The following is a 56117-nucleotide window of genomic DNA, read 5'->3' on the forward strand; positions in this document are numbered from 1 at the left end:
GTCGAGGCCCTGACCGGAAAACCCGTGGTCACCGCCGCCATCGCCACCACCTACCAAATGCTCAAGGCCCTGGACCTGGAACCCGTCGTTCCCGGCGCCGGGGCCCTGCTGTCCGGCGCTTACTGAGGAGAATCATCATGGCCAACGGCAACCAGGACGATCTTGCCAGCAACTACCAAGGCGTCTGGGGCACCCGGGTCGGCTTCGGCCGACGCCCGGCGCTGGTGGCGGTGGATTTTCTTCAGGCTTACACCCGTCCCGGTGCCCCCCTCTACGCGCCGGGCGTGGTGGAGGCGATGGATCATGCACCGCGACTGCTGGAAGCCGCTCGCCAGAGCGGTATTCCAGTGATTCATACCAATATCCGTTACCGTGGCGAAGGCCAGATGGACGGCGGCGTCTGGGTGAAGAAAGCACCCGTGATGCGCGCCATGGTGGACGGCAACCCGGACGCGGAGTTCTGTCAGCCGGTAAATCCGGCGGCGGACGAACTGGTAATTACCAAACAATATGCCAGCGCGTTTTTCGGCACGTCTCTTGCCTCCACGCTGACGTCGTTGGGCGTGGATACCGTGATCCTGATGGGCTGTTCCACCAGTGGCTGTATTCGAGCCACCGCCGTGGACGGACTTCAGTACGGTTTCCGGATGATCGTGGTCCGCGAAGCCGTGGGTGATCGTCATCCCGCGCCCCACGAAGCCAATCTGTTCGATATCGACAGTAAGTACGGCGACGTCATTGGCATGGACGAAGCCATCGCTCACCTGAACCAATTATCCTCGAAGGGGGAATAACATGAAGATCGTCAAACTGCTCGCCACCGCCACGCTTGCCGTGGCCATGCTGCTGGGTCTTTCCGGTCGCGCCCTGGCCGAATTCCCGGACAAACCCATCACCATCGTCGTGCCCTGGCCGGCCGGCGGCGCCTATGATCTGGCCGCGCGCCTGATGGCGGAAAAACCGCCGGAAAACCTGCCCGTTTCCATGGTCGTGAACAACGTGACCGGCGCCGCCGGTTCCAACGGCGTGCGCCATGTGGCGAAGTCCGATCCGGACGGCTACACCATCGGTATGATGGGCACCCACGCCATCGCGCAAAGCTACATGAACCGCAACGCCACGCCTCTTGAAGACCTGGAGCCGCTGGTTTTCATCGGGCCCGAACCGGCTTCCCTGGCGGTGGCCAAGGACACCGGCATCGAAAACGTCAAACAGTACATCGAGCAACTGAAGGCGCAGCCCGGTTCCATCATCAACGGTAATGACTCCCCCGGCGGTTTCTCCTACATCGCCGCCACCATGCTGGAAAATCACTTCGACGTGAAGCTCAGCAAGGTGCCCTACCAGGGCTACGCTCCCACCGCCTCCGCGCTGGTGTCCGGCGAGGTCATGTCCACTACCCTGCCGATCCCGCTGCTGGCCGAACAGCACAAAGCCGGCAAGGTGAAAATCATCGGCGTCGCCGCCGAGGAACGTCACCCGTTCGCCCCGGACGTGCCCACCTTCAAGGAACAGGGCTACGACTTCATCGCCGAGGACTTCTACATGCTCTACCTGCCCAAGGGCGTGCCGGAAGACCGTCGCGAAAAGCTGGAGAAAGGCTTTTACGCGCTGCTCAATGATGAGGCCTTCCAGAAGAAAGCCGCCGAACTGGGCCTGGTGATCATGCCCCGTGACGCCGCCTCCACCCGCGCTTACCTGGAAAAACGCAACCAGGAAGTGAAGGCGATCCTTGAAGACGCGAACCTGATCGAAGGCTAAGTCATGAGCCAGCCCACCGATAACACCGGCAGCGACAACAGCGCGCAAACCAGTCCGGTGCTGGACCTGGCCGTCGGCGCGTTCTTCGCGATCATATGCGCCGCCGGCTGGTCCTCGGTGTTGAGCGGCAAGCGCCTTATGGCCAGTCTGGACGCGGGCCTCGATCCCGGGGCCGCGTTCCTGCCGATACTGGTATTGAGCCTGCTTTCCGTCGGCGCCGCCTTGATCCTGATCAAGGGATGTTTCCGTTTCGCCACCGGTCGGACCGATGGCCCTTCCGTGGAGCGTGGCGACCATCCCGCCGCCGTGGTTCTACTGCTCAGCATGATCGCCTTGTGCGTGGGCGTGGCCATGATCGGCTTCTTGCCCGCCACCTTTGTTTTCAGCGCCGCCTGGACCGCCTGGTTGAGCTGGCGACGTACCGGCCGCGCGGGCCGCGCGCTGCTTAGCGGGCTGATTCTGGGCGTGTTGCTGTGCGCCTTCCTCTACGTGACCTTCGTGTCGGTGCTCAAGGTGCCAATCGGCTAACGAGGTATGCCATGCTGAATGATTTCCTGTCCGCCCTGGGCACCACCCTGATGTCTCCCTGGGGCCTGCTGCTGGCGGTGATCGGCACCGTGCTCGGCGTGGTGCTGGGCGCCATGCCCGGCGTCAGTTCCACCATGGCCCTGGCCATTCTTCTGCCCATCAGTTTCAGCATGGACCCGCACCTGGCCATCCTGTTTCTGCTCGCGGTATTCGTGGCCAGCGTCTACGGCGGCTCCATCTCCGCCATCCTGATCAATATTCCCGGTACCCCCGGCGCCATCGTTACCCAGTTGGACGGCTACCCCATGGCCCGCTCCGGCCGCGCCGGCGAGGCGCTCACCTACGCGCTGGTCTCATCCACCCTGGGCGGATTGATCGGCCTGCTGGCTCTGGTACTGGTGGCCCCGATGCTGGCCGCCGCCGCCATGGAATTCCGCAGCCCGGAATTCACCGCCGTGGCGGTGTTCGGCCTGGTACTGCTGGCCTACGCCTCGCCGGGCTCGACCATTCGCGGCATGATGGTGGGCGGGCTGGGGCTGCTGTGCGGCATGGTCGGTTTCGACAGCCTCACCGACATCCCCCGCTTCACCTTCGACAGCCCGGTGCTGGAGGGCGGCATCGAGCTGGTGCCGCTGTGCGTGGGCCTGTTCGGCTTCGCCGAGGTAATGAAGAACCTGGGCGGCGCCGGGCGCCCTTCCACCAAAAGCGTGATGCCCGCCATCGGCAGGCTGTGGCCGCCCATGAAGGAGCTGCTCGGGCAATGGAAGACGATGCTGCGGGGGTCCTTCATCGGCGCCGCGGTGGGTGCCATTCCGGCCGCCGGCTCGGCGATCGCCGTGGCCATCGCCTACGCTCAGGAGATGCGTTTTTCGAAACGCCCGAATGAGTTTGGCAAGGGCGTTACCGAGGGCGTGGTAGCGCCGGAATCGGCCAACAGTTCAAGCATCGGCGGCACCCTGATCCCGATGATGACCCTGGGTATCCCCGGGGACGCCATCACCGCCGTACTCATGGGTTCGCTGCTGATCCACGGCCTGCGTCCCGGCCCCGGGCTGTTCGCCAACAATCCGGAGTTCGTGTCCGGCGTCTACTCCTCGTTCTTCCTGGCGTTGATCCTGACCCTGGTGATCGGTCTGCTGCTGATGCGCTGGGTGGCCTGGGTGACCCGCATTCCCTCCCACATCCTGCTGGTGGTGATCGCGGTGTTGTGCGTGGTCGGTTCGTTCGCGATCCGCAACACCATGTCCGACGTCTATGTAATGCTGGCGTTCGGCCTGATCGGCTACCTGCTCAACCTGTTCCGGCTACCGGCCGCGCCGCTGGCCTTCGGGTTGATCCTCGGCCCGCTGTTGGAGGAAAACCTGCGCCGCAGCCTGATCCTGGGCCGTGGCTCCTGGGACGTGTTCATCAACAGTCCGATCGCCCTGACCCTGCTGCTGATGTCCCTGGGCGCCATCCTGCTGCCCCTGGTGGCACCCTGGTTCGTGCGTCTGCGCGACGACCTGCGCCGCACCTACCGGCGTTAATCGTCGTCGGGGGCCCCGCTCATCTTCGCCAGAAGGTGCAGCAGGGCCACCCGCTCGGCGGGGTTCAGATTTTCCATGGTCAGATCCGAGATACGCTGCGCCGCGGGTATCATTTCTTCCACCAGATCCTCCCCCTGCTGGGTGATATTCACCATCACCTTGCGCTGATCCTGGGCGCAGGTGGACAGCGCGATCCAGTCCCTGGCCTTGAGCCGCTTGATCACGCCGCGCACCGTGGCCGGGTCAATGGCCGTCGCCTGGACGATGTCGGTCAGTGAGCAGGCCCCCCGTTCCACCAGCGTACACAGCGTCACGAACTGGATGGCGGTGAGCTGTTTGTCGCAGCTATGGCGCTGGAAGATGGCGGTGTGCCGCTGATAGGCCCGACGCAGCAGATGCCCCACTTGCTCGGAAAATTCATAGCCGTGTTCGGCCGGGGTATGGGGTTTATCGCGCTTGGGCATGGGCTGGTCCGCCTCCTTCGGTTTATGGTGTACACATTATAACCACCTTTGGCAACCGGCAAAATCCCGGTGTTCGCCGCCTCCCCTCTTGACCCATGTCAACGGTTCCAAGCCCCCCCGCTGTTAACGTTCACCCGCCTTGATCGGGCCCGTCCGGGCCGCTCATCAGAAGGGAAACATCATGCAAGACACCGCTTTGACGCCTGCCTACCACTACAAGGTGGTGCGGCAATTCACGGTCGCCACCGTGATCTGGGGGGTGGTGGGTATGCTGGTCGGGGTGTGGATCGCCGCCCAGCTTGCCTGGCCCGCTCTCAACCTGGAAATTCCCTGGTTGACCTTCGGCCGCCTGCGGCCGCTGCACACCAACGCGGTGATTTTCGCCTTTGGGGGGAGTGCCTTGATCGGCACGTCGCTGTACGTGGTGCAGCGTACCTGCGAAACCAGCCTGGCGTTACCGCGCCTGGCCAGTTTCGTGTTCTGGGGGTACCAGGCGGTGATCGTCCTGGCCGCCATCTCCCTGCCGCTGGGCTTCACCAGCGCCAAGGAGTACGCCGAGCTGGAATGGCCCATCGACATTCTGCTGGCGGTGGTCTGGGTGGCCTATGCCCTGGTGTTCTTCGCCACCATCGGTAAGCGCCGCACCAGCCACATCTATGTCGCCAACTGGTTCTACGGCGCCTTCATCATCGCCGTCGCCTTGTTGCATATCGTCAACAGCGCCGCGGTGCCGATCTCGCTGACCAAGTCCTACTCCGCCTACAGCGGCGCCATCGACGCCATGGTGCAATGGTGGTACGGACACAACGCGGTGGGCTTCTTCCTGACCGCCGGCTTCCTGGGCATGATGTACTACTACGTGCCGATCCAGGCACAGCGGCCGATCTACTCCTACCGGTTGTCCATCGTCCACTTCTGGGCGCTGATCGCCGTGTACATGTGGGCCGGCCCCCACCACCTGCACTATTCCAGCCTGCCGGACTGGGCGCAGTCCGTGGGCATGGTGTTCTCCATCGTGCTGCTGGCGCCCAGCTGGGGCGGCATGATCAACGGCATCATGACGCTCTCCGGTGCGTGGCATAAATTGCGTACCGACCCGATCATCCGTTTCCTGATCGTGGCGCTGTCGTTCTACGGCATGAGCACCTTCGAGGGGCCGATGATGTCGATCAAGACCGTCAACGCCCTGAGCCACAACACCGACTGGACCATCGGCCACGTGCACTCCGGCGCCCTCGGCTGGGTTGCCATGATCACCATGGGCTCCATTTACGTGATGGTGCCGCGCCTGTTCAACCGCCAGCGCATGTACTCGGTCCGCTGGATCAACGCCCACTTCTGGCTCTCCACCATCGGCACGGTGCTCTACATCGCCGCCATGTGGGTGTCCGGCATCATGCAGGGCCTGATGTGGCGCGCGGTCAACGAGGACGGCACCCTCACCTACAACTTCGTCCAGGAACTGGCCGAGCGGCAGCCCTTCTACATCGTGCGCCTGATCGGCGGCGTGATCTTCCTGGCCGGCATGATCCTGATGGCGGTAAACGTCTGGAAGACCATCCGCGGCACGCGCAGCGACGAAGGTGAACTCAATCTGGTCGGGGCGGAGGCGTAACAATGGCCAACTATCATTCGGTAATCGAAAAGAACGTGGGCCTGATGATCGTGCTCACCCTGGTGGCGGTCAGCTTCGGCGGTCTGGCGGAAATCGTGCCACTGTTCTGGCAAAAAGCAACCACCGAGCCGATGGCCACCCTGCGGCCTTACACGGCGCTGGAAATGGCCGGGCGCGACGTCTATATCCGCGAAGGCTGCCACGTCTGCCACACCCAGATGGTGCGGCCGCTGCGCGCCGAGACCGAGCGCTTCGGCCCCTACAGCGTGGCTGGCGAGGACGTCTGGGAGCACCCCTTCCTGTGGGGCTCCAAGCGTACTGGTCCGGACCTTGACCGGGTTGGCCTGCGGCCGATCACCGAGCAGTGGCACCGTGAGCACCTGCGCGATCCGCGCCAGGTGGTGCCCGAGTCCAATATGCCCGCCTACCCGTGGCTGGCGGAGAACACGGTGGACTGGTCGCACATGGAACGCACCCTGAAGGTGTTCAAGAACCAGTTCGGCGTGCCTTATAGCGACCAGGACATCGACGAACAGATGAAGAAAGTACGCGGCGAATGGGCCGATGCCACCGAGGAAGACGCGGTGGTCGCCTATCTGCTGTCCCTGGGCCAGGCCCGGCGGGAGGAACGCTGATGAACTACCACGCCTTACTGACGGTGATTTTCTTTGTCGCCTTTCTGGCCCTGGTGGCCTGGGTCTACCGCCCCTCGCGTAAGCGCGACTACCAGCGCCTGGGCGAAATTCCGCTGAACACCGACCCGCTCGGCCCGGTGCGCCGGAGCGAGCATGACCACCGTGAGGGAGACCACTGATGAGCCAGTTCTGGAGCGTTTACATCATCGCCATCGTGGTATTGAACCTGGTGGGCTGCGCCATCCTGCTGCTGGTCAATCTGAAGATGACGCCGGAGGAAGCGCGAAACGAGACCACCGGCCACAGCTTCGACGGCATCCAGGAGCGTAACCAGCCGCTGCCGCGCTGGTGGTTGTTCCTGTTCGTCGGCACGCTGATCTTCTCGGTGGTCTATCTGGTGCTCTACCCGGGGCTGGGCCGTTTCGGCGGTCTGCTCAACTGGAGCAGCGTGACCCAGTGGGAACAGGAGGTGGCGCTGGTGGAAAAACGCACCGAGCCGCTGTTCGAACAGTTCGCCAAGGTTCCGGTGGATGAGCTTCATCAGTACCCGGAAGCCCGCGACGTGGGTGGACGCCTGTTCGCCAACAACTGCGCCATCTGCCACGGCTCCGACGCGCGCGGCGCCAAGGGCTACCCGAACCTGACCGACGACGACTGGCTCTACGGCGGCAGCGCCGACGCCATCCTTACCAGCATCACCAACGGGCGTAACGGCATGATGCCGCCCATGGCCGCCGCCATCGGCGGTACCGACGAGGCGGTGCGCGATATGGCTCTGTATGTACAAAGCCTGAGCCGGCCGGACATGACCAGCGACCCGCAGGTCGCCGCCGCGGTGGAGCGGGCCAAGCCCAAGTTCGCCGTGTGCGCCGCTTGCCATGGTCAGGACGCCACCGGCAACCATGCTCTCGGCGCCCCCAACCTGACCGACGGTATCTGGTTGCACGGCGCGCGACTGGAGGATATCGAGACCACCATCCGCCAGGGCCGCAACAGCCACATGCCCAAGCACGAAGGCGTGTTGTCCGACGAGCGACTGCATGTGCTCGCCGCCTATGTCTACGGTTTGTCGCGCAACGACGAGGAGTAATCCATGAACGCAGGTCGCCGTATCCCGGTGGAGCAATCCCATCCCGACCCCGAAGCCAGCGGGCTCTACGCCAAGCGCCAGCGCATCCAGATCAAGGATGTGAAGGGTCATTACCAGCGTCTGCGCGACGCCAGTGTACGGGTGGTGGTGGCGCTCTATCTGGTGCTTCCCTGGCTGACCTGGAACGGCCGGCAGGCGATTCTCTTCGACCTGCCGGAGCGCCGTTTTCACATCTTCGGGCTGACCTTCTGGCCCCAGGATTTCCTGTTCCTGGCCTGGGCGCTGATCATCTCCGCCCTGGCCCTGTTCTTCGTGACCGTGTTCGCCGGTCGGGTGTATTGCGGCTATGTCTGCCCGCAGACCGCCTGGACCCGCTGGTTCATGGCCATCGAGCAGTTCTTCGAAGGCGACCGGCACCAGCGCATCAAGCTGGATAAAGCGCCGTTGAGCCTCGACAAGATAGCGCGCCGCTTAGCCAAGCACGCCCTGTGGCTGGCGCTGGCGCTGGCCACCGGTCTTACCTTCGTGGGTTATTTCGCGCCGATCCGCGAACTGGTGCCCGACTTCTTCACCTTCCAGGTGGGCGGCTGGGCGTTGTTCTGGATCGGCTTTTTCACCTTCGCCACCTATGGCAACGCCGGTTTCATGCGTGAGCAGGTGTGCCTTTACATGTGTCCCTATGCGCGCTTTCAGAGCGTGATGTTCGACCGCGACACCCTGATCGTCAGCTACGACCAGGCGCGCGGCGAACCGCGCCGGCGTGGCGCCCGCAAGCAGGCCGAGGAGCCCGCCGGTGACTGCGTGGACTGCGGCCTGTGCGTGCAGGTCTGCCCCACCGGCATCGACATCCGCGACGGCCTGCAGTACGAATGTGTCACCTGCGCCGCCTGCATCGACGCCTGTGACCAGGTCATGGAGCGTATCCATCGGCCCACGGGACTGATCCGCTATACCACGGAAAACGCCCTCAACGGTCGCCATACCCATCTGTTGCGCCCGCGCCTGCTCGGCTACGGCGCGGTGATTCTGATCCTGGTGGGTCTGTTCGCCGGCAGCCTGGTGACCCGGGTGCCCCTGCAGGTGGACGTACTGCGTGACCGCAACCAGCTCTATCGGGTCACCGGCAGCGGCACCATCGAGAACAGCTACCGGTTGGAGATCCTCAATAAGGATCAGAGCCCGCACAGCTACCAACTGACCCTGGAAGGCCCGGATGGCCTGACCCTGGTGAACGGTCCGCGCGACTTCACCCTGCGGCCCGGCGAGCACCGCAGCCTGCCGGTCACGGTGAGCGCCGATCCCTACGCCGGCACGGTGCAATCCGCCGATATCCGTTTCCACGTACGCGCCGTTCAAGGCGCCGATGCTGACGCCCCCGACATGGAGATGGCTCATGAATCCCGCTTTATCGCCCCGCGCTCCTGAGGCGCCCTGGTACCGGCACCCGCTGGTATGGCTGGTGATCGCCCTGCCCGCCTCGGCGATCGTCGGTGGCCTGGTGACGCTGGCCATCGCCATCACCTACGCCGACAGTACGGTGGACGATAACTGGTACCGTGACGGCAAGGCCATCAACCGGTCCCTGGAGGCGGAAAACCGCGCCGCCCGCCTGGGCCTCGCGGCCAGCCTGGACAGCGACGGTCGGGTGCTGATGCGCAGCGCCATCGCCGTGCCCTGGCCGGAGCGGCTGACGCTGAAGCTGCGCCACCCGGCCTTCGCCGACCGGGACCGTGACCTGGAGCTGCGCCATCTCGGCGCAGGCCGCTATGAAGCCGACGGTGCTCTGCCCGAAGGCGGCGAATGGAACGTCACCCTGGCGCCGCCGGACGGTGCCTGGCGCCTCTACCACCGGCTGCGTCTGGGCCCCGATGGAGCGAGCCTGGGCGCCGTGGAGGCGCCTCGGTGACGGTACTGTGCGCGCATTGCGGCGAGGTGGCCCCCACCCCGCCGTTTCTGGCGCCTGGCGACGTCGACCAACGCCCCGCCTGCTGCCCCGGTTGCGCCGCCGCCATGGCCCTGATCCATGATCTCGGCCTGGATGATTATTATCGCCTGCGCGGCGCCGACGGCGGCGCCGCCCCGGACGGCGATGAACGTGACCGCGCGCTGGCGCTGTTCGACGTGCCGGAACTGCTCGCCGCCCACCGCCAGCCGGACCCGGCTGGCGAGCGTCTCACCCTGGCCCTCTCCGGCCTCACCTGTGCCGCCTGTTGCTGGCTGATCGAGAAAGCCGCCAGCGACATCCCCGGGGTGGTCTCGGTGCGCACCAATCTGGCCGCCATGACCCTGACCCTGGTCCACGACCGCCCCGAAGCCCCGCGCGCGGTGGCCGAAAGGCTGCTCAAGCTGGGCTACGGCGTGACCCTGCCCGGCGACCCGGCCGCTGAAGCCGGCCAGCGCCGCGAGGCGCGCCGGCTGCTCGGTCGGCTGGCCCTGGCCGGCCTGGGTGCCATGCAGGCGATGATGTATTCCGCCGCGCTGTATCTGGGTGCCTTCGAAGGCGGTGACGAGGTTTATGCCTGGGTGTTCCGCATCGCCAGCTTTCTGGTCGCCACGCCGGTGGTGTTCTACGCGGGCTGGCCGTTCTTTCAAGGCGCCTGGCGCGGCCTGCGCGCCGGCCGTCCGGGCATGGACCTGCCGGTGGCCCTGGCGCTGGGGCTGGCCTGGGCCGGTTCCCTGGTGAACATGGCCCTGGGCGGCAGCCATGTGTATTTCGATTCCGCCGCCATGTTCGTGTTTTTCCTGCTGCTCAGCCGCTGGCTGGAACAACGCCAGCGGCACCGGGTACGGGCCGCCTGGCGACGCCTTCGCGACGCCCTGCCGCTGGTGGTGCGGCGCCTCGACGGCGACCGCGAGACCTGGGTGGCGAGCCGCCAGGTACGCGCCGGCGACCGGCTGCGGCTGGCCCAGGGCGAAACCGTGCCGGTGGACGGTGCCGTGGTGGATGGTGAGGCCCGGGTGGCGGAAAGCGCGCTCACCGGCGAGCCGCTGCCGGTGGCGGTGAGCGCCGGCGCCATGGTACGCGCTGGCGCCCGGGTACTGGAGGGCGACCTGACCCTGGACGCGGCGGCGCCGGTGGCGGAAAGTCTGGTGGCGCGGATCGGCGAGCAGGTGGCCCGGGCCGAGGAGGAGCGCCTGCCGCTGGTGCGCGACTGGGGCCGGGTCGGCCCGCTGTTCACCCTGGGCGTGCTGGTGCTGGCCGCCATCACCCTGGCCCTGCACTGGTCCGCCGGCCCGGCCCTGGCCTTCGAACATACCCTGGCGGTGCTGGTGGTGACCTGCCCCTGCGCTCTGGCACTGGCCGTACCGCTAACCGTCTCCGCCAGCCTCAGTGCCGCCCTCAAGGAGGGCGTTCTGATCGCCTCGCCCTCCCAACTGCTGGCCCTCAACGAAGTACGCGGGGTGCTGTTCGACAAGACCGGCACCCTTACCGAAGGCTGTTTCGAACTGGTCGGCTCCCAGCGCCCGGACGGCGCCACCGGAGCGGATGACAACGCGCCCCTGCTGGCCATTGCCGCCGCTCTGGAACAGGGGCACCCGCACCCGCTGGCGCGGGCCTTCGACGGGCTGGCCCCGGACCGGTCGGTGACCGACATCCGCGTACGCGCCGACGGCGCGGAAGGCCAGCGCCACGGGCATCGCTGGGAAATCGGCCCGGCGCCGGTGGACGGCCCCGGGCCCTGCGCCGCCACCACGCTGATGCTCAGCGAGGACGGCGTGCCCCGCCTGCGGCTGTTTCTGCGCGACCGGGTACGCTCGGAGGCAGTGCCGGTGGCCGCCGCGCTACGCGCTCGCGGCTGGCGCCTGCGGCTGGCCAGCGGTGACAGCGAAGCGCCGGTGGCGGCCCTGGCCCGCACCCTGGAACTGGACGCCCACCGGGCGCGCCAGACCCCGGACGACAAGGCCGCCTGGCTGCGCGAACTGAGCCGCGCGGAGGGTCCGCAGATGATGGTCGGCGACGGCATCAACGACGCGCCCGCCCTGCTCGAGGCCTCGGTGTCCGTGGCCACGGCCAACGCCACCAGCCTGGCGCGGCGGGCGGCGGGGCTGTACCTGCTGCATTCCCGGCTCGATGCCCTGGCGGCCCTGCCGGACCTGGCCCGGCGCGCGCGGCGGCGCATTCATCAGAATCTCGGCTGGGCGCTGGGCTACAATCTGCTCGCGGTACCGCTGGCCATGGCCGGCTGGATTCCGCCCTGGGCGGCGGCGCTGGGCATGTCCGCCAGTTCCCTTCTGGTTACCTTCAACGCGGCGAGGCTGGCACGATGGCCATCATCATTCTCCTGATTCCCCTGGCGCTGCTGTTTCTGGCCCTGGCGATCTGGGCACTGTTCTGGGCCATCCGCCGGGGTCAGTTCGAAGACCTGGACCACGAGGCCTGGCGCATCGTGTTCGAGGACCGCGACCATGATTGAAGCGCTGCTGCCCCTGATCGGCGGCGCCGCGCTGCTGGCCCTGGCCGGCATGGTGCATTGCGTGGGCATGTGCGGCGGCATCGGCGCCGCGCTCACCTTCGCGATCCCGGAGCCACGGCGCCGTGGCGGCCGCCTGTGGGCCTGGCAGTTGTTGTTCGCCCTGGGCCGGGTCAGTGGCTATACCCTGCTGGGCGCCCTGGCCGGTGCCCTGGGCGGTCGTCTTCTCAACCTGCTTCCCGCCGGTGGCCCGGCCTGGCCGGCGCTGTTCTCCGGCCTGCTGATGGTCCTGCTGGCCTGGCATTTCCTCGGCAACGGCGCCGCGCTGCGTGCCCTGGAGCGCCCCGGCGCCGCCCTGTGGCGCTGGCTGAAACCGGCACGCTCCGCGCTGATTCCCGTGGACCGCCCATACAAGGCACTGGCGCTCGGCATGCTCTGGGGGCTGCTGCCCTGCGGCCTGGTCTACTCGGCGCTGCTGCTGGCCGCCACCAGCGGCGGCGCCGGCGGCGGTGCCCTGGTGATGCTGGTGTTCGGCGCCATCACGGTGGCCCCGGTGGCCGCCGCCGGCGTCGCCGGTGGCCAGCTGCGGCGTCTGCGCGGCCCAGCGGCGCGGCGAGTCGCCGGGGTCGCCACCCTGGGGCTGGCATTGTGGTTCCTGGCCCAGGGGTTGTGGCTGCATGCCGGTGCTCTGCCACTGCCCTTTTGCGGCGACGTTTCCGTTCCAACCTTCCTTTGATGCACATCAAAACGGTTCGCACCGGGACAGGCATGATGGCATCGCCTGTTACCTGGAGCATCGCCCATGACCACATGGAACCCGGATCTCATTCGCCGCTTTGGCGGGCCCGGGGCCCGCTATACCTCCTACCCGCCGGCCACCCAATTCCATGAGGAATTGCGGTTCGCCGACGTGGAAGCCGCCGTGGAAGCGGGGAACCGGGAGCGCCGCGACCTCTCCCTGTATTGCCACATCCCGTTCTGCGCCACGGTGTGCTACTACTGCGCCTGCAACCGCATCGTCACCGCCAACCGGCGCCGGGCCGTGGACTATCTCGCCCACTTGAAAAGCGAACTGCGGCGCAAGGCGGCCATGGTGTCACCGCAACGGCCGGTAGTGCAGATGCATTGGGGCGGCGGCACTCCCACCTTCCTCAACGACGCCCAGATCACCGAGCTGGTCTATGACCTGGCCCGCTACTTCCGCCTGCTGGAGGATGACCGCGGCGACTACGCCATGGAGATCGACCCGCGTACCGTGGACCGCTCCCGCCTGGGGCTGATTCGCGGGCTTGGCTTCAACCGACTGAGCCTGGGCGTTCAGGACCTGGACCCGCGTGTGCAGCAGGCGGTCAACCGGGTCCAGCCGCTGGACATGATCCGGCGCGTATTCGACGACGCCGCCGATTTCGGCTTCCATTCCCTCAACGCGGACATGATCTACGGTCTGCCCTGGCAGAGCGAATCGAGCCTGGCGCGGTCCCTGGAACAACTGGTGGAGCTGCGTCCCAACCGCATCTCCCTGTACAACTACGCGCACCTTCCCGCCCGTTTCAAGATTCAGCGCCAGATCGCCGAACGGACCCTGCCTAGCCCGACCGAAAAACTGGCGATGCAGGTGCGCGCCGGCGAGATGCTGCAGCAGGCCGGCTACGAACTGATCGGCATGGATCACTTCGCCCTGCCCGATGATGAGATGGCGGTGGCCCGGCGTCAGGGGCGGCTGCACCGCAACTTCCAGGGTTACACCCTGCATGGTGACGCCGACCTGCTCGGGTTCGGCGTCAGCAGCATCAGCGATCTGGGCGATGTATACGCCCAGGCGCCGAAACGTCTTGAGGATTGGGAACAGGCCGTGGCCGAAGGCCGCTGGCCGCTGGAGCGCGGCTATCGGCTGAATCGCGATGACCGGCTGCGCCGCTCGGTGATCATGGGGCTGCTGTGTGATCTGCGTCTTGATCTGGCCGCGTTCCGGGAAAACTGGGGCGTGGATTTCACCGATTACTTCGCCGACAGCCTCGAGCAACTCGGTGAATTCGAAAGCCTGGGCCTGCTTGCCATGGAAGGCAGTGACCTGGTGATCACCGAAGCCGGTCGGCTGGTGGCACGCGCCCTGGTCCAGCCCTTCGACCGCTTCGCCGTCGCCAGCCAGGGAGAGCGTTTCAGCCGCATCATCTGAGGTTGGCCCGTTTTTGTGGCCACCGACACTTGTTCAGCCCATGGGGCCTTCTATAATGTCGTACGCAGCAACATTGATAACCACTGAGTTATCTTCTTCCATACGCAGCCAACAAGGGGGCATCATGCCGCGCACCGTTTCTTGCAACGACTGCAGCCTGAGCCCGATCTGTCTCCCCCTGGCCGTGGCTCCCGCCCAGCTCGACCAGCTCGACCAGATCATCCAGCGCGGACGACCACTGAAACGTGGTGAGCACCTGTTCCGCGCCGCCGACGATTTTCATTCCGTTTACGCGGTTCGCTCCGGAGCACTGAAGACCTACGTGCTTTCCGATGAAGGCGAGGAGCAGGTGACTGGTTTTTATCTGCCCGGTGAAATTCTCGGCATGGACGGCATCAGCACCGCCCGCCACCTGTCCAACGCCAAGGCGTTGGAGACCTCAACGGTGTGCGAGATCCCTTTCCACCGCCTGGAGGATCTGTCGCACAAGATTCCCAGCCTGCAGCATCATTTCTTCGGTCTGATGAGCAAGGAAATCCGTGCCGACCGGGAATTGCACATGCTGCTCAGCAAGAAGAGCGCCGACGACCGCGTGGCCTCGTTGCTGCTCTCCCTGGCCACCCGGCAACAACGTCGCGGGCTCAGCAACAAACGCTTCCGCCTGCCCATGTCCCGCTACGACATCGCCAACTATCTGGGCCTGGCGGTGGAAACCGTGAGCCGTATCTTTACCCGCTTTCAACAGCAGAACCTGCTCTGGGTGGATGGCCGCGAGGTAGAAATTCTTGATCGCCCGGCCCTGTGCGGCACCGGTCGCCTGGATTCCGTGCAGGACGCTTGATTCCCGCTAGCAAGGACACCGACTATGAGCTCCGAAAATGGCATTCTGGTTTTCCTCGACCGCGACCTGAAAGCGCCGCAACCGGCCCTGGAAAAAGCGCTACAACTGTCCCGGGCCTCCGGCCTGCCACTGACCGTGGCGATCAACAGCGATTCCCCGGCGATGCGCCGCGCGGTGGGCTTCGACGATGCGCGCCGGGAAAGCGCCGAACGCCAGATCGCCAAGGCATGGGAAAAGCGCATTGATGAGCTGACCGCTGGAGAAACCACCGTCAATAAACGCGTGGCGCCGCACCGCGACGCGGAAACGGCCCTGCGTGACACCGTGGTGGAATGCGCCCCCGCCCTGGTGGTGGTTCACACCAGCGAGGAAGGCACCCTCAAACGCCACCTGTTCACTCCTCGCGACTGGCTGCTGATCCGTCATGCGCCCTGCCCCGTGCTGTGCGTGCATTCCCAGCCCTGGGGAACGCCTCCGCGCTTCACCGCCGCCGTGGAACCGGAAGAAAAGCCCGGCGGCCTGGACGCCGCGGTGATTCACACCGCCCGGTATTGGAGCGAGCAACTGCACGGGGAACTGGAAGCGGTGCATGTGCTTGAGCACCCGGACGAAACCCTGCTGCTGGTGGCCGGCGAAGCCCTGCCCGAATACGCCGCCAGCGCCAACAGCATCCGCGAGTACCACGAAAAAGCGCTGGCCGAATTCGCCAAACGCGAGAACCTGCCGGAGGACAGGACCACCCTGCTGGAAGGTCCGGTTACCCGCACCCTCACCGACTACTGCGAAGAGGAAGGCGCGGATCTGCTGGTGGTCGGCACGGTGCGCCGCAATACCGTGGAGCGCCTGCTGCTTGGCGCCACCGCCGAATCCCTGCTTACCCGCACCGGCAACGACGTGCTGGTGGTCAAGCCCGAGGATTTCGAAAGCGACTGGCGCTGACGCTCTCCGTTGATCGCGACCGGAGTCGCTCCTACCGCGAAGCAGGCACCGTAGGAGCGGCTTCAGCCGCGATTCGTTTCAGGCGCGATCCCCCCTCACCGGCCACCTTCACTGCTCTTCACGCCGGAACACCGGCCTGGTGTCGGTGGACGCTTCCGCGTCGTGACGATAGCCTGCTTCCCGGAATTTCTTCAGAGCCGCCGGCTTGTCGATGCCTTCGCGCAGAATCCAGGCGGCCATCAAGCCCCGGGCTTTTTTCGCATAAAAGCTGATCACCTTGTACTTGCCGTTTTTCTCGTCCTGGAACACCGGTTCGATCACCGGCCCCGGCAGCCGCTTGGGGTGCACGGATTTGAAGTACTCGTTGGAGGCCAGGTTCACCAGCACGTCGGTGCCGGCGGCCTTCATATCCTTGATCAATTGGTCGGTGATGATCTCGCCCCAGAATTGGTAGAGATCCTTGCCACGGGCATTGTCCAGCCGCGTTCCCATCTCCAGACGGTAAGGCTGCATCAGGTCCAGGGGGCGGAGTACGCCATACAGACCGCTGAGAATGCGCAGGCGCTTTTGCGCCGCCTGCAAGTCATCGGCATCGAAGCGTTCAATATCCAGCCCGGTATAGACGTCGCCTTTGAAGGCGAAGATCGCGGGTCGGGCATTGTCCTTGTCGAACGGCGTTGACCACTGCGCGAACCGTTCCACGTTAAGATGGGCGATCTTGTCACTGACCTTCATCAGGCTGGCCAGGTCCGCCGGCGAGAGCTGGCGGGCACGCGCCACCAGTTCCGCGCTGTCGTCGAGCAGGCGCGGTCGGGTTGCGCGCAAGGACGGCAGCGGCGACTCGTAATCCAGGGTTTTCGCCGGTGACACAACGATCAGCATGGTGTTCTCCTTTACATGACGCGACACTGATTATAAGAAGACCACGTAAAGAAGAAACCCATGGGCCCGATCGACGGCGCCCACGAGACCGGGGAGTAACGATTAACGATGCGTTTCCTGTTGATTCTGACCGTCACCGTGGCGGTGGTAGTGCTGCTGTGGGGCAGTTGGCAAGCGGGCCGCCGGCCCTTCTACCTGGCTCTGGCCGGAGTGCTGGTGGCGGGCACCCTGTTTGGCGCGGCGACCCTGTTCACCGATCAGGAGCGGCGCGCCCCGGCGGACCCGGAGACAGTCATCGCCGAGGTATCCCAGGTGCACCGCACGGAAACCACCTACCGGCTCAGTGGCGACATCGCCAACCGGGGCGAGCATGCGGTGGCGCGGGTGCAACTGGCGGTGGAAGCGCTGCGCTGCCCGCCGGCCACCGCCTGCGAGGTAATCCACGAGAGCCGGGAGACGGTGTCCATGCACATTCCGCCCAATGGCCGCTACCCGCTGAACCTGTCGGTGGCGCGCCCGGAACCCGACATCCAGGCGGATCGCTGGCGCCTGCGAGTGCTGCGCGTGGAGGTTTATGGCCGTTAGCGTTCCATTTTTCAGGGCTGGCCAAGCGAAAACGAAATGGTCACAATGCCGGCTCCCTGAAGCACAGCAGCGGCTGTAGGAGAGATCATGGCAGCGCTCATTCCTGGTCAAGCCACCCCCATCGCGCCCCACGCCTGGCGGGTCCTGGGCCGCAACCCGGGAATGATGACCGGGCCCGGCACCAACAGCTATCTGCTCGGTGATCGGACCCTCACCGCCATCGACCCGGGACCGGAAGACCCCGAGCATACCCGCGCCCTGCTGCGCGCGGCGGAACAACTGGAACGCCCCATCGAGCGCATTCTGGTCACCCACACGCACCGGGACCATTCCCCCGGCGCCCGGGCCCTGGCCGAGGCCACCGGCGCGGAAATGCTCGGCCCACCGGTCCCCGATGACGGGCTGCAGGACGAGAGCTGGTCTCCGGCCCGGCTGTTAAGCCACGGCGACCTGCTGGACTGCGGCGGGGTGCCGCTGGAAGTGATCGCCACCCCCGGCCATGTCGGCAACCACCTGTGCTACCTTATGGTCGATCAGCGTCTGCTGTTCACCGGCGACCACCTGATCCAGGGCTCCACCGTGGTGATCGCGCCGCCGTCCGGCTCCATGGCCGAATACATGGCCTCCCTGGCGCTGCTGCGCGACTATCGCATCGATACCATGGCACCGGGCCACGGCGAACTGATTACCGAACCGATGGCCACCGTGGACAAGACCCTGGCCCATCGCCGGGAGCGGGAACGAAAAGTGTTCGAAGCGCTGGATGCCACCCCGGTAACGGTGCAGGAGCTGGTCACCCGGGTCTACGCCGACGTGCCTGACTTTCTGCACGGCGTTGCCTGCCTGTCCCTGGAAGCCCATCTGATCAAGTTGCGCGACGAGGATCGCGTCAGCCACGAACAAGGCAAATGGTCGGTCTGAAAGGCGGTTGCAGCTTTCAACCTGCCCCTATAACCAACCCTTGCGCTTGAAATACCAATAGGGCGCGATGCCGGACAGAATCATCAATCCGATCACCATCGGATAGCCGAACTTGAACTGCAGCTCCGGCATCACCTGGAAGTTCATACCGTAGATGCTGGCGATCATGGTCGGCGGCAGGAACACCACGGCGGCGATCGAGAAAATCTTGATGATCTGGTTCTGCTCGATGTTGATGAAGCCCTGGGTGGAATCCATCAGGAAGTTGATCTTCTCGAACAGGAAGGTGGCGTGGGACATCAGGGTATCCAGGTCGTGCTGGATTTCCGAACAGGTGCGGCGGCGGTCCTTGTCGGCGCGCACGTAACGCTGAATGAATGAAATCGAACGCTGGGTGTCCATCAAACACAGGCGCACCTTGCCATTGCTGTCCTCCAGGTGGGCCAGCTTCTCGATGCCGTCCTCCAGCTCCGCCTCCTCATCTTCCAGCACCAGGTAGCTGACGTCCTCCAGGTCCCGGTGAATGTCCTCCAGGGTGTCCGCCAGGTTCTCCGTTTTCTGCTCAAGGATATTGAGCAGGATATCCAGCGGCTCCTGGACCCGAACCCAGCCACGCCGCACGCGCAGACGCATCAAGCGGAAATCCGGCAGCCGTGAGTCGCGGAAGGTGAGCAGGCGCCCGGGTTGCAACACGAACGCCACGGTAGCGGTGCGGTGGCGACCCTCGGCCTGGTAGACGAACAGGGAGTGGACGTGCAGGCCGTGCTCATCGTGGAAGAAGCGCGCCGAGGATTCGATCTCCTCCACATCGTCGGAGGCCGGCAGCGCCTGACGGAACAAATGCTGCACCTGCTCGCGTTCCTCGTCGGTGGCATCGACCATGTCGATCCAACTCGCCGCGTCGGAAGTCGTGGGCGTCAAATCGGCCACGTCGCGCTCGCGCAGAACGCCATTCTCGATATCGTAGACGTGCAGCATGTTAGACTCCCGAAACGGTCAGAGAACATCGACAGCGGTTAGATAGAGCAGCGCGTCATGAGTGTCAACTCCACCCTATCACGCCCGCCCTCCTGGCCCGCTCCCACGGAGCTGGGCCATGGCGCGCGGTTGTGGCTTTTCTCCGGGGTTCTCGGCGAACAGGCCACGCCGTTGTTCCACACGCTTTGTAACGAATTGCCCTGGGAGTCTCCCACGGTGCGTGTATTCGGCCGTGAACACCCGGTACCGCGCCGCACCTGCTGGCTGGCCGACGCCGGCGTGCGCTACCGCTACTCCGGCCTGGTGCACGAAGGCCACGGCTGGCCGCACCACCTCGCCGCCCTGCGTCACCGCCTCACCGAGCTTACCGGTCGCGCCCCCAACGGCGTGCTCGCCAACCTCTACCGCGACGGCGACGACACCATGGGCTGGCATCGCGATAACGAACCGGAACTGGGCCCCACGCCCTGGGTGCTCTCCTACAATCTCGGCGCCAGCCGCGACTTCGCCTTCCGCCGCCACGGCGAGCACCGCCAAGCCCACATCCTGACCCTGCACCACGACGACCTGCTGGTGATGTCGCCGCAAACCCAGCACCACTTCGAACACGCCCTGCCCCGCCGCCGCCGCGTCAACGCCCCCCGCCTCAACCTCACCTTCCGAGAAATCATTCCCCGCTAACTCCCCTACGAAGCCGCGGGTGATGCTACCTCGAAGCGTCTCGGCGTGGGCCCCCTTCCGGGACCCTGTTTGACAGGATGTCAAACCGGGAGTCTCCAGGGACGGATTCACGACGTTCCCGGAAGGGGTCCCACGACGAGACGCGGCCCCGATCGAGAACCAGCCCGTCTCGTGGCAGCCCCCTCTGGAGAACATCGACAAGATCAACCAAAAAACAGATAACTCAACCCGATCGCCGCCACCAACCCGGCCAGATCCGCCCCCAACCCACACCAAAGCGCGTACCGCATATCCCGAATTCCCACGCTGCCGAAGTACACCGCCAGCACGTAGAAGGTGGTCTCCGTGGAGCCCTGCATCACCGCCGCCATCTTGCCGGCCAGGGAATCCACCCCCTGGCTCTGCATCACGTCCAGCATCGCCGCCCGCGCACCGGAGCCACTCAACGGCTTAAGCAGAGCCACCGGCAAGGCATCCACGAACCGGGTGTCCCAGCCCAACGCCGCCACGCCGTGGCGGATACCGTCCAGAAACAATTCCAGGGCACCGCTGGCACGCAGCATGGCGATGGCGGCAAGCATCGCCACCAGATACGGAATCAATTTCACCGCCAGGTGAAAGCCTTCCTTCGCCCCCTCCACGAAGCAATCGTAGCTGTCCACCCGAGCCCGCCAGGCGGCCCAGAAAAAGGCCGCGATCACCGCCAGCAGAATGCCGTTGCCAAGCAGACCGGACAGCGTCGAGCCCAGCGCCGGCGGCGCCAGCCAGATGCCCAGGGCCAACAACCCGAGCAGAGCCAGCCAGCCCCCCGCCACCGCCAGTAGCAACGGATCGCGCAGCGGTATCCGCTGCACCCGGGCGGTGAGCGCCACGCCCACGAAGGTGGATACGGTGGTCGCCATGAGCATGGGCAGGTACACCGCCGCCGGGTCGGCGGCGCCCTGCTGGGCGCGGTAGAGCAGTACCGTTACCGGCACCAGTGTCACTGACGAGGTGTTCAGCACCAGAAACATGATCTGGCTGTCGGTGGCTCGGCGCGGTCGCGGATTGTCGGCCTGCAACGCCTCCATGGCCTTCAGCCCCAGGGGCGTGGCCGCGTTGTCCAGGCCCAGCATGTTGGCGGCCAGGTTCATGGACACCGCCGCGCCGGCGGCCGGGTCCCGGCGCAGCGACGGCATCAGCCGCGCCAGCAGCGGGCGTACCGCGCCGGCCAGGCGATCGGCCAGGCGGCTTTCCTCGGCGAGCCGGAACAGGCCGCTCCACAGAGCCAGCACGCCGATCAGGCCCAGGCTTACCTCCACCGCCAGGTCGGCGGCGCGCCACAACGCCGCCACCACCCGCGCCGGCGCTTCCAGGTCGCCGCTCAAAAGCTGCCCCAGCGCGCCGAGGATGCCGATCAGAAAAAACCCGGTGAATAAACGATGCACGGCCGTCGTGGTCCCATGGCTGGCAAAGGCCACAGTATGTCGCGGGCGCCGCCGCTTGCCTATGGGCGGCCCCCTGTGCGTGGCCGCCGATTCCCTTATACTGGGGCAAAACCTTTGATCCAAACACAACCGAGTTCGCCCATGTCCGTATTCCGAAAGCTGTTAGGCGTGTTTCTCGCGGCCCTGTTGCTGGGCGGCGCCCTCAAGGTGGGCGGCGACCTCAAAGCCGGCCCCGAGGTCCAGGGGGCGCTCAAGCCCGAGGCCGTGCACCGCGAGGCCACCGAGGAAATCGTCGACCGGCTCGACCTGCACTACCGCCGGCTCAAATTCGACGATGCGCTGTCCGCCCGGGTGCTGGAGCAATACCTGAAGGACCTGGACCCCAATCGGCTGTACTTCACCCGCCAGGACATCGACGACTTCCAGGTTTATCGCGACAAGCTGGATGACCAGCTCGAGGACGGCGAACTGGAAGCGGGCTACACCATTTTCAATCGCTTCCAGACACGCCTGGAGGCCCGCCTGACGGAAATCCTCGACGACATCAAGGCCGGTTTCGACGACTGGTCCTTCGACGGCGACGAGGAAGTGCTGGTGGACCGCAGCGAGGCGGACTGGGCCGCCAATGACGCGGCCCTGGACCAGATCTGGCGCCGCCAGTTGAAGAACGCGGTGCTCTCCATGCGCCTCAACGGCACCGAGGACGAGGCCATCCAGGAGCGTCTCACCAACCGCTACGAAAGCCAGCTCAACCGGGTGCGCCAGAACACTTCCGAGGATGTGTTCCAGACCTATATGAACGCGCTGGCGCAGTCCTTCGACCCGCACACCAACTACTTCACCCCGCACAATTCCGAGAACTTCGACATCAGCATGAGCCGTTCCCTGGAAGGCATCGGCGCGGTGCTGCAGTACGAGGACGGCTACACCAAGGTGGTGCGCCTGGTGCCCGGCGGCCCGGCCGCCAAGCACGGTCAGATCAAGCCCGCAGACCGCATCGTCGCGGTGGGCCAGGAAGACGGCGACATGATCAACGTGATCGGCATGCGCCTGGACGAGGTGGTGGACATGATCCGCGGGCCCAAGGGCTCCGAGGTACGCCTGGAAGTGATCCCCGCCGGCAGCGCCAGCGAGCACGACACCCGCACCATCGCCATCACCCGCAACAAGGTGGTACTGGAGGAACAGGCCGCCAAGAAGGAAGTGATCAAATTCCAGCATGACGGCGACACCGTCAAGCTGGGCGTGATCGAGATTCCCGCCTTCTACATGGACTTCAATGCCTTCCATCGCGGCGACCCCAACTACACCAGCACCACCCGGGACGTGGCCGAGCTGCTGGTGGAGCTGCGCAAGGAAAACGTGGACGGCCTGGTGATCGATCTGCGCAACAACGGCGGCGGTTCGCTGCTGGAGGTGAATAAGCTGGTCAGCCTGTTCATCAATCGTGGCCCCACCGTGCAGGTGCGCGAGGCCGGTGGCCGCGTCAGCGTCGAGAACGATCAGTATCCGGGCATGCTCTACGCCGGCCCCATGGCGGTTCTCGTGAACCGCTACAGCGCCTCGGCCTCGGAGATCTTCGCCGGCGCCATGCAGGACTACGGTCGCGCCTTGATTGTCGGTGATCAGACCTACGGCAAGGGCACCGTGCAGACCCTGCTGGATCTGAACCACGGCAAGCTGAAAATGACCAATGCCAAGTTCTACCGGGTATCCGGCTCCAGCAACCAGAATCTGGGCATCGTGCCGGATGTGAACATGCCCTCTCTGATCGACAAGCAGGAGGTGGGTGAAAGCAGCCTGCCCAACGCGATGCCATGGGACGAGATCAAACCGGCGGATTATCAGCGCTACCAGGACCTGGTACCGCTGCTGCCGGCGTTGCGGGAGCGCCACGACAAGCGCATCCAGGACAACCCGGAATTCGTGTACGTGGAAAAACTGCGCGACCTGCTGCGCCAGGCCAACGAGCGCCATGAGCTATCGCTCAACGCCGAGCAGCGCCAGGCCTGGCAGCGGGACTTCGACGGCAAGCGCCTGGCCATCGAGAACCGCCTGCGCGAATACCGGGGCGAGGACACGATCGACAAGATGGAAGACCTGCGCAAACTGGAGGAACAGCGTGCTCTCGACCCGGAGGCCAACGAGGAGCCCATGGACGAGGACCCCTATCTGCGCGAAACCGGCCATATTCTGGCCGACATGATGGGCCTCCTCCATGAACAGCGGGTCGCCGACAAGGGAACCGGCCTGTAAACCGGTGTAAGGACTCCTGAAGAACCGGCCCTGGATCAGGCCAGGGCCTTGAACCCCCAGCGGGCCGGGTCGCCCCCCAATCCCACCTTGAGGGTGCGCCGGCCCAGACCGTGATTGAAATCCTCCAGGCGCCGCTTGGCCGCGTCCGGCAGCAGCCGCTGCCCAAGGCTGGCGGCGCCCAGCGCGGCGCGCGTCAGACGCACCGCCGCCGCCGAGGACACCCGGCTGTGCAGGTTTAGATCATCGGCCATGGCGTCGCCGATCAGATACCGGCTTACCGCCACCAGCACGTCATAGGGAAGATGAAACGGTGGCTTGTTGCTCATGTCGCGCAGCAACGCCTTGGCCAGCGCCTCGCTGTCCCCGGTGGGATCATAAAGGTGAGAGGTAAGCTGCAGTGCCAGCACTTCCTGCTCCTCCAGACTGGTGGTGAGCAGCGCTTCGTCCACGCCCAGCAGGTAGCCCGCGTAGCGCCAGAAGTAATGCATCGCCTCGTGCTCTTCACGGCTGATGTACAGCCCCATGCGCTTGAGCCCACGCACCACCATGTAGTCGAATTCCAGCACCGTGCCGGCCATGTCCTCCTGGTTGATGGGCAGATCGTAGCGGTCTTCGTCCCAGTCACCGCGTTCGGCCAGGAAACGGCGTACCGCGGCATGCAGGAGCCGCACTTCCATCACCGTGCGGTGGCCAAGCCCTCCGGGGCGCAAGCCGTCCGGAGCCGCGATGTTGTGCAGCATCTGACCGGTTTCGTAGATGCGCCGGGAGACATCCTTTTGTAAACGACCGGTGGCCACCAGTACCTGGGAGGGTTTGTTGTGGGCATAGCCCTCCACCAGGCTGGAACACATCAACACCAGCCCCTGCAGGGCGCCGTGACGGCGATACATGCGCCGGCCCAGTTCCATGGCCTCGAAGTCCACCCAGCCCGGCACCCTGAAACAATGCTCCAGGAAGTCCCGGTAGACGCCGCCCTCCTCCCCGGCACGTCGCTCGACCTCCTCCAGCAAACCGGAAGGACGACGGAACGGGACCGATTCCAGACAACGGTCCGCCAGCGGGTCCTGGACCCGGCGCCAGCTCTGCAACCGGGAATGGGAATAGCGATCGAACCAGATATGCTCCCGGGGCGTGCTCGGGCCCGCCCGCAGGCGGGCCAGTTCGGTGGGCGTGGCCATGATTGTGCTCCTGATACCGGGCCGGCTCAGAACCGGCGGGTTCTGTACACGCTAGAGCGCCACCCGGGCGCGGTCAAGACAGCGGATTCGCCCAGCGGACCAGGGTATCGGTCAACCAGGCCGGTGCGTCCAGGGACAGGTCATGGCCGGCGTCCGGATGCACCGCCAGAGGCCGCTCCCAGGCCCGCGCCAGGGCCCGGGAACAGTCCGGGTGCACCAGTCGGTCGCCGGCGCCGTTGATCACCAGCACCGAAGGCCCCTCGGGCAGCCTCGCCGGCGCCCGGAAACGGGCCGCCGCCCACAGCTGGCGCACGGTATTGGCGGCGGACACCGGTCGTGCCCGATCCACCGCCAGGAATCGCCGGGCCACCGCGTCCCGCTCCAGCGGCGACAGGTGGTTGGTGGTGATATCCAGAATCATGCGCTCCCGGGCCAGCCGGTCGCGGCTCAGCAATCCCTGGCACAGAATCCGTCCATAATTGCCAGGGCGCAGGCGCCGCCAGAACGGGCTGAACGGCGCCGCGCTGGAATTGATCAGCGCCGCGGCGGCCACCTGCCGTGGATACCGTTTCAGCCATTCCACCGCCACCATGCCGCCCAGCGACAACGCCACCAAACGCACCGGCCCTTCCACGCCAAGGCCGGCCAGTTGATCCCGGGCGGCGTCCACCATGGCCGCCACCCGCGCCGGGCTGCGTTTCCGGTGCAGCACGCCGTTACCCGGCAGATCCAGGGGCAGCACCCGGTGGCCGCTGCCCAGCGCCGAGGCCAGGCGCTCGGCGAACCCCTCCCAGTGGGCCTGCTCGCGCACCAGCCCGCGCAGCAGAATCCAGGTGGTCTGCATATCCATCCCCATGTAGGTATTCGAGGCATCCCACGATAGAATGCGGGGGCGTTCGGGACCCCGCCGTCCCCTCTGTTCATCGTTGGCGCGAGGCACTATGGCACGAAAAACCGTGAAACGGGTAAAGACCGGCTCCCTGGAACGCCGCTTCTCACTGGCCCGGGCCGGTTTCCTGGCCGGCGCGCGCTACGCCACCACCAGCGCCGGCGGCCTGTTCAGCAGTGCCGACAAGCGCGAGGCGCGGCGCCGGGAAAATTTGTCCGAGCGAGCCCGGGAACTGGTCGACGAACTCGGTCGGCTGAAAGGCTCGGTGGTCAAGATCGGCCAGATGATGGCGCTGTTCGGCGAGCACTTCCTGCCCGAGGAGGTTACCGCCGCCCTGCATACCCTGGAGAACAGCACCACCGCCCTGGAATGGCCGGCGGTTGAGAAGCATCTCAAGCAGCAACTGGGCACCGTCAAACTCAGCGAGCTGGACGTGGACCCGGAGCCCCTGGGGGCCGCCAGCCTGGGCCAGGTACACCGGGCCCGGCGCAAAAGCGACGGTCGCCAACTGGTGCTCAAGATCCAGTACCCCGGCGTCGCCGACGCCATCGACTCGGATATGCGTGCCCTGGTGCGTCTGTTGAAACTGAGTCGGCTGGTGCCGATCACCGAGCAATTCAACCAGTGGCTCGATGAAGTGCGCGCCATGCTTGGCCGCGAGGTGGATTACGACCTTGAGGCACACACCACCCGACACTTCCGCCAGGCGCTGCTCGACGATCCGCGCTTCGTGGTGCCGGAGGTGTTCGGCGACTACTCCACTCACAACATTCTCTGCCTGTCCTACGAAGAAGGCGTGCACATCAGCGACCCGTCGGTGACCGAGCTTGGCCAGGAACGGCGCAATTTCCTGGGCCGCGCGATCATGGAGCTGTGCTGTCGGGAGGTGTTCGAGTGGGACAAAATGCAGACCGACCCCAACTTCGGCAACTACCTGATGCGGGTCGGCGAGGATGGCCGCGACCAGATCGTGCTGCTCGATTTCGGCGCCATTCGTGATTTCGATGACGATGTGCTGGGGCCCGGCCGGGAAATGATCCGCGCCGCCTGGTATCACGATACCGACCGCCTGGTGGATGCGATGCGCGCCCTGGGCTTTTTGTCCGGCGATGTGCCCCGGCGCCTGCTGGATGATTTCGCGGCGCTGTGTTTCGAGGCCATCGAAGCCCTGCAGGACCCGGACCGCTTCCCGCCACCGCCCTCGGTGGTCAATGAAAAGGGTGAATATCTGTGGGGCGAAAGCGACCTGCCGAACCGGGTGATGAACCGCGCCAGCCGCACCGCCCTGTCGGTGCATTTCGACGTGCCGCCCAAGGAATTCATCTTTTTGTTCCGGAAATTGCTGGGGGCTTACACCTTTTTACATGTGATCAAGGCACAGGTGCGCGGAAACACCATTCTGGAGCCGTTCGTGCATATGCGGGAAGCGTCGGACCGGGCCATTGTTGATCAAAAACTGAACAAAACTGAGAAAAAACGGTGATCTTTCCGCTCAATTATTGACCGTTCGTCCAGTGGACAGACATTTCTTGTTTGCCAAGCTGGTCACTCCACAATAAGGTTAGCAGCCTGCTCGGCGGCCGGTTTGAATAAACCGGCCGTTTTTCGAGGTCCCGGAAAAAAATCCGGGACCGGTTTGACGAACCATAAGATGGGGGTAACGCAGGTGATTATCGGTGTACCCAAGGAAATCTGCCCCGGCGAGGAACGGGTGGCTCTTACGCCCGCCAACGTCGGCGCACTTTTGAAGAAGCAAGGCGTCGAGATTCTGATCGAACACGGCGCCGGCGAGGCGGCTGGCTTTACCGACGGCGAGTACGAGAGCGCCGGCGCGAAGCTCGTCGACAGGGACAACGTCTTTTCCAACGCTCAGGCTATCCTGCAAGTCCAGACTCCGGGTAGCAATACGACCAATGGCGATAAGGATCTGGACAACCTGAAAGCCGATCAGTTCCTGATTGGCATGACGGATCCACTCGCCAATCCTCAATTCGCCCAAACCCTGGCCGACCATAAGGTCACCGGCATCGCCCTGGAACTGATTCCGCGCATCACGCGCGCCCAGTCCATGGACGTGCTGTCTTCCATGGCCATGATCGCCGGCTACAAGTGCGTGCTGCTGGCGGCCAACGCCTCGCATCGCATGTTCCCGATGAACATGACCGCCGCGGGCACCCTGAACGCCTCCCGGGTGTTCGTGATGGGCGCCGGCGTGGCCGGCTTGCAGGCCTGCGCCACCGCCAAGCGTCTCGGCGCCATCGTGGAAGCCTACGATGTGCGTCCCGCCGCCCGTGAACAGATCCTTTCAGTGGGCGCCAAGCCCGTGGAACTGGACCTGGATACCGGCGAGGCGGAAGGCTCCGGCGGCTACGCCAAGGCCCAGGGCGAGGACTTCCTCAAGCGTCAGCGCGAACTGATGACCGAGGTGATCAAGGAAATGGACGTGGTGGTCACCACCGCCGCCGTTCCCGGCGCCAAGAGCCCGATCCTGGTCACCGCCGACATGGTCAAGGCGATGAAGCCCGGTTCCGTGATCGTCGATCTGGCGGCGGAGCGCGGTGGCAACTGTGAGCTCACTCAGGCCGGCGAGACCGTGGTGGAGAACGGCGTGCTGATCATCGGCCCCACCAACGTGCCCTCCTCCGTGCCGTTCCATGCCAGCCAGATGTTCGGCAAGAACATGGAAAACCTGCTCAACCTGCTGCTCGACGACAACGGCGACCTGCAACTCGATTTCGAGGACCAGATCGTGGCCGACACCGTGATCAGCCACGCCGGCGACGTGCCCCAGGCACGGCTGCGCGAGATGCTGGGCCTGCCGGAACTCAAGAAAGCCGAACCGGAAGCGTCCGACGACGCCGAAGGCGACCACGGCGAGGAGGACAAGTAATGGACTTCGTGGCACAGCTTACCCTCTTTGTACTGGCGATCTTCCTGGGTGTGGAACTGATCACCAAGGTACCGCCGACCCTGCACACTCCCTTGATGTCCGGCTCCAACGCGATCTCCGGCATTACCCTGGTGGGCGCCCTGATCGCCGCCGGCTCCGACGCGGGTCTTCTGATCAACGTGCTCGGCTTCATTGCCGTGGTGCTGGCGACCATCAACGTGATTGGCGGCTTCATGGTCACCAATCGCATGCTCGCGATGTTCAAGAGGAAGTAACCCATGCAGATTTCCGATAACTGGATTGATATCGCCTATCTGATCTCGGCCATTCTCTTCGTTCTTGGCATCAAGGGCCTGACCAAGCCGAAGACCGCCGTTCGCGGCAACATGCTGGCGGCCGCCGGCATGGGCGTGGCCTGTGTGGTCACCCTGCTGCACCGCGACATCGTCACCTATGAAATCATCATCGCCGGCGTCATCGTCGGCGGCGTGATCGGCGCCATCCTGGCCAAGAAAGTGCAGATGACCGCCATGCCACAGTTGGTGGCCCTGCTTAACGGCTTCGGCGGCGGCGCGTCCTTCGCGGTGGCGGCGGCGGAGTTCTTCCGCGGCGGGCACCCGGACGTGGTGGGCATCATCGCCACCGGCGCGGCGGTGCTGATCGGCGCCGTCACCCTGACCGGCTCCTTCGTGGCGTTCGCCAAGCTGCAGGAACTGATCGGCGGCAAACCGATGGGTTTCCCCGGCATGAAGCTGGTCAACGCGCTGCTCCTGATCGGCTCCCTGGTGGCGATCGGTTACCTGGTGATGAACCCGGGCACGCCGCTCGTGTTCTGGGCGCTGGCCATCGCCGCCGCCGTCCTCGGCGTGCTGCTGGTGCTGCCGATTGGCGGCGCCGACATGCCGGTGGTGATCGCGCTGCTCAACTCTTACTCCGGTATCGCCGCGTCCGCCGCCGGTTTCGTGATGGGCAACAGCGCTCTGATCGTCACTGGTTCCCTGGTGGGCGCCTCCGGTCTGATCCTCACGCAGATCATGTGCAAGGCCATGAACCGCTCGCTCACCAACGTGCTGTTCGGCGTGATGGCCGAGGCCGGCGAAGCGATGGATCAGGACGAGGTGTACGAGGGTAAGATCAAGTCCACCTCCGCCGAGGAAGTGGCCATGGTGCTGGAAACCGCTCAGCGCGTGGTGATCGTGCCCGGCTTTGGTCTGGCCATGGCGCAGGCCCAGCACGCGGTGCGCGAGCTGGCCGATACCATCGAGGCCCATGGTGGCGAGGTGGAGTACGCGATTCACCCGGTGGCGGGCCGTATGCCCGGCCATATGAACGTGCTGCTGGCGGAAGCGGAAGTGCCCTACGACAAGCTCAAGGACATGGACGCGATCAACCCGACCTTCGAGCAGACCGACGTGGCCATCGTGCTCGGCGCCAACGACGTGACCAACCCGCTGGCCCGCGAGGACAAAGGCAGCCCGATTTACGGCATGCCGATCCTCAACGTGGACAAGGCCAAGACCGTGGTGGTGGTGAAGCGCTCCTTGAGCCCGGGCTTCGCCGGCCTGCCCAACCCGCTGTTCGCCAAGGACAACACCCTGATGTTGTTCGGCGATGGCAAGGGTGCCGTGGTGGACATCACCACCGCCCTCAAGGAAGGCTGATCGCCGCGATCATCCGACCCCAGGAAGCCCGGCCTCGCGCCGGGCTTTTTTGTGGCTGACCGTTTGGCTTGGCCGCGCGTTCGTGGGCCGGTCTCTCCATCAGGGCCGCGTCTCGTCGTGGTCCCCCTTCCGGGAACGCCGCCCCGCCGCGCCTGGCGCGGTCGTGCCCCTTCAATCCGTGCCGGTGGGCCAGCGCGCCAGAGCGCGATAGCCGTCCTGTTCCGGCGGGCTTTGGTAGAACATCACTTCGCGCACTGGCAGGGTCCAGGGGCCCGGCACCGGGTTGGACTCGGTCGGCGCGGGCAGCCGCGCCAGGGTCACGTGGGGCAGGAAGCGCCGTGTCTCCGCCGCCACGCCCGCGTCTCGCAGCACTCGCCAAACCGCCCCGTGCAGGGCCAGCAGGCGTGGGTCCCGTTCCGCCAGGGCCGCCAGGACGCGACCACCGGCGCGGGGGAACACGTCCACCGCCGGCAGCGTCAGGTCGAAGGCCGGCGTGGCGGCGGCGATGCCGGCCAGGGCCGGCCACAGCGCCCGGGCCCAGCCGCCGGACCGTTCGCCAAGAAAGGCCAGAGTCAGGTGCAGGTCCGTGGCGGCTACCGGCCGAGCCCGGGCCGGCAAGGGCAGGCGCCCCAGCGCGGCGCCCGGCTCGGCGGGGACCGGCAGGCCGATGAAACAGCGCATGTCGGGTGTTCTCCATGGTCAGGGCGGCGTGCCGGCGTTAGAATGCCGCCCCCTATCGCGAGATGGCGCATGAGCACTCAAGCACGCATCCTCCCTCAGTTGCCCGGCAAAGGCCAGCCGGCCCGGTGAACCACGAGGGCACCGATCAGCCGATCAAGGGCGCTTTGCTGCTGGTACTGGGTGAAGGTCTGCTGGCGGTGATGGCGGCGATGATCAAGCATCTGTCCGACACCATGCCGGTGGAGGTCATCGTGTTCGGTCGCAACCTGTTGGGCCTGGCGGTGCTGATGCCGGTCCTGGTGGCCAGTGGCGGCATCCGCGATCTGCGTACCGGACACCTGGGGCTGCACTTCATTCGCGGTTTCACCGGCGTGTCCGCCATGTTCTGCTTCTTCTATACCATCGCCCATATTCCGCTGGCCGAGGCGGTGCTGGTGAAGATGACGGTACCTTTCTTCCTGCCGCTGGTGGCCTGGCTGTGGCTGGGTGACCGCATCAGCGGCCATACCTGGCTGGCGATTCTGATTGGTTTCGTGGGGGTGGGCGTGATCCTGCAGGCCGGTCATGGCGCCGTCGACCCGGTGATGCTGGTGGCCCTGGCCGGCGCCATGATCATGAGCATCGCCAAGGTCAGCATTCGTCGCATGGCGGCCAGCGAGCCGCCGCACCGGGTGGTGTTCTACTTCTCCCTGTTCGCCACCCTGTTCTCCGCCCTGCTGCTGCTGCGCGTGCGTCAGTGGCCCAACGCCGAGGAGGCACTGTGGATGCTCGGCATCGGCGCGGTAGCGATCGGCGGCCAGTTCGCGATGACCAATGCCTACCAGATCGCCCGACCGGGCCAGGTGGGGGTCTACAATTATTCCGCCGTGGTGTGGGCGGCGCTGCTGGGCTGGGTGTTCTGGGGCGAAACCCTGGTGCTGTCCACGGTACTTGGCACTCTGCTGATCATCGGCGCCGGTATCTGGAATCTGAAAACCCGCTGAGCCCCTCCCCGGCCGCTTCTTCACGCTTTACCGTTTTTGACCTTTCCGGCGCTGCCAACCGGGGGGCGGATCAACTACGCTGACCTTTCCTGGGGGACAATCACGGATAATAAAGGAGCGCCCCATGGTATTACGCACCATCTTTCTGGTCGCCACGCTGACCCTTCTGGCCGGCTGCGACACCACCCGCCACTGGGCCTACGACCAGGGCATGGCGTTCGAGAAATGGCGTGCCGGCCTGGACGATCGCCATGTGGAAACCAAGGATGGCCTGAACTGGCATGTACTGACCAGCAACGGCGACCGGGACGCGCCCGTGGTGGTGCTGATCCACGGCTTCGGCGCCGACGCCCGCAACTGGATCCATTTCGCCAACCAGGTGGAAGGTGATTACTATCTGGTGATCCCGGATCTGCCCGGCCACGGGCAGACCACGCCGCGCACCACCGACATGGATTACGACATCAGCACCCAGGCGGAGCGCCTGTTCACCCTGCTCGACACCCTCGACGTGGACCGCTTCCATGTGGCCGGCAACTCCATGGGCGGCGCCATCGCCATCGAGATGGCGCGCCGCCAGCCGGATCGCCTGCTGTCACTGGGTCTGGTGGACTCCGCCGGCCTCACCCTGCAAACCGCCGAGTTCCTCAACGCCCAGGAACAGGCCGACCGCAACCCGCTGATCCCGCACAGCGCCGAGGAATTCCATACCACCCTGGACTGGGCCTCGGAACGCTCCGTGGGCATCCCCGATTTCGCCATCACCCTGATGGGCGAGGAAAAGGCCGCCAATGCCGATGTCGCCGAGAAGGTGTGGCGGGACATCAACCTGGACCCCGCCATGCGCCTCAAGGGGCGCGGCGTGCTGCCGCGGGTCAAGACACCGACACTGATTCTGTGGGGCCGCGAGGACCGTTTGCTGAGCCTGGATAACGTCCGTGTGTTCGAGCAGGAGCTGCCCGACGCCCGAGCGGTGGTACTCGACGGTGTCGGCCATGTACCCATGGCGGAAGCCCCGGAGGAGAGCGCCGAGGCGTTCCGCCAGTTCTGGAACAACGTCCAGCCTTGATCCCCGACGCCGGCGCCCTTAATGTCGTTGCTTTTCCAAGGCGCCGGCTTCCATGACCCAAGACCTTCCCGAATTCGAGATTCCGCGCATTCAGCGCGGCGAGCCCCACACCGTCCAGACCCGTGGCCTGACCCTGCTGCGCAGCGGCCACCGGGCAGTGCGCCGTCTCAAGCGCGAGCATGAGCCATCGATCCACGGCAACAAGGTGTGGAACTCCAGCTTTCTGATCATGGACGAGCTGACCCGCCTGCAGCGGCGCGGTGAAGTGGGCCCTCAAACGCACCTCATGGACATCGGCTGCGGCTGGGGCCCGCTGTCGATTTTCGCCGCCAAGCGGCTGGGCTGCCGGGTCACCGCCGTGGACGCGGACGCCGATGTCTTCCCCTACCTGGCGCTGCACGCCGCCATCAACAAGGTTGAGGTGGAGACCCTGCGCTGCCGCTTCGAGCGCCTCACCAAGCAGCGCCTGGCCGGCGTGGACGTGATCACCGGCGCCGACATCTGCTTCTGGGACGAACTCACGCCGGTGCTGTTCAACCTGATCCGCCGGGCCCTGGGTCAAGGCGTGAAGCGGATCATCATCGCCGACCCGGGCCGCTCCCCCTTCTATGCCCTGGCCGAGCGCTGCGAAGCGCGCTTCAACGCCCGGGTGGTGGAACGCCGCACGCAAACGCCCCGCTCACTGAGCGCCGACCTGCTGATCGTCGAAGGCGACTGACGTTCGCGGGGCCGCAGGGTTGTAGGAGCGACTTCAGTCGCGATCATGCCCGTGCCGTCGGCATCGCGACTGAAGTCGCTCCTACATGCCCACGACAAGCACGATGAGCCATTGAAAACGTGATAGCCGGCGCCATCTTTTAATGCATTCGTTTTCCGTGATGCTTGTCAGCGAGTCGAGTCAATGAGTCAGGACGATAATCAGACCACCATCGAACAAGGTACCCCGCAAGGCGCTCTGGCGCTGCCCGATAAAACCCTGCCGCAACGGGTTTATCTGATCCCGGTACGCGAGCGCCCCTTCATGCCCGGCCTGGTGCAGCCACTGCTGCTCGACGCCGAGCAATGGCGCGCCACCCTGGAACGGGTCGGCCAGACGCCCCACCATGCGCTCGGCCTGGTCTACGTAGGCGACCGCGACCCGGACGACGTTGACCCGGAGCAGTTCCCCCAATATGGCTGCCTGGTGAAGATCCACGCCGTCAACGGCGAGGACAACCAGCTCCAGGTAGTGGCCCAGGGTCTGGCCCGCTTCCGCGTGGAGGGTTTCCTTAGTCGCAAACGCCCGTTCATGGCCGAGGTCAGTTACCCGGAATCCCGCGACGAGCTGGATGAGGGCCTGCGCGCCTACGCCATGGCGATCATCAACACCATCAAGGAGCTGCTGCCCCTCAATCCGCTCTATAACGAGGGACTCAAGCACTACCTGCAGAACTTCTCCCCCCGGGACCCGTCGCCGCTTACCGACTTCGCCGCTTCCCTGACCAGCGCCAGTGGCGATGAACTGCAGGAAATCCTGGAAACCGTGCCACTGCGCGCGCGCATGGAGCGGGTGCTCACCCTGGTGAAAAAAGAAGTGGAAGTAGCTCGGTTGCAGAACCAGCTGCGTGAGGAGGTCAACGAAAAGATCACCAAGCATCAGCGCGAGTTCTTCCTCAAGGAGCAGCTCAAGGTAATCCAGCGGGAGCTGGGCCTGGAGAAAGACGACCGCACCGCCGACGCGGACGAGTTCCGCGAGCGCATGGAAGCCCTGAAGCCGCCGGAGGCGGTGAAGAAACGCTTCGAGGAAGAGCTACGCAAATTCAGCGTGCTGGAATCCGGCTCGCCGGAATACGCGGTCACCCGCAACTATCTGGACTGGCTGACCAGCGTGCCCTGGGGCGTCTACTCCGAGGACAACCTGGACCTGGGCCACGCCCGCGCCACCCTGGAAGAACACCACAGCGGCCTCACCGACGTGAAGGACCGCATCATCGAATTTCTTGCCGTGGGCGCCATGCGCGGCGAAGTAAAAGGCTCGATCCTGCTGTTGGTGGGCCCGCCCGGTGTCGGCAAGACCAGTATTGGCCGCTCCATCGCCGAGGCTCTGGACCGCCGCTTCTACCGCCTGAGTCTCGGCGGCATGCGTGACGAGGCCGAGATCAAGGGTCACCGCCGCACCTATATCGGCGCCCTGCCCGGCAAGCTCACCCAGGCGCTCAAGGACGCCGGCACCGGCAACCCGGTGATCATGCTCGACGAGATCGACAAGCTCGGCCAATCGTTCCAGGGCGACCCGGCCTCCGCGCTGCTGGAGGTGCTCGACCCGGAACAGAACCAGGACTTCCTGGACCACTATCTGGATCAGCGCCTGGACTTGAGCCACTGCCTGTTCGTGTGCACCGCCAACACTCTGGACTCGATCCCCGGCCCGCTGCTGGATCGCATGGAAGTGATCCGTCTGAGCGGCTACATCACCGAGGAAAAGGTGGCCATCGCCCGCAACCACCTGTGGCCCCGGGCGCTGGAACGGGCCGGCGTGAAACCGGCCCAGCTGAAGATCAGCGACAGCGCGCTCAAGGAAATCGCCGAGGGCTACGCCCGGGAAGCCGGCGTGCGCAACCTGGAGAAGCAGCTCAACAAGATCATCCGCAAGGCGGCGGTGCGGCTGCTGTCCGGCGAGAAGAAGCTTAGCGTTACCGGCAAGAACCTGGAGGAGTTTCTCGGGCAGCCCTATTTCCAGAAAGAGAAGACCCAGCGTGGAGTCGGCGTGGTCACCGGCCTGGCCTGGACCGCCATGGGCGGCGCCACCCTGTCCATCGAGGCTACCCAGGTGCACGCCCATCAGCGCGGCTTCAAGCAGACCGGCCAGCTTGGCGATGTGATGAGAGAATCGGCGGAAATCGCTTACAGCTATGTGGCCAGCCACCTGCCCAGGTTCGGCGGCAGTGCCGACTGGTTCGATGAATCCTTCGTGCACCTGCACGTGCCGGAGGGGGCCACGCCCAAGGACGGCCCCAGCGCCGGCATCACCATGGCCACCGCCCTGGTGTCCCTGGCCACCGGCAAGCGGCTACCGCGCAAGCTGGCGATGACCGGCGAGCTGACCCTCACCGGCCAGGTGCTGGCGGTGGGCGGCATCCGCGAAAAAGTGATCGCCGCGCGCCGGGTCGGCATCCGCGAGCTGATCCTGCCCAAGGCCTGCGAGCGGGACTACAAGGAATTGCCGGACTATCTCAAGAAGGGCATGACCGTGCACTTCGCGGAACGCTACCAGGACGTCCACGACATTGTCTGGGGACGGTGACCGGGACTCGGGCGGCGGGCCGCGCCGCCCTACCCGCGCCGAGCAGCCGGCGCGCTACATCGTGCCCGAATGCCGGGAACCGGTCACCGAGCTGTACCGGGACGACCATATTCTGGTGGTGAATAAACCGCCGTTCCTGCTCAGCGTGCCGGGCCGCGCTCCGGAAAACCGGGATTGCGTTACCACCCGTCTCAAGCAGCGCGATCCGGAGCTGTGTCTGGTGCACCGCCTGGACCTGGACACCTCGGGAGTGATGGTATTTGCCCTGACCCGGGCGGCGCAGAGTGGCCTGAGCCGCGCTTTCCAGCAGCGCCGGGTCGCCAAGGCCTATCAGGCGGTGGTGCAAGGGCTGGTGGGCGAGGAGCAAGGTGAGATCGACCTGCCGCTGTGCCCCGACTGGCCCAACCGGCCGCTGCAGAAGGTGTGTTTCGAAACCGGCAAGCCGGCGCTTACCCGCTGGCGGGTGCTGGAGCGCGACCCAAACCAGCAACACACCCGCCTGCGGCTGATGCCGGTCACCGGCCGCAGCCACCAACTGCGCATTCATTGCCGGGAAATCGGCCACCCGATTCTGGGCTGCGACCTGTACGCGCCGGCGGAGGTGCTGGGACGCAGCGATCGCTTGCTGCTGCACGCCGAGACGCTGGCGTTCAACCATCCGATCACCGGTTTATGGAGCGAATTCCATTCACCGGTGCCGTTCTGAAGGCGATCGCGACTGAAGTCGCTCCTACGGCAATTCCGGATCGCGATCAGCTCCAGTCCTCGCCGTAATCGTGCAGCAATTCCTGCCCCGTCTTGATGTTCTTCAGGGCCACCACGGTGAGGTCGTCGTAATAAGCCACGTTCGGCTTCTTGGCGTGGTTGATGTAGCGCAGGTCGCAGAGCACCCGGTAACGCTCCTCGCCCTCGTCGTCCAGCCACAGCACATAGGGACCGTCACCCCTGGCCGGCTTGGTCTTGAGCACGCCCAGCACGGTATCGCGGGGGATGGCCGCCCGGGCGAACAGCCCACGGCCATGGATCGGGCTTTCCTTTACTTCCACCAGGTCCTTGCGCACGAAGGGTTTCGCCATGGTCATCACGCTTGCAGTCGTCATCGGGGCCGTGGCATCTTGCCAGAAAAGCCGCCGGGACGCATGGCATGGGATTCGCCGACTACCCGTTCACCTCGCGCTACCAGACCATAGACGGTCATCGCCTGCATTACATCGACGAGGGACAGGGCCCCACCCTGCTGTTCCTGCACGGCAACCCCACCAGCAGCTACCTGTGGCGCAACGTGATCAAGCCGCTGCGCGACCGTTACCGCTGCGTGGCGCCGGATCTGATCGGCTTTGGCCGCAGCGACAAGCCGGAGCTGGATTACCGCTTCCTGACCCATTACCACTACATCCGCGAATTCGTCGCCGCCCTGGACCTCAAGGACGTGACCCTGGTGCTGCACGACTGGGGCGGGCCCATCGGCTTCCGGCTGGCGCAGCAGGAACCGCGCCGGGTGGCGCGGCTGTGCTTCATGGAAACCTTCCCGTTCACCTTCGATTGGGAAGAATTCCCGCTGGCGGCACGGCCGTTGTTCTTCGCGTTTCGCCGCCAGCGCCTGTCCTACTGGTTGCTGCAGCGGCACAACCTGTTTGTCGATCTGGTACTGCGCCTGAGCACCTTCCGGCCACTGCCCCGCAGTGTCATGGCCGCCTATCGCGCCCCCTTCCCGGATGCGCGCAGCCGCTATCCGATCCGCGTGTTTCCTGGCGAACTGCCGATCAATGACCGCGACACCGAGGCCCACCGCGCCATCGAGGAGATCGAGCGGGGCCTGGCCGGCATGCCGCAGCCCATGTTGCTGCTGCATTTTCACCCCGGCGCGGTGCTTGGCCGCAGCCGGGTCGCCTGGCTGGCCCAGCGCCTGCCCGATCTGGAAGTGGTGGACGGCGGCCGGGGCCTTCATTACGTGCCGGAGGATCGCCCGGAACGCATTGCCGAAGCGCTGGAGGACTGGCTGCGCCGGCGCCTGCCGGAACCGGTCCGGGGCGCCTTGCCGGCAGCCCGGGTTGCCGCCGAGGACGACCGCTTCGGCGGTGCCCTGACCTGGACCTTCGCCGACACCGAGCACGGCGGCATGGTGGCGGCATGGTCATCCCATGGGCTGGTAATGCTGAGTTTCGCCGAGGACGTCGATGACGGCCGCGCGCAACTGGCGCGGCGCTTCCCCAAGGCTTCCCTGGAGGCCGCCGACCAAGGCGCCATCGCCAACCTGTTGGCGGCGCCAGCGGCGACCCCGCTGCACCTGGTGGGTACGCCGTTCCAGCGGGCGGTCTGGCGTGCCCTGCTGGAGATTCCCCCGGGCCAGACCCGCCACTACGGTGAGCTGGCCCATGCTCTCCGTAGCCAGGCCCGGGCAGTGGGCAGCGCCGTGGGCAGCAACCGCATCGCCTTGCTGGTACCCTGCCACCGGGTGGTGCCCCGGGCCGGTGGCCTGGGCGGCTACCACTGGGGCGTGGCGCGTAAGAAGGCGCTGCTGGCTGCGGAAGGCGTCAAGGAACCCTGACACCATGAATTTGCTGCACACCGGCCGCGATCTGCGCCGTATCAACCAACTGGCGGCGGTACTTCTCAAGTATGGTTTCGCCGATATGCTGCGCCGGCTGGGGCTGGCGACGCCGGTGGAGCAGGCCGGCCGCCTGGTGCGCGCCGGCGGCGACCACCGCATGCTGCGCATGGGCACCGCCGAGCGCCTGCGTCATGCCCTGGAGGAAATGGGGCCTACCTACGTGAAGCTGGGCCAGGTGCTGGCGACCCGGGTGGATCTGTTCCCACCGGACTGGATCGACCAGTTCGAGCGCCTTCAGGACCGCGCCCGTCCGCTGCCCTTCGACAGCCTGCGCCCGGCGGTGGAAGCGGCCCTGGGCCAACCTCTCGAGCGCCTGTTCGCCGCCGTCGACGAACAGCCCCTGGGGGTGGCCTCCATCGCCCAGGTGCACGGCGCCGTCACCCGACGCGGCGACCGGGTGGTCATCAAGGTGCGCAAGCCGGGTATCGAGGCCATGATCCATTCCGATCTGCGGCTGCTGGATCAACTCGCCAAGCTGGCCTCGGATAACTCCGAGGAACTACGCCGCTACCGCCCCGTGGAACTGGTGCGCGAGTTTCGCCGATCCCTGACCCGGGAACTGGATTTCACCATCGAAGCGCGCAACGCGGAGCGCATCCGTCGCAACCTGCGCGCCTTCAAGTGGCTCACCGTGCCACGGGTGTACGGCACCCTGAGCGGGCCCTCCTTGCAGGTACAGCAGCGCATCGACGGCATCCCGGCCCGAGCCCTGGATCAACTCGACGCCGCCGGCCTGGACCGGCCCCTGATCGCCCGGCGCGGTGCCCTGGTGGCCTGGAAAATGGCCCTGGAGGACGGCTTCTTCCACGCCGACCCCCACCCCGGCAATTTCCTGATCCTGCCCGACAACCGCATCGCCATGCTCGACTTTGGCATGGTTGGCAAGCTCAGCGACGGACGCCGTGACCAGGTGGTACGTCTGGTGCGCGCCGTGATCACCCGGGAATCGGAACACGCGGCGGCGGTGCTGGCCGGCTGGTCCGACGGTCAGCCGGTGCAGTTCGAGGCTCTGGTGGCGGACGTGGAGGACGTGGTCTCGCTGTATTACGGCCTGCCCCTGGCGCAGCTGGATCTGGGCGCCCTGCTGACCGACATCACCGCGTTGATCCGCAACCATGGTCTGGTGCTGCCCGCCGACATCGCGCTGCTGCTCAAGGCGCTGCTGACCCTGGAGGGGTTCGGCCGGCTGCTCAACCCGGATTTCGACCTGATCGAGGAAGCCCGGCCACTGCTGCAACGGCTGGTGCGCCAGCGCTACTCCCCGCGCCGCCTGGCCCGCAGCCTGAGCCTGCGCGCCCTGGAGATGATCGACCGCGCCTACGCGCCGCCCACCGCGCCGGGCGCGCCGCGCCCGGGCCAGGAGAACGGCCTGGACCCGCGCCATCTGGAGGCGCTGGTGGCTCGGCTGGAACGCGGTCAGTACCGCCAGGTACAAACCTTGCTGGCCGCCGCCGCCCTGATCGGTGGCAGCCTGATGCTGGCCGGTCGGGTGCCACCGGCCCCTTGGGGCATCTCCGTGCTCGGCGTGCTGCTATTATTGGCTGGCGGGCTGTGGTCCACATGGCTACTCTGGGTCGCCCGCCGCCACCTGCGCGAATGGAAATGAACAAAAGGAGTATCAATACGATGAAACGTCTCGCCCTGCCCGCCCTGACGGTACTGTTGCTGGCCGCCTGCGCCACTTCGCCGCTGGGCCGCCAGCAGTTCCTGTTGCTGCCGGCTTCGGAGATGGACCAGATGGGGATTCAGGCCTATTCCGAGATGAAGCAGGAGCAACCGACGGTCAGCGGTACCGCCGAAGCACGCTACGTGCAGTGCGTGGCCGACGCCATTACCTCGGTGGTGGACTCCGATCAGGAGTGGGAAGTCACCGTATTCAAGGACGATTCCGCCAATGCCTTCGCCCTGCCCGGCGGCAAGATCGGCGTGCATACCGGCCTGCTCAAGGTGGCCAAGAACCAGGACCAGTTGGCGGCGGTGATCGGCCACGAAGTGGGTCACGTGATCGCCCAGCATTCCAATGAACGCATGTCGATTCAGTACGCCACCCAGACCGGCACCCAGCTGGTGGCCGCTCTCGCCGGCGGCGACAGCGCCGAGAAACAAACGCTGATGGGCCTGCTCGGCGTGGGCGCGCAGTATGGCGTGCAGTTGCCGTTCAGCCGCAAGCACGAGGCGGAGGCGGACGTCGTCGGTCTGCAACTGATGGCCGAAGCCGGCTTCAATCCGGAACAGAGCGTCGATCTGTGGCGGAACATGGCCGCCGCCGGCGGCTCGGCGCCTCCGGAATTGCTGTCCACCCACCCCAGCAACGAGACCCGCATCCAAGGGCTGCAGGCACGGTTGCCGGAAGTACGGCCGATCTACCAGCAGGCCCGGGCCGCCGGGCGTCGGCCGAACTGCGGGTAGGGTTCAAGGCGGGGCTTACTGGTAGTAGGCGTTCTCGGTCACGGTGTGGTCGGTCTTGTCGCGCACGCCGGTAAGCTCCGGGAGCTGCTCCATCAGGGTCCGTTCCACGCCATCCTTGAGGGTCACGTCCACCACCGAGCACCCCTGGCAGCCACCGCCGAATTCGAGAATCGCCACGTTTTCGTCGGTGAGCTCCAGCAACTGCACGTTGCCGCCGTGAGCCGCCAGATTCGGATTGATCTCGGCGTACAGAATGTAATTGATGCGCTCTTCCAGGGTGGCGTCCGGGCTGATGTCCGGTACCCGCGACTTCGGCGCGCGGAAGGTAAGCTGGCCACCCATGGAGTCCTTCTTGAAGTCGATCACGGCGTCTTCCAGGTAACGCACGCTCTTGCCCTCGATGAAGGCGTGGAAGCCTTCGTATTCATAGCGCACGTCTTCGTCTTCCTGCTCGCCGTCCGGGCAGTAGGCCATGCAGCACTCCGCGTGCGGGGTGCCAGGGCGTTCCACGAAGATGCGCACGCCGATGCCGTCCTGGTCCTGGCGGGACAGCAGGTCGCGCAGGTACTCCTGAGCGGAGTCTGTGATGCGGATAAAAGGTTCGGTCATGCCGTTTCCCGGTTGCCACTTTCCTGACTATTTTAGTCAGGTACTGGCCGGTTGCAATGGGCCCACGCTATCGCTGGGGTAGAACCGGCCTTTCTGCTAAGGTGCCCGCTTCCTTGGACCGGGACCCTTCGATCCGTGCTACTCCGCAGCCGACGCATTCTTGCTCTGGCATTGCCGATCATGGCCGCCATGGCCAGCCAGAGCCTGCTCAACCTGGTGGACGCCGCCATGGTCGGCAGCCTGGGCGGCCAGGCTCTGGCGGGCGTGGGACTGGGCGGTTACGCCGCTTTCATGTCGATCAGCGTGGTGATTGGCCTGGGCGCCGGCGTTCAGGCCATGGTGGCCCGCCGCAAGGGCGAGCGCGCCGAGGCCCACTACGCGGTGCCGCTGAACGCCGGGCTGGCGCTGGGCTTCGCCCTGGCGGTGCCGATTTCCTTACTGTTCTGGGTGGCCAGCCGGCCCGCCATGGGGCTGCTGGCGCCAGACCCGGAGGTGGCGCGGATCGGTAGCGCCTACCTGGACATGCGCCTGCTCAGCGTCTGGGCGGTGGCCATGAACTTCAGCTATCGCGGTTACTGGAACGGCATCAACCGCCCCCTGGTGTACATGCGCACCCTGGTGATTACCCATGTGATCAACGTGGCGCTGAGCTATTGCCTGATCTTCGGTCATCTCGGCCTGCCCGCCCTGGGCGCCGCCGGCGCCGGGCTGGGCACCAGCCTGGCGCTGTACATCGGCAGCGGCCTGTATCTGTTGCAGACCTGGCGCCACGGTCGCGAGCACGGTTTCCTGCGCGAATGGCCACCGGCGCTGACCTTCCGCCACATTCTGCGCGTCAGCCTGCCCAACGGCGTCCAGCAGTTCTTCTTCGCCGGCGGCCTGACCCTGCTGTTCTGGGTGATCGGCCGGGTCGGCACCGAGGAAGTGGCGGTGGCGCACATTCTCATCACCCTGATCCTGTTTCTGATTCTGCCGGCCATCGGGCTGGGGCTGGCGGCGGCGTCCCTGGTCGGCCAGGCCCTGGGGCGCGGCGATCCGGACGACGCCTACCGTTGGGGCTGGGACGTCACCCGGGTGGCGATCGTGCTGCTGTTCCTGCTGGCCTTGCCGATGTGGCTGATCCCCGACCAGGTACTGGGGTTGTTCCTGAAACAACCGGAACTGGTGGAACTGGGCCGCCTGCCACTGATGATCACCGGCCTGGCGATCTGCCTGGACGGCGTCGCCATCGTCTTCACCCAGGCGCTGCTGGGGGCCGGCGCGGCGCGCTCGGTGATGGTCGTCACCCTGGCGGTCCAATGGTTTTTCTTTTTGCCCCTGGCCTATATCATCGGGCCGGTGCTGGGTTACGGGTTGCTCGGCATCTGGCTGGCCCAGGCGGCGCAGCGTCTGATTACGTCTTCCCTGCTGTGCGGCCTGTGGCTCAAGCGCGGCTGGGCCGGCATTGAATTGTGACCCGTGCGGATCGCCTGTCGAGGTAACCATGAGCAGCAACGAACAAAAAGAGCCGGATCAACGTCCCCGTTTCATCCAGGTGGTGCACAGCGTGCTGGCCGCCGTTTTCGGCGTGCAGAGCGGCGCCAACCGGGAACGGGACTTCGAGAAGGGCAAGGCCGGCGATTACATCGGCGTCTACGTGGTGGTGGTGATCGCCATCGTCATCGGCATGTTCATCGTCGTGAACATGGTGCTCAGCGCCGCCCAGGGCGGCTGACGCCCGCCGCCCTGCCCCGCCCGCTTATGCAAGGTACGCCTAGAGATATAGCAATATATTTCTTTTAAGTATAAGCGGGCTTTGCTACATTCCCGCCCAAATCCGATGGGTAAAGAGATTACTCTTTACGAATCAATGCATTAAACAGTGCGCAACGGTATCTCATGTACGTTTATCAGGACTACGATCAACGGCTTCTGGAAGAGCGGGTAGCCCAGTACCGCGACCAGACCCGGCGCTACCTGGCCGGCCAGTTGAGCGAGGACGAGTTCCTTGCCCTGCGTTTGCAGAACGGCCTCTACATTCAGCGCTACGCACCCATGCTGCGCATCTCGGTGCCCTATGGGATGCTTTCCAGCGCCCAGTTGCGTACCCTGGGCGCGATCACCCGTGAGTACGACAAGGGCTTTGCCCACGTCAGCACCCGCCAGAACATCCAGCTCAACTGGCCCCAGGTGGAGGAAGTCCCGGACATCCTCGCCGAACTGGCCAAGGTGCAGATGCACGCGATCCAGACCAGCGGCAACTGCATTCGCAATATCACCACCGACGAATACGCCGGCGTCAATCCCGGTGAGGTGGAAGACCCCCGCCCCTGGTGCGAGATCATTCGTCAGTGGTCGACCTTCAACCCGGAATTCGCCTACCTCCCGCGCAAGTTCAAAATCGCCGTGAACGCGGTGCCCGACGCGGACCCGGCGGTGATTGGCGTGCATGACATCGGCGTGCAGGTGGTGCACGGCGCCGACGGCGAGACCGCCTTCCAGGTGTGGGCCGGCGGCGGCCTGGGCCGCACCCCGATGACCGGTGCCCTGATCGGCGAATTGGTGCCCTGGCGCGATCTGCTTGCCTACCTGGAAGCGATCCTTCGGGTGTACAACAAATACGGTAACCGGGACAACAAGTACAAGGCGCGCATCAAGATTCTGGTCAAGGCCCTGGGGCCGGACCGTTTCCGCGAGCTGGTGGAGGCGGAATTCGCCGAGCTCAAGGGCGGCTCCATGACCCTCACCGAGGAAGAAGTAGCGCGTATTCGTGAGTGCTTCACCCGCCCCGACTACCGCGACGGCCAGGACAGCGGCGTCCTGGACAAGGCACTGGAGGAACACCGTGCCTTCAACCGCTGGTACCACACCAATACCCGGCCCCATAAGCAAGACGGCTACCGGGCGGTGACCGTGAGCCTGAAGAAAACCGGGCGTATTCCCGGTGACATCAGCGACGAGCAGTTCGAGAAACTGGCCGATCTGGCGGACCAATACAGCTTCGGCGAGGTGCGCAATACCCACCAGCAGAACATGGTGCTCGCCGACGTCGCCAAGGATGATCTGTTCGTGGTCTGGGAAGAGCTGGACGCACTCGGCTTCGCCACCCCCAACCTGGGGCTGCTCACCGACATCGTCGCCTGCCCGGGCGGTGACCTGTGCGCGCTGGCCAACGCCAAGTCCGTGCCCATCGCCGAGGGCATTCAGCGCCGCTTCGACGACATCGACTACGTGCACGATCTGGGCCCGCTGGACATCAACATCTCCGGCTGCATGAACGCCTGCGGTCATCACCACATCGGCCATATCGGCATTCTCGGCGTGGACAAGAAAGGCAAGGAGTTCTACCAGATCACCCTGGGTGGTCGCGGCGACAAGATATCGCGCATCGGCGAGAAGATGGGCCCCTCCTTCGAGTCCCACGAGGTCACCGACGTGATCGAGAAGATCATCAATACCTACGTGGACCGTCGCCTGGAAAACGAGCCCTTCATCGACACCTACGAGCGCATCGGCATGGACCCGTTCAAGGAGAGCGTCTATGGCTAACGCCAACCCCGAGCGGGTCATCGTCGACGGCGAGATCGTCGCCAACATCTGGACCCGTTTCGACGCGGAGCAACTGGAGGCCGACGGCCTGCCGGACAAAGGCGCGGTGATCGTACCGCTGGCCTACTGGAAAGCCCACCGGGACGCTCTGCTGGAGCGCGCCGATCCGGTGGGGGTGTGCCTCGAGCCCGGCGAGGAGCCGGCGGATCTGGCCGACGATCTGCCCCGCCTGCCGCTGGTGGCGGTGCATTTCCCGGCGTTCAAGGACGGTCGCGGCTACTCCTACGCCCGCGAGCTGCGCACCCGCTACCGCTTCGAAGGCGAAGTGCGCGCGGTGGGAGACGTACTGCAGGATCAGTTGTTCTATCTGCACCGGGTGGGCTTCAATGCCTTCGAGGTGCGCGCCGACCGGGACATCGAGGAAGCACTGGAAAACGGTCTGCGACCGTTCACCATCACCTATCAGGGCGACGTGCACGACCCACGCCCGATTTACCAGCGCAGGCCGGCCTAGCCACCGCCCATCGCGGCTAACGCGGTACGCCGCCCGCTCCTACGGCAGTAGAATGCGGTAGGAGCGGGCGGCGTACCGTTTCAGCCGCAATGCGGCCGAGCCGGAATCCGAGCCTCTTCTGATTCACTTCTTGCGCAGTAACCACGAGGTGCGCGTCAGCACCCCCAACCGCCCAAGGCGCACCGCCTTGCTGGCGCGGTCGCCGAACCAGCGCTGGCGCACCATCCAGAGCAGCAAGAACACCGAAATCACCCCCAGAAAGCCCAGGAACCACCAGAAGGCGTTCGGGTCCTCGACGCCGGGCATGCCGCCGATGTTGATGCCGAACAGGCCGGTGAGAAAACCCAGCGGCAGAAAGATCGCGCTGATGATCGCCAGCAGGTACATGCGATCATTGATCGCCTCGTTCTGCACCGAAAACACTTCTTCCTGGAGCAGTGTGGCCTGATCCCGGGCGGCGTCCAGATCCTCCACCAGGCGTGTCAGACGGTCTCCCGCTTCACGGACCATTTCCGCGTCATCACGGTCCAGGCGTGCGTCGCCCTGCAGCCGGCTGATCGCCTCTCGCTGAGGCGCCAGATAGCGACGCAGGGCAATGGCGCGCCGGCGTACGCCGCTGATGGCATGGGTCAGTGCCCGGTCCGGCGAATGTTCCAGCGCATCGGAGCACTGCCCCACCAGATCCTCCAGCCGCTCGATCACGTCCTCCATGCGCCAGGTCAGCCCATCCACCAGCCAGGCCAGCAATTCGGAACCAGACGCCGGTCCCTCGCCCTTGAGCAGGTTGTCACTGATCTCGTTGACGGTGAAAAGCTGGCGCTTCTGGGTGCTGATGATCAGGTTGTCCTTCAGCCACAGACGGATGGCGATCATGTCCTCGGGGCGGGCGTCCGGGTACAGATTCACGCCGCGTAGATAGACCAGCAACCCGCCGCCCACCTCCGCCGCCCGGGGCCGAGTATCCGGGGTGACCAGAGCCTCGGCCACGGCATCGGGGATCGACGGCTGCGCCAGCAGCCACTGGTAGGCGTCGTCGGCGGTGTAGTCCAGATGCACCCAGACCGGCTCGCGCCGCTCGGGCAGCCGCTCGCCGAGCGTGAAGGGCTCGGCGCCGCCGGCGCCGTCCAGTTGCAGGGCCAGCTTGGCCCAGGGGGGATTCTCGGCCACCGGATGCCTCCTGGTTCAGTCCGCGATCTTGACGACCACGCGCCCGCGCACTCCGCCTTTGAGAATGCGCTCGAACCAGTCCGGCAACTGGTCGCGGGTGACTTCCGCGGCTTCCAGCTTGGCCAGGTCGGGGCGCCAGTCGCTGGCCAGCAGCTGCCACATCTGCTGCTTGACCTCGCAGGGCAACTCAACGCTGTCCACGCCGAGCAGGTTGACGCCGCGCAGGATGAACGGGAACACGGTGGCATTCTCCAGCTTCGGCGAGCCGGCCAGGCCGCAGCAGGCCGCGCTGCAACCGTACTTAAGGCCCTTCAACGCGCTCACCAGGGCGTCGCCGCCGACGCAGTCCACCACCCCGGCCCAGCGGGGCTTGAGCAGCGGCTTCTCGAGCCCCTCCAGAAGCGCGTCCCGGCCCAGGATCTCGGCGGCGCCGAGTTCGCGCAGCCAGTCGTGGGCGTCCGTCTTGCCGGTAACCGCCACCACGGTGAAGCCCAACCGCGACAGAATCGACACCGCCGTGCAGCCCACGCCGCCGGTGGCACCGGTGACCAGCACTTCGCCCTGCTCCGGCTGCAGGCCGGTGTCCAGCAGCGCCTCCACGCACAGCGCGGCGGTGAGGCCGGCGGTGCCCAGCAGCATGGCGTCCCGGGGGCTCAAATCCGCCGGCAGCGGCGCCAGCCATTCGGCGGGCACGCGGATGTAATCCCCGTAGCCGCCGGCGGTGTTCATGCCCAGGTCGTAGCCGGTGCAGATGACCACGTCGCCGGGGCTGAACGGTCCGGCGGCGGCCTCTTCCACCACGCCCACGGCGTCGATGCCGGGGGTGTGAGGAAACGAGCGGGTGACGCCCTTATTGCCGCTGGCGGACAGGGCGTCCTTGAAGTTGAGCGATGACCAGGCGACCCGTACCAGCACCTCGCCCTCGGGCAGGTCGGTGAGTTCCCGTTCGCCCACGTGGCTGCGGTAGCCATCGTCGGTCTTTTCGGTGATCAGTGCCTTGAAACCCATGGGTCAGCTCCTTTGGTCGGGCATCAATGGAGCTGGCGCTGGCTACCCCGGTGCCAGAAACGGTCGATCAGGCGCTGCGCCGCGCCCTCCAGGGAAAAGCCCAGTTTTTCCGCCAGCTTGCGCTTGTATTCCCAGTTGAGCTCGTAGATGTCCACGTGCTCCTTGCGCCCTTGCAAGTATTCATCACTGGTCATGATATCGTCCACCAGGCCCAGGTCCCGGGCGCGGGTGCCGAACCAGTGCTCGCCGGTGGCCACGGTGTCGATGTCCAGCCCGCGACGGTGTTCGCGCACGAAGCTCTTGAACAGCTGGTGGGTCTCCTCCAGTTCTTCCTGGAATTTCTCACGCCCCTTGGCGGTGTTCTCGCCAAGCATGGTCAGGGTGCGCTTGTATTCGCCGGCGGTCATCAGCTCCACGTCCACGTCGTTCTTCTTGAGCAGACGATGGAAGTTGGGGATCTGGGCGACCACGCCAATGGAGCCGATCACCGCGAAGGGCGCCGCCAGAATGCGGTCGCCAATACAGGCCATCATATAGCCGCCACTGGCGGCGACCCGGTCCACCGCCACGGTGAGCTTGAGCCCCCGGCCACGCAGACGGCGCAGCTGCGACGCCGCCAGGCCATAGCTGTGCACCAGGCCGCCGGGGCTTTCCAGGCGCAACAACACTTCGTCGTCCTTATTGGCGACTTCCAGCACCGCGGTGATCTCGCGGCGCAGCCGCTCCACGTCGCTGGCCTGGATATCACCGTCGAAATCGAGCACGAACAGACGCGCCTTGCTCTTGGCCTCGGCCCCGGCCTTTTTGCGCTGCTTGGCCTTGGCCTTTTCTTCCTTGCGCTTTTTCTTGGCGTCGGCCTTACGCTCATCCGCCGGCAATACCTGATAACTGATGCTGTCGCGCAGATCCTCGAAATCCTCGTTGAGGCTGCGTACCCGCAGCTCCCCCTCCCGGGGGGTACGCTGGCGGTTGCGCATGGCGGTGGCGGCGATACCCGCCACCACAATCAAAATCGCCACCACGAGGGTGGCGACCTTGGCGAGAAACATGCCGTACTGATAAAGAAAATCGATCACCGTGTCCGTTACCCGTCCTGTTTATTGCCAGCCCGCCACGGCGCGCTGGGCGCTGCCGTTGAGCGGTCGTCCGATCAACCCGCCCGCCGGCGGCACCGTCACCTCGAAAATGGCGCCGTCCGCCATGGGCAGGTAAGCCGCGCTACCATAGCGCGCATCGACCAGGAAACTCCAGCCCTCGCGGGCATGGCTCCAAACGTCCATGCCCAGGGGCGTCTTGCTCAGGCTGTACACGGTGCGTTCCTTGGAGCGCTCGTCCTCCAGAGCGAAATAACGGCCCTGAATGCGGTCGAGCTGATAGCCGGGTTTGAGGCCCAGCAACGTGAAGGGCATCTTCCATTTGACGATGCGGGCATCCAATTGCCACTGATCACCGTTGAGGCGGAAGTCCTCGCTGCTGCCGTCGTCACGGGTGACGGTGGCGATGTAACTCTGATCACCGGTGGCGCGAAAGCTCACCGTGGCCACCGGAACTTCCTCGTTGAGCTCGTGGAAGCTGTAAAGGTTGAGCGCCACCAGCACCAGGTAAACCGCCAGCGCCACCAGAGCCAGGCCGGCGGTGCCCTTGATCCACTGCCACACCCACTTATGGCGCAGCAGTACCCAGGCACCCACCAGGATCAGCACCAGGCTCACCGCCAGGATCAGAAAAGGCGCCACACTGAAACTCATCGGTTGTCCCGCCAATCATCAATCAGGGACCGGGCAATGCTGCCCGGCGGTGGAATTTGCGGCAGCTCGCTGTAGTGGAACCAGCGCGCATCGGTGATCTCGTCGTCGTCGATGCGGATCTCGCCGCCGGCGTAGGCGGCGTGGAACCCCAGCATCAGCGAATGAGGAAACGGCCAGGACTGGCTGGCGAAGTAACGCAACTCACCCAGGCTCACCCCACTCTCCTCCATCACTTCCCGGCGCACCGCCTGCTCGGCGGTTTCACCGGCTTCCATGAAGCCGGCCAGGCAGGAATAGAAACCTTCCGGAAAGCGCGCGGAATGGCCCAGCAGGGCATGGTCGCCGTCAGTGACCAGGGCGATCACGCAGGGGGTGATGCGCGGGTACTGACGATAATCGCAGGCCGGGCAAATCATCGTCAGCTCGGTGGCATGGGGCTCGGTGGCGGTGCCACAGCGGCTGCAGAAGCGATGGTTGTAACGCCAGCTGATCACTTGCAGGGCGCGGGCGGCCATGGTGAACAGCGCCTCGTCCATCTGGCCCAGCAACTGGCGCAGGGACATCGGGTACAGCGGCCGGTCGGCGAGTTCGTGATCGGCCTGCAGGCACACATAGCAGGGCTCGTCGTGCAACAGGCCCAGGAAACGATAATCGGGATGCCCCCGGAGCAAAAAGGCGGGCAGCCTGGGGATGCCCGCTCCGGGGTGTTGTTCCGTGTCCACGCAGATTTGCTGCTCGTGGATCACGAACACCCAGGCCTCTTCCGCCCGGGAAGGTTCCGGGGCGGACAGGTCCATGGGGTTCGGCGTGTCAGCCATTCGGGTTCTCCGTCGCCGGGTAGCCCAGTTCCGCCACCGCCTGTTCGGCCACGTCGAGCACCCCTTCGCCAATCGGTTTCTGTTCTTCCATGCTCTCCAGATAATAATCAATCCCCGTGAGAGCGTCGGCAAGGGTTTCCATGGCCGGCTGGCCCGGTGGCTCATCGCCGTTGAGCAGTTGTTCCTCGATATAGCGGCGGCAGGCGGCGATCACCCGACAGGCCCTCTCCAACTCCAGGAACATGAGCCCCCCGCAGATCGTGGCGAAGGTGCCCGGCAGGTTGGTGATGTGCATCGGGTCCCAGTGATTTTCCATGAAACTGGCCAGCGATCGCTTGGCCAGCGCCAGCCCGGCCCGGCACTCTCCCACCACCGTCATGCGGGCATCGTCCAACTGGTACAGGGAGATACTGCTATTAGTCGCGTCACGGCGTACGTCGTCGCTGGGCGCCAGGCTGCGCTCCAGGCTGGCAACGGTGTTCTCGGCGGCCAGCAGATCGTCCACCAGGGCGTGGAACTCCACGCTGTCCACCTCGGTGTCCGCCGGCCAGTCGGCGATCGCGGCGGCGCGCTCGCGAAGCGCCGTGGCTTCCTGTTCCTTGCCGACCATCTCGAGGGTGCTGGCGATGCGGCGCAGGCCGCCGGCCACGGCGGCGTAATCGGTGTCGGCGACGCCCTGGGCGGCCAGGTCCAGGGTATCCTTGATCTGGTTGATCTCGTCTTTCAGAGCACCGGCCACGGAGCGGATCACCGAGCCCCGGGAGCCGGTCATCAGCGCCAGTTCACGCTGCAGGTCGGCGTCGCTGATGCGCCCGCCGACGCCGAACACCCGGCGAACCTCCTGCGCCGCCGGCGTGGCGCCGGAGCCCAGACTGGCAAGAAACAGGCTTTCCTTGATCAGCATCAGCGGCGCTTCCTTGCCCAGTGCGTGCTCGCCGTCGTACACCAGCTTCTTGAGCTGGCGGTCGTATTGGGCCAGCAGCGCCTTGCGCGCCGGCGTGATCACCATGCCATCGGCGGCCAGGCTCTCGGTGGCGGCTCGCGCCACCCACCAGAAACGGCCCAGCGCGCAGTCGCCGCACAGCGCATCGACCCGTTGCAGGGCGCGGGCCATGAGCTTGAGATGGGCATCCCGATTCTGCCCGCGCAGCAGACCGAGCAGGCCCACCTGATACATATGACGCAGGCGCCGGCCCTGGGACGCCAGCGCCGAGGGATCGCCGGCCGCCGGTACCGGGTCGCGGGCCCGGGACAGATCGACACTGAAGAAATGACTTTCCTGAATCAGGGACTTGCCGCCCGCACGGCGTAATTCGTTGATGCCGCCGATCAGCAGTTCGGGCTGGGCGCGATCCTTGAGTTGGACGTATTCATAGTAGCGCCCGAGCAGCACGATGGCGTTGCCCAGAGCCTGAACCAGGCCACGATCGTGCTGGCGCTTGAGGGCTTCGGTGGCCAGTTCCATCTCTTCGCTCATCAGCGTGGCGGCACTCAGCTCCAGCACCTGGGAGATGCCGCGAAGCTGGTGGAAGGCGCTGGCGCAGTGGTCCAGGACGGCGGCGTCGCCGCGATCCTCGGCGAACGCCTCGAGGCTGGCCTCGGCTTCGCTGAGCGTGGTGTCGATGGCCTCCTTCAGGAAGGTCAAGGAGGTGGTATTGGTTATGGCGACCATGCGTGACGAAACCCCTGGTGAAAATTATCCCCGACCGGTCGGAACGCGCTCGGGAGCGGCGCGCACAACGCGGCAAAACCCCGTCAAAGCGATGTTTTCACTTTCTCACGGGCTTCAACAATGCGTCAACTTTCAACTCTAAGCAACTGATTCCTCGGCATATTGTTAACCTCTGCACAGCCTCGAAACCGCCCCGCGCCTTGATCCGGAGCAAAGCCCGGGCACCCTGCCCTGTACCCGGGCAAAGGAAGTGCTTATTATTGCGCCGCCCATCCGATGCCAACTCATAAATAAGCAGGAAGAGCCATGTCCGCCCATCTCGGCCGTGCCTTCGGTCAGAATTTCCTGGGGCAAGCCCCCGCCTGGTACAAATACACCATTGTCGCCTTTCTGATCGCCAACCCGATCGTGGCCTGGACTCTGGGGGAGGCCACCGCCGGCTGGCTGCTGCTGGCGGAGTTCATTTTCACCCTGGCCATGGCGCTTAAATGCTACCCGCTGCAGCCCGGTGGCCTGCTGGCCATCGAGGCGCTGCTGATCGGCCTGACCTCGCCGACCACGGTACTGCACAAGGTGGAGGGCAACCTTGAGGTGCTGCTGCTGCTGATCTTCATGGTGGCCGGCATCTTCTTCCTCAAGGACCTGCTGCTGTACGTGTTCACCCGGCTGCTGCTTGGGGTGCGCTCCAAGATGATGCTCAGCCTGCTGTTCTCCATCGCCGCCGCGGTGCTGTCCGCGTTCCTCGACGCGCTTACCGTCACCGCGGTGGTGATCGCGGTGTGCACCGGGTTTTACGGCATCTACCACAAGGTGGCGTCGGGAAAGAATTTCCAGCAAAAACACGACCACGGCGACGACACCTCCGTGGAGGATCTGCACCGCGAGGATCTGCGCCGCTTCCGCGCTTTCCTGCGCAGCCTGCTGATGCATGCCGCCGTGGGTACCGCCCTGGGCGGCGTGTGCACCCTGGTGGGCGAACCACAGAACCTGCTGATCGCCACCAAGGCGCAGTGGGAGTTCGGTGAATTTTTCCTGCGCATGGCGCCGATCAGCCTGCCGGTACTGGTCTCCGGCCTGCTCACCTGTCTGTTCCTGGAATGGAGCGGTAGTTTCGGCTACGGCGAGGAGATCCCGGAAAAGGTCCAGGCGATCATGCGCCAGTCCGCCCTGGAGCAGGAAAGCCGCCGCACCACTCGCGACAAGGTGAACCTGGTGGTACAGGGCCTGATCGCCGTCTGGCTGGTGGTGGGCCTGGCCACCCACGCGGCGCCGGTGGGTCTGGTGGGTCTGAGCGTGATCATCCTGGCCACCGCCTTCTGCGGCATTATCGAGGAACATCGCCTGGGCGCCGCCTTCGAAGAAGCACTGCCCTTCACTGCCCTGCTCACGGTTTTCTTCGCGGTGGTGGCGGTAATCGCCGACCAACAACTGTTCGCGCCGGTGATCGAGTACGTGCTGTCCCTGGAGCGGGATGCCCAGGGCTCCGCCTTCTACCTGGCCAACGGCGTGCTCTCGGCGGTATCCGATAACGTTTTCGTCGCTTCCGTGTACATCGATGAAGTAGCCCTGGCGCTGGTTAACAACGAGATCAACCGCGACACCTTCGACCTGCTGGCCGTGGCCATCAACACCGGCACCAACATTCCGTCGGTGGCGACCCCCAACGGTCAGGCGGCGTTTTTGTTCCTGCTCACCTCGGCCCTGGCGCCGCTGGTGAGGCTGTCCTACGGTCGCATGGTGGTGATGGCGCTGCCCTACACCATCGTCATGAGCCTCACCGGTCTGGCGATGACCGCCATTGCCCTGGAGCCGGCCACCGAGTACATGTACGAGCAAGGCTGGATTGAGCACCACCAGTCCAGCGAGCTGAACCTGGACGCGGATACGACGCCGCACCATTGAACCTCTAAGCAATCGCGACTGAAGTCGCTCCTACAGGTGGTTCGGTGCGGGTAGGAGCGACTTCAGTCGCGATTCCAGCCCCTCCGGCTAAACCTCAGCCTTCCAATTCTTCCCACAGCGTGCGCTGACCGTTCTTGCCGGCAATGGCGGACAGCTTGGCGCGATGACGCTCGGCGTCGCCATCGCTGGCGCGAACCACCGTCAGGCGGGGCCGGTCCACGGCCAGACGGCGGATCGCCTCGGCCACCCCGGCGCCCTCGTCGGCGCCCTCGGCGCCCAGGGAAAGCCGCGTCTGGCCACCAGTCATGGCCAGGTAAACGTCCGCCAGGATCTCCGCATCCAGCAAAGCACCGTGCAGTTCCCGGTGGCCGTTGTCCACGTCGTAGCGGCGGCACAACGCGTCGAGGCTGTTCTTCTGGCCCGGGTGCAGATCGCGGGCCAGTTTCAGGGTATCAAGTACCCCGCAGGCCTCGGCGATGGTGCCCCACTCCCGGCCCAGGCGACGCAGTTCGTGATCCAGGAAGCCCACATCGAAGGGCGCGTTGTGGATCACCAGCTCGGCGCCACGCACGAAATCCATGAACTCCCGGGCAATCTGATCGAAAGTCGGCTTGTCGGCCAGGAACTCGGTGGTGATGCCGTGCACCTCCAAGGCGCCCTCGTCGATGTCACGCTCGGGATTGATGTACAGGTGCAGGTTGTTGCCGGTCAGGCGGCGGTTTTCCACCTCCACGCAGCCGATCTCGATGATGCGGTGCCCGGACTGCGGGTCCAGGCCGGTGGTCTCGGTATCCAGTACGATCTGTCTCATGCCCGTGCCTTCATTTCATCAATGCCGCGGTTGGCGAGCTGGTCGGCGCGCTCGTTCTCCGGGTGGCCGCTGTGTCCCTTGACCCAGTGCCAGCGCACCCGGTGGCGGGCCGCCGCCTGGTCCAGGCGCACCCACAGGTCCTGGTTGACCACCGGCTTTTTGGCGGCGGTCTTCCAGCCGCGCTTCTTCCAGTTGGCAAGCCATTCGGTGATGCCCTTGCGCACATACTGGGAATCCGTGGTCAGACGCACCTCGCACTCCTCGCGCAGCGCCTCCAGCGCCTGGATCGCCGCCATCAGTTCCATGCGGTTATTGGTGGTGTGCGGCTCGCCGCCGTACAGTTCCTTCTCATTGTTGCCGTGGCGCAATACCGCGCCCCAGCCACCGGGCCCCGGGTTTCCCCGGCAAGCGCCGTCGGTGAATATTTCGACCTGCTTCAACGATTACTCCGTATTCCGTTCCTGCCGCCAACGGGCCACCGGCACCGAGACCACCGTGGGGCGCTGCCTGCTGAACGCCCGGGATGGGGCCAGCGGGCGCATCATCGCCGCCCGCTTGCGCGCCACCAGCAGATAGACCCCGCCGAAGCGCCACCACAGGCGCCGCCCCAGCCATTCCAGCCAGCGCAGACGAGCCCGGCCGCGGTCGGCCAGCGGCAGATTATAGAAGCCACCGGCCAGGCCTTCGACCTCGAAGCCCAGCACATGCAGCCAGTCACTGACCCGATAGGGTCGGAAGTAGCGCCCGTTCCAGCCCGGGCGGCCATCGCCGCCCCGCAACCAGCGGGCCAGCCCCAGGGGGCTGATGGGATGAAAGCCCAACACCGCGATCACGCCGCCCGGCGCCACGCAGCGGGCCGCCTCGCGCAACGCCTGGTGGGGGTTGTCCTGGAATTCCAGACCATGGTGCAGCAGCACCACGTCGACGCTGTTCTTGGCCACCGGCAGCGCCAGGGGGCAGGCTTCCATG

The 56117-nt window shown here is 65.4% G+C and carries 55 protein-coding genes and 1 pseudogene (1 of these 56 running past the window's edge); 38 read left to right on the plus strand and 18 right to left on the minus strand.

Annotation, left to right across the window (positions count from 1 at the left end):
• From JF515_RS00005 to JF515_RS00025, 5 genes and pseudogenes are all read left to right on the plus strand, one after another.
• Positions 1-126 (plus strand): annotated as a pseudogene (locus tag JF515_RS00005) (Asp/Glu racemase); the annotation flags it as partial.
• Between the two features lie 11 nt (positions 127-137).
• Positions 138-794 (plus strand): N-carbamoylsarcosine amidohydrolase, encoded by a 657-nt coding sequence (locus JF515_RS00010; protein ID WP_203099694.1) that lies wholly within the window; start codon positions 138-140, stop codon positions 792-794.
• 1 nt (position 795) lies between these two features.
• The gene (locus tag JF515_RS00015; RefSeq protein ID WP_203099695.1) at positions 796-1761 is read left to right on the plus strand and encodes a Bug family tripartite tricarboxylate transporter substrate binding protein; all 966 of its coding nucleotides are present in this window, start codon (positions 796-798) and stop codon (positions 1759-1761) included.
• A 3-nt stretch (positions 1762-1764) separates the two neighbouring features.
• Complete coding sequence (locus JF515_RS00020; protein ID WP_203099697.1) at positions 1765-2289, plus strand: tripartite tricarboxylate transporter TctB family protein; 525 nt, start codon at positions 1765-1767, stop codon at positions 2287-2289.
• 11 nt (positions 2290-2300) lie between these two features.
• Complete coding sequence (locus JF515_RS00025; protein WP_203099699.1) at positions 2301-3815, plus strand: tripartite tricarboxylate transporter permease; 1515 nt, start codon at positions 2301-2303, stop codon at positions 3813-3815.
• On the opposite strand, the gene JF515_RS00030 is transcribed toward JF515_RS00025, so the two are convergent.
• Positions 3812-4279, minus strand: a complete 468-nt coding sequence (locus JF515_RS00030) for a MarR family winged helix-turn-helix transcriptional regulator (protein WP_203099701.1) — start codon at positions 4277-4279, stop codon at positions 3812-3814. The genes JF515_RS00025 and JF515_RS00030 overlap by 4 nt on opposite strands.
• 181 nt (positions 4280-4460) lie before the next feature.
• Here JF515_RS00030 and ccoN point away from each other — a divergent pair, with 181 nt between their 5' ends.
• From ccoN to JF515_RS00090, 12 genes are all read left to right on the plus strand, one after another.
• Positions 4461-5894: a cytochrome-c oxidase, cbb3-type subunit I gene (ccoN, locus tag JF515_RS00035; RefSeq protein ID WP_203099703.1), complete on the plus strand. Its 1434-nt coding sequence runs from the start codon at positions 4461-4463 to the stop codon at positions 5892-5894.
• A gap of 2 nt (positions 5895-5896) precedes the next feature.
• On the plus strand, positions 5897-6529 hold the full coding sequence (gene ccoO, locus JF515_RS00040; RefSeq protein WP_203099705.1) for a cytochrome-c oxidase, cbb3-type subunit II: 633 nt from the start codon (positions 5897-5899) through the stop codon (positions 6527-6529).
• A complete protein-coding gene (locus tag JF515_RS00045) occupies positions 6529-6708 on the plus strand; it encodes a cbb3-type cytochrome oxidase subunit 3 (RefSeq protein WP_203099707.1) in 180 nt (59 codons plus the stop codon). The genes ccoO and JF515_RS00045 overlap by 1 nt, the downstream gene beginning before the upstream one ends.
• Positions 6708-7619 carry a cytochrome-c oxidase, cbb3-type subunit III gene (ccoP, locus tag JF515_RS00050; RefSeq protein ID WP_203099709.1) on the plus strand — a complete coding sequence of 304 codons (912 nt, stop codon included), beginning with the start codon at positions 6708-6710 and terminating at the stop codon, positions 7617-7619. Before JF515_RS00045 ends, ccoP begins: the two co-directional genes overlap by 1 nt.
• Before the next feature lie 3 nt (positions 7620-7622).
• A complete protein-coding gene (gene ccoG, locus JF515_RS00055) occupies positions 7623-9044 on the plus strand; it encodes a cytochrome c oxidase accessory protein CcoG (RefSeq protein ID WP_203099711.1) in 1422 nt (473 codons plus the stop codon).
• Positions 9013-9525, plus strand: coding sequence for a FixH family protein (locus JF515_RS00060; protein WP_203099713.1), 513 nt, complete (start codon positions 9013-9015; stop codon positions 9523-9525). Before ccoG ends, JF515_RS00060 begins: the two co-directional genes overlap by 32 nt.
• Positions 9522-11906: a heavy metal translocating P-type ATPase gene (locus tag JF515_RS00065; RefSeq protein ID WP_338015146.1), complete on the plus strand. Its 2385-nt coding sequence runs from the start codon at positions 9522-9524 to the stop codon at positions 11904-11906. The genes JF515_RS00060 and JF515_RS00065 overlap by 4 nt, the downstream gene beginning before the upstream one ends.
• The gene (gene ccoS / locus JF515_RS00070) at positions 11885-12034 is read left to right on the plus strand and encodes a cbb3-type cytochrome oxidase assembly protein CcoS (protein WP_203099717.1); all 150 of its coding nucleotides are present in this window, start codon (positions 11885-11887) and stop codon (positions 12032-12034) included. The genes JF515_RS00065 and ccoS overlap by 22 nt, the downstream gene beginning before the upstream one ends.
• On the plus strand, positions 12027-12767 hold the full coding sequence (locus tag JF515_RS00075) for a sulfite exporter TauE/SafE family protein (RefSeq protein ID WP_203099719.1): 741 nt from the start codon (positions 12027-12029) through the stop codon (positions 12765-12767). Before ccoS ends, JF515_RS00075 begins: the two co-directional genes overlap by 8 nt.
• A 66-nt stretch (positions 12768-12833) precedes the next feature.
• Complete coding sequence (gene hemN / locus JF515_RS00080; protein WP_203099721.1) at positions 12834-14207, plus strand: oxygen-independent coproporphyrinogen III oxidase; 1374 nt, start codon at positions 12834-12836, stop codon at positions 14205-14207.
• Between the two features lie 55 nt (positions 14208-14262).
• Complete coding sequence (gene fnr, locus JF515_RS00085; RefSeq protein WP_203099723.1) at positions 14263-15048, plus strand: fumarate/nitrate reduction transcriptional regulator Fnr; 786 nt, start codon at positions 14263-14265, stop codon at positions 15046-15048.
• A gap of 24 nt (positions 15049-15072) precedes the next feature.
• On the plus strand, positions 15073-15987 hold the full coding sequence (locus JF515_RS00090) for a universal stress protein (protein ID WP_203099725.1): 915 nt from the start codon (positions 15073-15075) through the stop codon (positions 15985-15987).
• Between the two features lie 108 nt (positions 15988-16095).
• On the opposite strand, the gene yaaA is transcribed toward JF515_RS00090, so the two are convergent.
• Complete coding sequence (yaaA, locus tag JF515_RS00095) at positions 16096-16869, minus strand: peroxide stress protein YaaA (RefSeq protein WP_203099727.1); 774 nt, start codon at positions 16867-16869, stop codon at positions 16096-16098.
• Between the two features lie 108 nt (positions 16870-16977).
• Between yaaA and JF515_RS00100 the strand changes: the two genes are divergently transcribed.
• Both JF515_RS00100 and JF515_RS00105 read left to right on the plus strand, forming a co-directional pair.
• Positions 16978-17454, plus strand: a complete 477-nt coding sequence (locus tag JF515_RS00100) for a hypothetical protein (protein ID WP_203099729.1) — start codon at positions 16978-16980, stop codon at positions 17452-17454.
• Between the two features lie 87 nt (positions 17455-17541).
• Positions 17542-18375 (plus strand): MBL fold metallo-hydrolase, encoded by an 834-nt coding sequence (locus JF515_RS00105; RefSeq protein WP_203099730.1) that lies wholly within the window; start codon positions 17542-17544, stop codon positions 18373-18375.
• A 27-nt stretch (positions 18376-18402) separates the two neighbouring features.
• Here JF515_RS00105 and corA read toward each other — a convergent pair whose 3' ends face one another.
• Positions 18403-19353: a magnesium/cobalt transporter CorA gene (gene corA / locus JF515_RS00110; RefSeq protein WP_203099732.1), complete on the minus strand. Its 951-nt coding sequence runs from the start codon at positions 19351-19353 to the stop codon at positions 18403-18405.
• A gap of 57 nt (positions 19354-19410) precedes the next feature.
• Here corA and JF515_RS00115 point away from each other — a divergent pair, with 57 nt between their 5' ends.
• Positions 19411-20034, plus strand: coding sequence for an alpha-ketoglutarate-dependent dioxygenase AlkB family protein (locus JF515_RS00115; RefSeq protein WP_203099734.1), 624 nt, complete (start codon positions 19411-19413; stop codon positions 20032-20034).
• A 203-nt stretch (positions 20035-20237) separates the two neighbouring features.
• On the opposite strand, the gene JF515_RS00120 is transcribed toward JF515_RS00115, so the two are convergent.
• The gene (locus tag JF515_RS00120; protein ID WP_203099736.1) at positions 20238-21461 is read right to left on the minus strand and encodes a nucleoside recognition domain-containing protein; all 1224 of its coding nucleotides are present in this window, start codon (positions 21459-21461) and stop codon (positions 20238-20240) included.
• 141 nt (positions 21462-21602) lie between these two features.
• On the opposite strand from JF515_RS00120, the gene JF515_RS00125 reads away from it, so the two are divergent.
• Positions 21603-23717 carry a carboxy terminal-processing peptidase gene (locus JF515_RS00125; RefSeq protein ID WP_203099738.1) on the plus strand — a complete coding sequence of 705 codons (2115 nt, stop codon included), beginning with the start codon at positions 21603-21605 and terminating at the stop codon, positions 23715-23717.
• 35 nt (positions 23718-23752) lie between these two features.
• Here the strand turns inward: JF515_RS00125 and JF515_RS00130 are convergent, their stop codons facing one another.
• Both JF515_RS00130 and JF515_RS00135 read right to left on the minus strand, forming a co-directional pair.
• On the minus strand, positions 23753-24895 hold the full coding sequence (locus JF515_RS00130) for an oxygenase MpaB family protein (RefSeq protein WP_203099740.1): 1143 nt from the start codon (positions 24893-24895) through the stop codon (positions 23753-23755).
• A 73-nt stretch (positions 24896-24968) separates the two neighbouring features.
• Positions 24969-25739: an alpha/beta fold hydrolase gene (locus JF515_RS00135; protein WP_203099742.1), complete on the minus strand. Its 771-nt coding sequence runs from the start codon at positions 25737-25739 to the stop codon at positions 24969-24971.
• 97 nt (positions 25740-25836) lie between these two features.
• Here JF515_RS00135 and JF515_RS00140 point away from each other — a divergent pair, with 97 nt between their 5' ends.
• The 4 genes from JF515_RS00140 (at position 25837) to JF515_RS00155 (ending at position 30335) form a co-directional block, all read left to right on the plus strand.
• Complete coding sequence (locus JF515_RS00140) at positions 25837-27267, plus strand: AarF/UbiB family protein (RefSeq protein ID WP_203099744.1); 1431 nt, start codon at positions 25837-25839, stop codon at positions 27265-27267.
• A gap of 183 nt (positions 27268-27450) precedes the next feature.
• On the plus strand, positions 27451-28674 hold the full coding sequence (locus JF515_RS00145) for a Re/Si-specific NAD(P)(+) transhydrogenase subunit alpha (protein ID WP_203100382.1): 1224 nt from the start codon (positions 27451-27453) through the stop codon (positions 28672-28674).
• A complete protein-coding gene (locus tag JF515_RS00150; RefSeq protein WP_161385650.1) occupies positions 28674-28949 on the plus strand; it encodes an NAD(P) transhydrogenase subunit alpha in 276 nt (91 codons plus the stop codon). Before JF515_RS00145 ends, JF515_RS00150 begins: the two co-directional genes overlap by 1 nt.
• A gap of 3 nt (positions 28950-28952) precedes the next feature.
• Positions 28953-30335, plus strand: coding sequence for an NAD(P)(+) transhydrogenase (Re/Si-specific) subunit beta (locus tag JF515_RS00155; RefSeq protein WP_238400751.1), 1383 nt, complete (start codon positions 28953-28955; stop codon positions 30333-30335).
• A gap of 171 nt (positions 30336-30506) precedes the next feature.
• Here JF515_RS00155 and thpR read toward each other — a convergent pair whose 3' ends face one another.
• On the minus strand, positions 30507-31016 hold the full coding sequence (gene thpR, locus JF515_RS00160) for an RNA 2',3'-cyclic phosphodiesterase (protein WP_203099746.1): 510 nt from the start codon (positions 31014-31016) through the stop codon (positions 30507-30509).
• Between the two features lie 125 nt (positions 31017-31141).
• Between thpR and JF515_RS00165 the strand changes: the two genes are divergently transcribed.
• From JF515_RS00165 to JF515_RS00185, 5 genes are all read left to right on the plus strand, one after another.
• Entirely contained in the window at positions 31142-31999 is an 858-nt protein-coding gene (locus tag JF515_RS00165; RefSeq protein WP_338015147.1) for a DMT family transporter, read from the plus strand.
• Between the two features lie 124 nt (positions 32000-32123).
• Entirely contained in the window at positions 32124-33068 is a 945-nt protein-coding gene (locus tag JF515_RS00170) for an alpha/beta fold hydrolase (protein ID WP_203099750.1), read from the plus strand.
• A gap of 52 nt (positions 33069-33120) precedes the next feature.
• The gene (locus JF515_RS00175) at positions 33121-33786 is read left to right on the plus strand and encodes a class I SAM-dependent methyltransferase (protein ID WP_203099752.1); all 666 of its coding nucleotides are present in this window, start codon (positions 33121-33123) and stop codon (positions 33784-33786) included.
• Between the two features lie 183 nt (positions 33787-33969).
• A complete protein-coding gene (gene lon / locus JF515_RS00180; protein ID WP_203099754.1) occupies positions 33970-36351 on the plus strand; it encodes an endopeptidase La in 2382 nt (793 codons plus the stop codon).
• The gene (locus tag JF515_RS00185) at positions 36335-37057 is read left to right on the plus strand and encodes an RluA family pseudouridine synthase (protein ID WP_425305596.1); all 723 of its coding nucleotides are present in this window, start codon (positions 36335-36337) and stop codon (positions 37055-37057) included. The genes lon and JF515_RS00185 overlap by 17 nt, the downstream gene beginning before the upstream one ends.
• 46 nt (positions 37058-37103) lie before the next feature.
• On the opposite strand, the gene JF515_RS00190 is transcribed toward JF515_RS00185, so the two are convergent.
• Positions 37104-37451: an SET domain-containing protein gene (locus tag JF515_RS00190; RefSeq protein WP_338015148.1), complete on the minus strand. Its 348-nt coding sequence runs from the start codon at positions 37449-37451 to the stop codon at positions 37104-37106.
• Between the two features lie 44 nt (positions 37452-37495).
• Between JF515_RS00190 and JF515_RS00195 the strand changes: the two genes are divergently transcribed.
• The 3 genes from JF515_RS00195 to JF515_RS00205 are packed head-to-tail and all read left to right on the plus strand — an operon-like array spanning position 37496 to position 41371.
• A complete protein-coding gene (locus JF515_RS00195; protein WP_203099756.1) occupies positions 37496-38899 on the plus strand; it encodes a haloalkane dehalogenase in 1404 nt (467 codons plus the stop codon).
• A gap of 4 nt (positions 38900-38903) precedes the next feature.
• Positions 38904-40568, plus strand: a complete 1665-nt coding sequence (locus JF515_RS00200; RefSeq protein ID WP_203099758.1) for an ABC1 kinase family protein — start codon at positions 38904-38906, stop codon at positions 40566-40568.
• 20 nt (positions 40569-40588) lie between these two features.
• Positions 40589-41371, plus strand: coding sequence for a M48 family metallopeptidase (locus tag JF515_RS00205; protein ID WP_203099760.1), 783 nt, complete (start codon positions 40589-40591; stop codon positions 41369-41371).
• Between the two features lie 15 nt (positions 41372-41386).
• On the opposite strand, the gene nfuA is transcribed toward JF515_RS00205, so the two are convergent.
• Positions 41387-41980 carry a Fe-S biogenesis protein NfuA gene (nfuA, locus tag JF515_RS00210; protein ID WP_203099762.1) on the minus strand — a complete coding sequence of 198 codons (594 nt, stop codon included), beginning with the start codon at positions 41978-41980 and terminating at the stop codon, positions 41387-41389.
• Positions 41981-42115: 135 nt separating this feature from the next.
• On the opposite strand from nfuA, the gene JF515_RS00215 reads away from it, so the two are divergent.
• The 4 genes from JF515_RS00215 (at position 42116) to JF515_RS00230 (ending at position 46022) form a co-directional block, all read left to right on the plus strand.
• Complete coding sequence (locus JF515_RS00215; protein WP_338015149.1) at positions 42116-43435, plus strand: MATE family efflux transporter; 1320 nt, start codon at positions 42116-42118, stop codon at positions 43433-43435.
• 28 nt (positions 43436-43463) lie between these two features.
• The gene (locus JF515_RS00220) at positions 43464-43694 is read left to right on the plus strand and encodes a DUF2970 domain-containing protein (RefSeq protein ID WP_203099764.1); all 231 of its coding nucleotides are present in this window, start codon (positions 43464-43466) and stop codon (positions 43692-43694) included.
• A 164-nt stretch (positions 43695-43858) separates the two neighbouring features.
• Positions 43859-45508, plus strand: a complete 1650-nt coding sequence (locus JF515_RS00225) for a nitrite/sulfite reductase (RefSeq protein WP_203099766.1) — start codon at positions 43859-43861, stop codon at positions 45506-45508.
• On the plus strand, positions 45501-46022 hold the full coding sequence (locus tag JF515_RS00230; protein ID WP_203099768.1) for a DUF934 domain-containing protein: 522 nt from the start codon (positions 45501-45503) through the stop codon (positions 46020-46022). The genes JF515_RS00225 and JF515_RS00230 overlap by 8 nt, the downstream gene beginning before the upstream one ends.
• Before the next feature lie 123 nt (positions 46023-46145).
• Here the strand turns inward: JF515_RS00230 and JF515_RS00235 are convergent, their stop codons facing one another.
• From JF515_RS00235 to JF515_RS00260, 6 genes are read right to left on the minus strand one after another with little or no spacing between them, the layout of a single operon-like run.
• Complete coding sequence (locus tag JF515_RS00235; protein ID WP_203099770.1) at positions 46146-47189, minus strand: CorA family divalent cation transporter; 1044 nt, start codon at positions 47187-47189, stop codon at positions 46146-46148.
• A gap of 15 nt (positions 47190-47204) precedes the next feature.
• Positions 47205-48197, minus strand: a complete 993-nt coding sequence (locus JF515_RS00240; RefSeq protein ID WP_203099772.1) for a YhdH/YhfP family quinone oxidoreductase — start codon at positions 48195-48197, stop codon at positions 47205-47207.
• 23 nt (positions 48198-48220) lie between these two features.
• The gene (gene sohB, locus JF515_RS00245; RefSeq protein ID WP_203099774.1) at positions 48221-49273 is read right to left on the minus strand and encodes a protease SohB; all 1053 of its coding nucleotides are present in this window, start codon (positions 49271-49273) and stop codon (positions 48221-48223) included.
• 21 nt (positions 49274-49294) lie between these two features.
• A complete protein-coding gene (locus JF515_RS00250; protein ID WP_203099776.1) occupies positions 49295-49945 on the minus strand; it encodes a hypothetical protein in 651 nt (216 codons plus the stop codon).
• A complete protein-coding gene (gene nudC / locus JF515_RS00255) occupies positions 49942-50763 on the minus strand; it encodes an NAD(+) diphosphatase (protein WP_238400752.1) in 822 nt (273 codons plus the stop codon). Before nudC ends, JF515_RS00250 begins: the two co-directional genes overlap by 4 nt.
• Positions 50756-52435, minus strand: coding sequence for a hypothetical protein (locus JF515_RS00260; protein ID WP_203099778.1), 1680 nt, complete (start codon positions 52433-52435; stop codon positions 50756-50758). Before JF515_RS00260 ends, nudC begins: the two co-directional genes overlap by 8 nt.
• A 306-nt stretch (positions 52436-52741) precedes the next feature.
• On the opposite strand from JF515_RS00260, the gene nhaB reads away from it, so the two are divergent.
• On the plus strand, positions 52742-54337 hold the full coding sequence (nhaB, locus tag JF515_RS00265; RefSeq protein WP_203099780.1) for a sodium/proton antiporter NhaB: 1596 nt from the start codon (positions 52742-52744) through the stop codon (positions 54335-54337).
• Positions 54338-54431: 94 nt separating this feature from the next.
• Here the strand turns inward: nhaB and dnaQ are convergent, their stop codons facing one another.
• The 3 genes in view from dnaQ to JF515_RS00280 are tightly spaced (at most 3 nt apart) and all read right to left on the minus strand, a layout consistent with a single transcriptional unit that may run on beyond the window.
• Entirely contained in the window at positions 54432-55148 is a 717-nt protein-coding gene (gene dnaQ / locus JF515_RS00270; protein ID WP_203099782.1) for a DNA polymerase III subunit epsilon, read from the minus strand.
• The gene (gene rnhA / locus JF515_RS00275) at positions 55145-55588 is read right to left on the minus strand and encodes a ribonuclease HI (RefSeq protein WP_203099784.1); all 444 of its coding nucleotides are present in this window, start codon (positions 55586-55588) and stop codon (positions 55145-55147) included. The genes dnaQ and rnhA overlap by 4 nt, the downstream gene beginning before the upstream one ends.
• Before the next feature lie 3 nt (positions 55589-55591).
• On the minus strand, positions 55592-56117 hold the 3' portion of the coding sequence (locus JF515_RS00280) for a methyltransferase domain-containing protein (protein WP_203099786.1). 329 nt of this gene lie beyond the right edge of the window; the window shows 526 of its 855 coding nt (coding positions 330-855); the start codon falls outside the window, past its right edge; its stop codon occupies positions 55592-55594.

This window comes from Alloalcanivorax marinus (genome assembly GCF_016785095.1).
Taxonomy (GTDB): Bacteria; Pseudomonadota; Gammaproteobacteria; order Pseudomonadales; family Alcanivoracaceae; genus Alloalcanivorax; species Alloalcanivorax marinus_A.

Bases quoted from the DNA above. Each gene is read 5' to 3' on its own strand.
- JF515_RS00010 (WP_203099694.1), top strand. From the start codon at position 138: ATGGCCAACGGCAACCAGGACGATCTTGCCAGCAACTACCAAGGCGTC.
- JF515_RS00015 (WP_203099695.1), top strand. From the start codon at position 796: ATGAAGATCGTCAAACTGCTCGCCACCGCCACGCTTGCCGTGGCCATG.
- JF515_RS00020 (WP_203099697.1), top strand. From the start codon at position 1,765: ATGAGCCAGCCCACCGATAACACCGGCAGCGACAACAGCGCGCAAACC.
- JF515_RS00025 (WP_203099699.1), top strand. From the start codon at position 2,301: ATGCTGAATGATTTCCTGTCCGCCCTGGGCACCACCCTGATGTCTCCC.
- JF515_RS00030 (WP_203099701.1), bottom strand. From the start codon at position 4,279: ATGCCCAAGCGCGATAAACCCCATACCCCGGCCGAACACGGCTATGAA.
- ccoN (WP_203099703.1), top strand. From the start codon at position 4,461: ATGCAAGACACCGCTTTGACGCCTGCCTACCACTACAAGGTGGTGCGG.
- ccoO (WP_203099705.1), top strand. From the start codon at position 5,897: ATGGCCAACTATCATTCGGTAATCGAAAAGAACGTGGGCCTGATGATC.
- JF515_RS00045 (WP_203099707.1), top strand. From the start codon at position 6,529: ATGAACTACCACGCCTTACTGACGGTGATTTTCTTTGTCGCCTTTCTG.
- ccoP (WP_203099709.1), top strand. From the start codon at position 6,708: ATGAGCCAGTTCTGGAGCGTTTACATCATCGCCATCGTGGTATTGAAC.
- ccoG (WP_203099711.1), top strand. From the start codon at position 7,623: ATGAACGCAGGTCGCCGTATCCCGGTGGAGCAATCCCATCCCGACCCC.
- JF515_RS00060 (WP_203099713.1), top strand. From the start codon at position 9,013: ATGAATCCCGCTTTATCGCCCCGCGCTCCTGAGGCGCCCTGGTACCGG.
- ccoS (WP_203099717.1), top strand. From the start codon at position 11,885: ATGGCCATCATCATTCTCCTGATTCCCCTGGCGCTGCTGTTTCTGGCC.
- JF515_RS00075 (WP_203099719.1), top strand. From the start codon at position 12,027: ATGATTGAAGCGCTGCTGCCCCTGATCGGCGGCGCCGCGCTGCTGGCC.
- hemN (WP_203099721.1), top strand. From the start codon at position 12,834: ATGACCACATGGAACCCGGATCTCATTCGCCGCTTTGGCGGGCCCGGG.
- fnr (WP_203099723.1), top strand. From the start codon at position 14,263: ATGTCGTACGCAGCAACATTGATAACCACTGAGTTATCTTCTTCCATA.
- JF515_RS00090 (WP_203099725.1), top strand. From the start codon at position 15,073: ATGAGCTCCGAAAATGGCATTCTGGTTTTCCTCGACCGCGACCTGAAA.
- yaaA (WP_203099727.1), bottom strand. From the start codon at position 16,869: ATGCTGATCGTTGTGTCACCGGCGAAAACCCTGGATTACGAGTCGCCG.
- JF515_RS00100 (WP_203099729.1), top strand. From the start codon at position 16,978: ATGCGTTTCCTGTTGATTCTGACCGTCACCGTGGCGGTGGTAGTGCTG.
- JF515_RS00105 (WP_203099730.1), top strand. From the start codon at position 17,542: ATGGCAGCGCTCATTCCTGGTCAAGCCACCCCCATCGCGCCCCACGCC.
- corA (WP_203099732.1), bottom strand. From the start codon at position 19,353: ATGCTGCACGTCTACGATATCGAGAATGGCGTTCTGCGCGAGCGCGAC.
- JF515_RS00115 (WP_203099734.1), top strand. From the start codon at position 19,411: ATGAGTGTCAACTCCACCCTATCACGCCCGCCCTCCTGGCCCGCTCCC.
- JF515_RS00125 (WP_203099738.1), top strand. From the start codon at position 21,603: ATGTCCGTATTCCGAAAGCTGTTAGGCGTGTTTCTCGCGGCCCTGTTG.
- JF515_RS00130 (WP_203099740.1), bottom strand. From the start codon at position 24,895: ATGGCCACGCCCACCGAACTGGCCCGCCTGCGGGCGGGCCCGAGCACG.
- JF515_RS00135 (WP_203099742.1), bottom strand. From the start codon at position 25,739: ATGCAGACCACCTGGATTCTGCTGCGCGGGCTGGTGCGCGAGCAGGCC.
- JF515_RS00140 (WP_203099744.1), top strand. From the start codon at position 25,837: ATGGCACGAAAAACCGTGAAACGGGTAAAGACCGGCTCCCTGGAACGC.
- JF515_RS00150 (WP_161385650.1), top strand. From the start codon at position 28,674: ATGGACTTCGTGGCACAGCTTACCCTCTTTGTACTGGCGATCTTCCTG.
- JF515_RS00155 (WP_238400751.1), top strand. From the start codon at position 28,953: ATGCAGATTTCCGATAACTGGATTGATATCGCCTATCTGATCTCGGCC.
- thpR (WP_203099746.1), bottom strand. From the start codon at position 31,016: ATGCGCTGTTTCATCGGCCTGCCGGTCCCCGCCGAGCCGGGCGCCGCG.
- JF515_RS00170 (WP_203099750.1), top strand. From the start codon at position 32,124: ATGGTATTACGCACCATCTTTCTGGTCGCCACGCTGACCCTTCTGGCC.
- JF515_RS00175 (WP_203099752.1), top strand. From the start codon at position 33,121: ATGACCCAAGACCTTCCCGAATTCGAGATTCCGCGCATTCAGCGCGGC.
- lon (WP_203099754.1), top strand. From the start codon at position 33,970: ATGAGTCAGGACGATAATCAGACCACCATCGAACAAGGTACCCCGCAA.
- JF515_RS00190 (WP_338015148.1), bottom strand. From the start codon at position 37,451: ATGACGACTGCAAGCGTGATGACCATGGCGAAACCCTTCGTGCGCAAG.
- JF515_RS00195 (WP_203099756.1), top strand. From the start codon at position 37,496: ATGGGATTCGCCGACTACCCGTTCACCTCGCGCTACCAGACCATAGAC.
- JF515_RS00200 (WP_203099758.1), top strand. From the start codon at position 38,904: ATGAATTTGCTGCACACCGGCCGCGATCTGCGCCGTATCAACCAACTG.
- JF515_RS00205 (WP_203099760.1), top strand. From the start codon at position 40,589: ATGAAACGTCTCGCCCTGCCCGCCCTGACGGTACTGTTGCTGGCCGCC.
- nfuA (WP_203099762.1), bottom strand. From the start codon at position 41,980: ATGACCGAACCTTTTATCCGCATCACAGACTCCGCTCAGGAGTACCTG.
- JF515_RS00220 (WP_203099764.1), top strand. From the start codon at position 43,464: ATGAGCAGCAACGAACAAAAAGAGCCGGATCAACGTCCCCGTTTCATC.
- JF515_RS00225 (WP_203099766.1), top strand. From the start codon at position 43,859: ATGTACGTTTATCAGGACTACGATCAACGGCTTCTGGAAGAGCGGGTA.
- JF515_RS00230 (WP_203099768.1), top strand. From the start codon at position 45,501: ATGGCTAACGCCAACCCCGAGCGGGTCATCGTCGACGGCGAGATCGTC.
- JF515_RS00240 (WP_203099772.1), bottom strand. From the start codon at position 48,197: ATGGGTTTCAAGGCACTGATCACCGAAAAGACCGACGATGGCTACCGC.
- JF515_RS00250 (WP_203099776.1), bottom strand. From the start codon at position 49,945: ATGAGTTTCAGTGTGGCGCCTTTTCTGATCCTGGCGGTGAGCCTGGTG.
- nudC (WP_238400752.1), bottom strand. From the start codon at position 50,763: ATGGCTGACACGCCGAACCCCATGGACCTGTCCGCCCCGGAACCTTCC.
- JF515_RS00260 (WP_203099778.1), bottom strand. From the start codon at position 52,435: ATGGTCGCCATAACCAATACCACCTCCTTGACCTTCCTGAAGGAGGCC.
- nhaB (WP_203099780.1), top strand. From the start codon at position 52,742: ATGTCCGCCCATCTCGGCCGTGCCTTCGGTCAGAATTTCCTGGGGCAA.
- dnaQ (WP_203099782.1), bottom strand. From the start codon at position 55,148: ATGAGACAGATCGTACTGGATACCGAGACCACCGGCCTGGACCCGCAG.